The organism is Thioalkalivibrio sp. XN8 (assembly GCF_011058255.1).
Lineage (GTDB): Bacteria > Pseudomonadota > Gammaproteobacteria > Steroidobacterales > XN24 > XN24.
In genome coordinates this window covers 1-57,671 of sequence record NZ_JAALFH010000061.1, presented here as the reverse complement: position 1 = coordinate 57,671, position 57,671 = coordinate 1, and the positions used below count along the sequence as shown (strand labels likewise).

General features: G+C 63.1%; 51 protein-coding genes, 1 tRNA gene and 2 pseudogenes (1 of these 54 running past the window's edge). 31 read left to right on the top strand and 23 right to left on the bottom strand.

What is annotated here, in order from left to right:
- On the bottom strand, positions 1–669 hold the 5' portion of the coding sequence (locus tag G6N75_RS08775; RefSeq protein ID WP_165347975.1) for a LuxR C-terminal-related transcriptional regulator. The gene continues 402 nt to the left of window position 1, outside the view; only the first 669 of its 1,071 coding nucleotides appear in the window; it begins with the start codon at positions 667–669; its stop codon lies off the left edge, out of view.
- A 2,057-nt stretch (positions 670–2,726) separates the two neighbouring features.
- Between G6N75_RS08775 and G6N75_RS15470 the strand changes: the two are divergent.
- The 4 genes and pseudogenes from G6N75_RS15470 to G6N75_RS08765 all read left to right on the top strand — a co-directional run.
- Positions 2,727–2,855: pseudogene (locus tag G6N75_RS15470) on the top strand (thrombospondin type 3 repeat-containing protein); the annotation flags it as partial.
- A gap of 36 nt (positions 2,856–2,891) precedes the next feature.
- Positions 2,892–3,077: pseudogene (locus G6N75_RS15555) on the top strand (thrombospondin type 3 repeat-containing protein); the annotation flags it as partial.
- Positions 3,069–3,326 carry a dockerin type I domain-containing protein gene (locus G6N75_RS15465; protein ID WP_346765510.1) on the top strand — a complete coding sequence of 86 codons (258 nt, stop codon included), beginning with the start codon at positions 3,069–3,071 and terminating at the stop codon, positions 3,324–3,326. The pseudogene G6N75_RS15555 and the gene G6N75_RS15465, both read left to right, overlap by 9 nt.
- A gap of 19 nt (positions 3,327–3,345) precedes the next feature.
- Positions 3,346–3,906 carry a cohesin domain-containing protein gene (locus tag G6N75_RS08765; protein WP_165347974.1) on the top strand — a complete coding sequence of 187 codons (561 nt, stop codon included), beginning with the start codon at positions 3,346–3,348 and terminating at the stop codon, positions 3,904–3,906.
- 19 nt (positions 3,907–3,925) lie between these two features.
- On the opposite strand, the gene G6N75_RS08760 is transcribed toward G6N75_RS08765, so the two are convergent.
- Positions 3,926–5,116: a LuxR C-terminal-related transcriptional regulator gene (locus tag G6N75_RS08760; protein WP_165347973.1), complete on the bottom strand. Its 1,191-nt coding sequence runs from the start codon at positions 5,114–5,116 to the stop codon at positions 3,926–3,928.
- Positions 5,117–5,432: 316 nt separating this feature from the next.
- On the opposite strand from G6N75_RS08760, the gene G6N75_RS08755 reads away from it, so the two are divergent.
- Positions 5,433–6,038 (top strand): PEP-CTERM sorting domain-containing protein, encoded by a 606-nt coding sequence (locus G6N75_RS08755; protein ID WP_165347972.1) that lies wholly within the window; start codon positions 5,433–5,435, stop codon positions 6,036–6,038.
- 1,137 nt (positions 6,039–7,175) lie between these two features.
- Here G6N75_RS08755 and G6N75_RS08750 read toward each other — a convergent pair.
- Positions 7,176–7,790 (bottom strand): Yip1 family protein, encoded by a 615-nt coding sequence (locus G6N75_RS08750; RefSeq protein ID WP_165347971.1) that lies wholly within the window; start codon positions 7,788–7,790, stop codon positions 7,176–7,178.
- 379 nt (positions 7,791–8,169) lie between these two features.
- On the bottom strand, positions 8,170–8,772 hold the full coding sequence (locus tag G6N75_RS08745) for a hypothetical protein (protein WP_165347970.1): 603 nt from the start codon (positions 8,770–8,772) through the stop codon (positions 8,170–8,172).
- Positions 8,773–9,313: 541 nt separating this feature from the next.
- Between G6N75_RS08745 and G6N75_RS08740 the strand changes: the two genes are divergently transcribed.
- Positions 9,314–10,537: a trypsin-like peptidase domain-containing protein gene (locus tag G6N75_RS08740; RefSeq protein ID WP_165347969.1), complete on the top strand. Its 1,224-nt coding sequence runs from the start codon at positions 9,314–9,316 to the stop codon at positions 10,535–10,537.
- Between the two features lie 756 nt (positions 10,538–11,293).
- Here the strand turns inward: G6N75_RS08740 and G6N75_RS08735 are convergent.
- Complete coding sequence (locus tag G6N75_RS08735; RefSeq protein WP_165347968.1) at positions 11,294–11,608, bottom strand: hypothetical protein; 315 nt, start codon at positions 11,606–11,608, stop codon at positions 11,294–11,296.
- A gap of 464 nt (positions 11,609–12,072) precedes the next feature.
- Between G6N75_RS08735 and grpE the strand changes: the two genes are divergently transcribed.
- The 9 genes from grpE (at position 12,073) to G6N75_RS08690 (ending at position 20,985) form a co-directional block, all read left to right on the top strand.
- Positions 12,073–12,870 carry a nucleotide exchange factor GrpE gene (gene grpE, locus G6N75_RS08730; protein WP_165347967.1) on the top strand — a complete coding sequence of 266 codons (798 nt, stop codon included), beginning with the start codon at positions 12,073–12,075 and terminating at the stop codon, positions 12,868–12,870.
- Entirely contained in the window at positions 12,867–14,417 is a 1,551-nt protein-coding gene (locus G6N75_RS08725) for an Hsp70 family protein (protein ID WP_165347966.1), read from the top strand. Before grpE ends, G6N75_RS08725 begins: the two co-directional genes overlap by 4 nt.
- A 9-nt stretch (positions 14,418–14,426) precedes the next feature.
- Complete coding sequence (locus tag G6N75_RS08720) at positions 14,427–15,641, top strand: TerB family tellurite resistance protein (protein WP_165347965.1); 1,215 nt, start codon at positions 14,427–14,429, stop codon at positions 15,639–15,641.
- Between the two features lie 22 nt (positions 15,642–15,663).
- The gene (locus G6N75_RS08715) at positions 15,664–16,806 is read left to right on the top strand and encodes a M48 family metallopeptidase (RefSeq protein ID WP_165347964.1); all 1,143 of its coding nucleotides are present in this window, start codon (positions 15,664–15,666) and stop codon (positions 16,804–16,806) included.
- A 354-nt stretch (positions 16,807–17,160) separates the two neighbouring features.
- Complete coding sequence (locus tag G6N75_RS08710) at positions 17,161–18,231, top strand: peptidoglycan-binding domain-containing protein (protein ID WP_165347963.1); 1,071 nt, start codon at positions 17,161–17,163, stop codon at positions 18,229–18,231.
- A 14-nt stretch (positions 18,232–18,245) separates the two neighbouring features.
- On the top strand, positions 18,246–18,899 hold the full coding sequence (locus tag G6N75_RS08705; RefSeq protein ID WP_165347962.1) for a hypothetical protein: 654 nt from the start codon (positions 18,246–18,248) through the stop codon (positions 18,897–18,899).
- 17 nt (positions 18,900–18,916) lie between these two features.
- Complete coding sequence (locus tag G6N75_RS08700; RefSeq protein ID WP_165347961.1) at positions 18,917–19,180, top strand: hypothetical protein; 264 nt, start codon at positions 18,917–18,919, stop codon at positions 19,178–19,180.
- 516 nt (positions 19,181–19,696) lie between these two features.
- Entirely contained in the window at positions 19,697–20,068 is a 372-nt protein-coding gene (locus tag G6N75_RS08695) for a DUF6804 family protein (RefSeq protein WP_165347960.1), read from the top strand.
- A 14-nt stretch (positions 20,069–20,082) separates the two neighbouring features.
- Positions 20,083–20,985 (top strand): hypothetical protein, encoded by a 903-nt coding sequence (locus tag G6N75_RS08690; RefSeq protein WP_206203024.1) that lies wholly within the window; start codon positions 20,083–20,085, stop codon positions 20,983–20,985.
- A 14-nt stretch (positions 20,986–20,999) separates the two neighbouring features.
- Here G6N75_RS08690 and G6N75_RS08685 read toward each other — a convergent pair whose 3' ends face one another.
- Positions 21,000–21,698: a hypothetical protein gene (locus G6N75_RS08685; protein ID WP_165347958.1), complete on the bottom strand. Its 699-nt coding sequence runs from the start codon at positions 21,696–21,698 to the stop codon at positions 21,000–21,002.
- 18 nt (positions 21,699–21,716) lie between these two features.
- Complete coding sequence (locus G6N75_RS08680; RefSeq protein WP_165347957.1) at positions 21,717–22,607, bottom strand: hypothetical protein; 891 nt, start codon at positions 22,605–22,607, stop codon at positions 21,717–21,719.
- 336 nt (positions 22,608–22,943) lie between these two features.
- Here G6N75_RS08680 and G6N75_RS08675 point away from each other — a divergent pair, with 336 nt between their 5' ends.
- From G6N75_RS08675 to G6N75_RS08655, 5 genes are all read left to right on the top strand, one after another.
- Entirely contained in the window at positions 22,944–24,359 is a 1,416-nt protein-coding gene (locus G6N75_RS08675; protein WP_165347956.1) for a hypothetical protein, read from the top strand.
- Positions 24,360–24,361: 2 nt separating this feature from the next.
- Positions 24,362–25,651, top strand: a complete 1,290-nt coding sequence (locus tag G6N75_RS08670; protein ID WP_165347955.1) for a hypothetical protein — start codon at positions 24,362–24,364, stop codon at positions 25,649–25,651.
- Positions 25,652–25,974: 323 nt separating this feature from the next.
- Positions 25,975–26,340, top strand: coding sequence for a nucleotide pyrophosphohydrolase (locus G6N75_RS08665; RefSeq protein ID WP_206203023.1), 366 nt, complete (start codon positions 25,975–25,977; stop codon positions 26,338–26,340).
- Between the two features lie 3 nt (positions 26,341–26,343).
- Positions 26,344–28,278 (top strand): DUF2075 domain-containing protein, encoded by a 1,935-nt coding sequence (locus G6N75_RS08660; RefSeq protein WP_165347954.1) that lies wholly within the window; start codon positions 26,344–26,346, stop codon positions 28,276–28,278.
- A 2-nt stretch (positions 28,279–28,280) separates the two neighbouring features.
- Positions 28,281–29,216 (top strand): HNH endonuclease, encoded by a 936-nt coding sequence (locus tag G6N75_RS08655; protein ID WP_165347980.1) that lies wholly within the window; start codon positions 28,281–28,283, stop codon positions 29,214–29,216.
- A gap of 1,058 nt (positions 29,217–30,274) precedes the next feature.
- On the opposite strand, the gene G6N75_RS08650 is transcribed toward G6N75_RS08655, so the two are convergent.
- The 4 genes from G6N75_RS08650 to G6N75_RS08635 all read right to left on the bottom strand — a co-directional run bounded on the left by G6N75_RS08650 (position 30,275) and on the right by G6N75_RS08635 (position 33,661).
- Positions 30,275–31,003: a TIGR04255 family protein gene (locus tag G6N75_RS08650; protein ID WP_240901031.1), complete on the bottom strand. Its 729-nt coding sequence runs from the start codon at positions 31,001–31,003 to the stop codon at positions 30,275–30,277.
- Positions 31,004–31,277: 274 nt separating this feature from the next.
- Positions 31,278–31,353, bottom strand: a tRNA-Ile gene (locus G6N75_RS08645).
- A gap of 71 nt (positions 31,354–31,424) precedes the next feature.
- Positions 31,425–32,474 (bottom strand): DUF977 family protein, encoded by a 1,050-nt coding sequence (locus tag G6N75_RS08640; protein ID WP_165347952.1) that lies wholly within the window; start codon positions 32,472–32,474, stop codon positions 31,425–31,427.
- 53 nt (positions 32,475–32,527) lie between these two features.
- Positions 32,528–33,661 (bottom strand): ATP-binding protein, encoded by a 1,134-nt coding sequence (locus tag G6N75_RS08635; RefSeq protein WP_165347951.1) that lies wholly within the window; start codon positions 33,659–33,661, stop codon positions 32,528–32,530.
- A gap of 158 nt (positions 33,662–33,819) precedes the next feature.
- Between G6N75_RS08635 and G6N75_RS08630 the strand changes: the two genes are divergently transcribed.
- From G6N75_RS08630 to G6N75_RS08620, 3 genes are all read left to right on the top strand, one after another.
- Positions 33,820–34,818 (top strand): aldo/keto reductase, encoded by a 999-nt coding sequence (locus G6N75_RS08630; RefSeq protein ID WP_165347950.1) that lies wholly within the window; start codon positions 33,820–33,822, stop codon positions 34,816–34,818.
- A gap of 81 nt (positions 34,819–34,899) precedes the next feature.
- Complete coding sequence (locus G6N75_RS08625) at positions 34,900–35,166, top strand: type II toxin-antitoxin system Phd/YefM family antitoxin (RefSeq protein WP_165347949.1); 267 nt, start codon at positions 34,900–34,902, stop codon at positions 35,164–35,166.
- On the top strand, positions 35,154–35,573 hold the full coding sequence (locus G6N75_RS08620) for a type II toxin-antitoxin system VapC family toxin (protein ID WP_165347948.1): 420 nt from the start codon (positions 35,154–35,156) through the stop codon (positions 35,571–35,573). The genes G6N75_RS08625 and G6N75_RS08620 overlap by 13 nt, the downstream gene beginning before the upstream one ends.
- A 35-nt stretch (positions 35,574–35,608) precedes the next feature.
- Here G6N75_RS08620 and G6N75_RS08615 read toward each other — a convergent pair whose 3' ends face one another.
- The 6 genes from G6N75_RS08615 to G6N75_RS08590 all read right to left on the bottom strand — a co-directional run bounded on the left by G6N75_RS08615 (position 35,609) and on the right by G6N75_RS08590 (position 43,561).
- Positions 35,609–36,655 carry a hypothetical protein gene (locus G6N75_RS08615; protein ID WP_165347947.1) on the bottom strand — a complete coding sequence of 349 codons (1,047 nt, stop codon included), beginning with the start codon at positions 36,653–36,655 and terminating at the stop codon, positions 35,609–35,611.
- Positions 36,656–36,666: 11 nt separating this feature from the next.
- Positions 36,667–37,050 (bottom strand): hypothetical protein, encoded by a 384-nt coding sequence (locus G6N75_RS08610; protein WP_165347946.1) that lies wholly within the window; start codon positions 37,048–37,050, stop codon positions 36,667–36,669.
- Positions 37,047–39,182, bottom strand: a complete 2,136-nt coding sequence (locus tag G6N75_RS08605; RefSeq protein ID WP_165347945.1) for an aldehyde ferredoxin oxidoreductase N-terminal domain-containing protein — start codon at positions 39,180–39,182, stop codon at positions 37,047–37,049. The genes G6N75_RS08610 and G6N75_RS08605 overlap by 4 nt, the downstream gene beginning before the upstream one ends.
- A gap of 21 nt (positions 39,183–39,203) precedes the next feature.
- Complete coding sequence (locus G6N75_RS08600) at positions 39,204–39,905, bottom strand: 4Fe-4S dicluster domain-containing protein (protein WP_165347944.1); 702 nt, start codon at positions 39,903–39,905, stop codon at positions 39,204–39,206.
- A 129-nt stretch (positions 39,906–40,034) separates the two neighbouring features.
- Positions 40,035–41,807, bottom strand: a complete 1,773-nt coding sequence (locus G6N75_RS08595) for an alginate export family protein (protein ID WP_165347943.1) — start codon at positions 41,805–41,807, stop codon at positions 40,035–40,037.
- 53 nt (positions 41,808–41,860) lie between these two features.
- On the bottom strand, positions 41,861–43,561 hold the full coding sequence (locus G6N75_RS08590; protein ID WP_206203020.1) for a L,D-transpeptidase family protein: 1,701 nt from the start codon (positions 43,559–43,561) through the stop codon (positions 41,861–41,863).
- Between the two features lie 215 nt (positions 43,562–43,776).
- On the opposite strand from G6N75_RS08590, the gene G6N75_RS08585 reads away from it, so the two are divergent.
- On the top strand, positions 43,777–44,808 hold the full coding sequence (locus G6N75_RS08585; RefSeq protein ID WP_165347942.1) for a DUF2860 family protein: 1,032 nt from the start codon (positions 43,777–43,779) through the stop codon (positions 44,806–44,808).
- A gap of 47 nt (positions 44,809–44,855) precedes the next feature.
- On the opposite strand, the gene G6N75_RS08580 is transcribed toward G6N75_RS08585, so the two are convergent.
- Both G6N75_RS08580 and G6N75_RS08575 read right to left on the bottom strand, forming a co-directional pair.
- Positions 44,856–45,509 (bottom strand): DUF3313 family protein, encoded by a 654-nt coding sequence (locus G6N75_RS08580; protein ID WP_165347941.1) that lies wholly within the window; start codon positions 45,507–45,509, stop codon positions 44,856–44,858.
- A 28-nt stretch (positions 45,510–45,537) separates the two neighbouring features.
- Entirely contained in the window at positions 45,538–46,722 is a 1,185-nt protein-coding gene (locus tag G6N75_RS08575; protein ID WP_206203019.1) for a patatin-like phospholipase family protein, read from the bottom strand.
- A gap of 110 nt (positions 46,723–46,832) precedes the next feature.
- Between G6N75_RS08575 and G6N75_RS08570 the strand changes: the two genes are divergently transcribed.
- The 4 genes from G6N75_RS08570 to G6N75_RS08555 all read left to right on the top strand — a co-directional run bounded on the left by G6N75_RS08570 (position 46,833) and on the right by G6N75_RS08555 (position 50,186).
- Positions 46,833–47,300, top strand: coding sequence for a helix-turn-helix domain-containing protein (locus tag G6N75_RS08570; RefSeq protein ID WP_165347940.1), 468 nt, complete (start codon positions 46,833–46,835; stop codon positions 47,298–47,300).
- Positions 47,301–47,375: 75 nt separating this feature from the next.
- Positions 47,376–48,740: an NAD-dependent succinate-semialdehyde dehydrogenase gene (locus G6N75_RS08565; protein ID WP_165347939.1), complete on the top strand. Its 1,365-nt coding sequence runs from the start codon at positions 47,376–47,378 to the stop codon at positions 48,738–48,740.
- Positions 48,741–48,816: 76 nt separating this feature from the next.
- Positions 48,817–49,197 (top strand): PA2779 family protein, encoded by a 381-nt coding sequence (locus G6N75_RS08560; protein WP_165347938.1) that lies wholly within the window; start codon positions 48,817–48,819, stop codon positions 49,195–49,197.
- 17 nt (positions 49,198–49,214) lie between these two features.
- Complete coding sequence (locus G6N75_RS08555; protein WP_165347937.1) at positions 49,215–50,186, top strand: PA2778 family cysteine peptidase; 972 nt, start codon at positions 49,215–49,217, stop codon at positions 50,184–50,186.
- A gap of 3 nt (positions 50,187–50,189) precedes the next feature.
- Here G6N75_RS08555 and G6N75_RS08550 read toward each other — a convergent pair whose 3' ends face one another.
- On the bottom strand, positions 50,190–50,393 hold the full coding sequence (locus tag G6N75_RS08550) for a dodecin family protein (protein WP_165347936.1): 204 nt from the start codon (positions 50,391–50,393) through the stop codon (positions 50,190–50,192).
- 146 nt (positions 50,394–50,539) lie between these two features.
- Here G6N75_RS08550 and G6N75_RS08545 point away from each other — a divergent pair, with 146 nt between their 5' ends.
- From G6N75_RS08545 to G6N75_RS08535, 3 genes are read left to right on the top strand one after another with little or no spacing between them, the layout of a single operon-like run.
- Entirely contained in the window at positions 50,540–52,279 is a 1,740-nt protein-coding gene (locus G6N75_RS08545; RefSeq protein WP_165347935.1) for an NAD-dependent malic enzyme, read from the top strand.
- 36 nt (positions 52,280–52,315) lie between these two features.
- On the top strand, positions 52,316–52,609 hold the full coding sequence (locus G6N75_RS08540) for an AbrB/MazE/SpoVT family DNA-binding domain-containing protein (protein ID WP_165347934.1): 294 nt from the start codon (positions 52,316–52,318) through the stop codon (positions 52,607–52,609).
- Positions 52,593–53,069, top strand: coding sequence for a PIN domain-containing protein (locus G6N75_RS08535; protein ID WP_165347933.1), 477 nt, complete (start codon positions 52,593–52,595; stop codon positions 53,067–53,069). The genes G6N75_RS08540 and G6N75_RS08535 overlap by 17 nt, the downstream gene beginning before the upstream one ends.
- Here G6N75_RS08535 and G6N75_RS08530 read toward each other — a convergent pair.
- The 3 genes from G6N75_RS08530 to G6N75_RS08520 form a co-directional block, all read right to left on the bottom strand.
- A complete protein-coding gene (locus tag G6N75_RS08530; RefSeq protein WP_206203018.1) occupies positions 53,066–53,923 on the bottom strand; it encodes an EcsC family protein in 858 nt (285 codons plus the stop codon). The genes G6N75_RS08535 and G6N75_RS08530 overlap by 4 nt on opposite strands.
- The gene (gene metK / locus G6N75_RS08525) at positions 53,920–55,122 is read right to left on the bottom strand and encodes a methionine adenosyltransferase (RefSeq protein ID WP_165347932.1); all 1,203 of its coding nucleotides are present in this window, start codon (positions 55,120–55,122) and stop codon (positions 53,920–53,922) included. Before metK ends, G6N75_RS08530 begins: the two co-directional genes overlap by 4 nt.
- Positions 55,119–57,671 (bottom strand): cation-transporting P-type ATPase (locus G6N75_RS08520; RefSeq protein ID WP_165347931.1); only part of this gene is annotated, 2,553 nt, incomplete at its 5' end. The genes G6N75_RS08520 and metK, both read right to left, overlap by 4 nt.

The window sequence follows — 57,671 nt, the reverse complement described above, 5'->3', positions numbered from 1 at the left end:
GCTCGTGTCATCCGGAGCGAGATTCCCTGTCAGGCCAAGCTGCCGCAGCGCTGCGTTCAGCCGACCCGAGTCTCGCGCGCGCCGCAGGTTCAATGTCCCGCGGCGCTCGGCCATCACGCCGCCTGAATCCAGTAACTGGCGGGCCGCGGCATTGGCATGGTGCACGTACTGGGTATCGTCGATCAGGAGCACCGGCTGGGTCAGCGCATCGAGCAATTGCCTTGCGACGAGCGACTCGGCTTGGCCCCGTTGGCGGGTGCGGTAGACCTGGATCGCCTGGATGAGGTGAGTCCGGAAGCGCTCCAGCAGCGAGATTTCTGCCTCGGTCAGCGGTGGCCGGTCGCTGTGGGCGATCGCTGCGAGGATGATCACGATCTCGTCATCTTCCAGCAAGTTCGTTGCCGAGCAGTACCGACCGCCGTAGGGGACGAGAAAGTCCTTGAAGAACGGGTCTTCCTCGAGCACTGCCCGCGACAGGATCTCGTGGTCGTGTTGCCAGGTGCCGACTTTCAGCTCCAGACCGAACGGCAGCCGGGGATTCACCCGATGGTAGTGGGTGAAGTAATCGAGCCAGGCTTGCGGCGGCGCGACACCGCCATCCCAGGAAAAGCGGACCGCACCGGTGCGGCGATCGAGTCCCGTGATCTGCAGGCACCCGGCATCAAGCAACCCGGCCAGCGCTCTGCACGCGTCCGATCACGTGGCGCCGTCGATCGCGGCGGCATGGAACCGAGCCGCGCATTGGTCCAAATGTCGGTCCGGTTGCGCCTTCATCACTGATCGGCCGCAGCGAGCACCAGTTTTCGCTACTTCCCCCAACTGGGGGATGACCGTCTCGCACACGATCCTCTAGCGTCTCATTCTCCAGTCGCTCGCTGCTTTGTTCGGTCGAAATACAAGACCAACGACCTGGAAACCGCGAGCAGCACAGAAGCCAAGGCAATCGGTGATCGGGGGGAGAGTGGACCATGGTGGGGACAGCAGGAATTTCAAGACTTCGCGTCACGATGCTCGGACTGTTGGCGTTGGCGTTGATGTCGCCGGCTACGCCAGCGGGAGCGGTGAACGGGTACACCTACGAACCCATCTTCGTGGAGCAGTCCCCAAGCATCCTCGATGAACAGATCGTCGGGGCGGGGTCGGCCATCAACAACAACGGCGAGGTTGTCTTCGTCACCCGCCAGCGGATTGGCTCCACGTTCTCCGGGTACAACCTGTACCGCGTCTACTACAAGGCGCCGGGAGAAGCGGCGGAAGTCTTGTTCGAGACGACCGATCGCCTGGAGGAGATTGGCCCGCGATGGACTGGCAATTTCCACCTGTTGGGCATCAACGACAACGGGATCATCTCGGTCCCGCTGACGTGGCGCATCCGGGATGCTGCCGGGACCGTCATACGCGACGATATCGGCTACGGCTTGTTCGATCGTGACGGCAGCCTGATCCGGGAGATCCGTGACTTATTCCGCGCGCCATCGTCCGCCGGCAGCGTCAGCGCCCTCCTGCAGATGGCATCGACGGGCTTGAATTCCAGGGAGCTCGAACGGTCGGACGGCTTCACGAAAGAGCAGACGGGACAAAACCCCAACTTTTGGTACCAGAGCTTTGTCCAGATCAACGAGGCCGGTCAGGTGTTTGCGGTGGGACCCATTATTGATCCCAGCACTGTTGAGCGGGCAACCGCACTGTTCACTTGGCAACCGCCGGGTGGCGTACAGTCCGTGGCGCTTGGTGATTGGGTCGGTCTCGGTTACACGGATTTCCCTACTCCAGGTGTCAACGACAACGGATGGGCGAGCCTCTCTTTCAATTCAAACACCTCGATAACTAATCCGAACCCCCGCGTGGTGCTCATCAGTCCACAGGGTGATGTATTCCCCGTCGTGCAGGCCGGCCAGGACGAGTTCATCAATTTTTCCCAGGCAAGAGGCCAGACGTCCAAAGGCACGAGCCTGAACAATCTCAACCGGGTCATGTTCGTGGGCCAGAAGACGGACACCACGATCGGGTCTGGCGTGGGGCGGATCTACGTCGGCGATGCATCCGGCGATGGTCCGCTCCTGGCCGTGGACCTGGATGTTCCATTCGACGATGGACGATCGTTCAGGACAGGAAGCTACGCCAACGACGTGACCGACCTTGGTGTTAGTTCGTTTAACGATGCGGGCCAGATAGTTGCCAGTGCATCCGGGCAACTGCTCGATGCCGGAGGATCGCAAATACAGTCGAGCATTGATGCGCTCTTCATCGCGACCCCGCCGGTGGGAGCGGAGCCCGGCCGACCGGTGCTGCCTGCTCCCGAGAACGTTCTGCTTCCGGAAGAGGGTGGCGGTTGGCGCTTCCAGGGTCGGTGCTGGGTCACGGTGCTCGGTGGCGATTTCTGCCCGCCCCCGGACCGGCGCACCTTCTTCGATCCTCCGATTGCCGTGGGGTACGACTACGCGATCGACCTGGGTGTCCCCGGCGCCTTCACCTCAGCGCTGATTCCGGCAGCCTTGCCGGGCGGAGACGCCGAGTTCACCGTGGAGTTCAATGGTCTTTCCATACCGATGCAGGCGGGTCTGGCGGTGACTTTCGCAAACCATTCCGCCGCGCCGGTCCGTGAGTTTCGGATCGCCGGCATCGACCAGGGAGAGGCCCTGGATCCGGACGATGCCACCGCTTTCGTGACCGGGCTGACATTTTCCGGGGATACGCCGGAAGACGTTAGTTTCACGATGAAGCCGGTGGTGATCGATACCGACGACATAGACCAGGACGGCGTCGGTGACACCTTCGATAACTGCCCCGCCGTCCCTAATCCTGACCAGGCGGACCTCGATGGGGACCGCGTCGGCGATGCATGCGACAACTGTCCCGGTGCCGCCAATCCTGACCAGGCGGACGCCGATTCTGACGGGATTGGCGACGCTTGTGACAATTGCCCCGCCCGGCCCAATCCCGATCAGCTCGACAGTGACGGCGACGGCATAGGCGAGAGCTGCGACAACTGTCCAGCGACTCCGAACGCAGACCAGGCCGATGCCGACGCTGATGGGGTCGGGGACGCCTGCGACAACTGTGCCGCTGTGGCCAACCCGGACCAGGCGGATTCGGATGGAGACGGCACCGGTGATGCCTGCCAGGTCGTCGAGGTGCGGACCTGCGATGCGGACGGTGACGGCGATGTCGATCGACTCGACATCGGCTTGATATCTCGGGCGCGTGGTTCCGCGTCCAGCGGTCCGGACGATCCGCGCGATGCGAACGGTGACGGACAGATCTCGGCACTCGACGCGCGCCAGTGCGTGATCCAGTGTGACGCGCCGCGCTGCGCGATTCAGTGATTCAGGGGGGAGAGAGACAATGAAGATGCGAGCTTTGATTCTGGCATGGCTCCTGGCTGCTTCCGGCGGCGCCCAGGCGGCATTGATCACTGCGGAGCCGGATGCCACGGAGGGCTTCGTCGGCGACGAGTTCATCGTCGATGTGGTTATCGACCCAGTAGGCGAGCTGGTCGGTGTCTTCGATATCGACGTCCTCTTCGATCCCGGGATCCTCGCGTTCTCCGGAGTCGTGTTCGACATCTTCCTGGATGGACCCGGCGACTCGATCCAGGAGGTCGAACTGGGTTCGGGAGTTGTATCGGTCTTTGAGCTCTCGTGGTCCGGTCTGTTTAACCAGGACGGGGCGCCTTTCCGGCTGTTCTCGCTGGCCTTCACGGCGCTGGCGGCGGGCAGCGCCCAGGTGGGCCTCGACGTGATCGAGCTGGGTGACTTCTTCGGGGACCCGTTGATCGCCGAGACGGCGGGAACCCGGATCGATATCCGCCCCCGCGATCCAGCGGCGGTACCTGAACCGGGCGCGCTGGGGCTGCTGGCTGTTTCCTTGTTCCTTCTTTCAGTCTCGCGGAGGAGGCCGGCATAGCGGGCTGCGAGGCGAAGAGCTACCTCAGGAACGTCCGCGGACTGAGCTCCAGGTTCACCTGGGGCAGCTGGGTGAGCACGCGCGCCAGGTCGGCCTGCCGGGACACGCCGACCTTGGCGCAAATGCTGCGCACCTGCGAGCGCACGGTCTCCAGGCTGACGCATCGCGACTTGGCAACCTCGGCGATGGTCTGCCCGGCGACCAGGGTGGCGGCGACCTGCGCTTCGGCCGGAGTCAGGCCGAAGGCGTGGCCGATGATGAGCGGATCCAGGCGGACCTCGCCGTCGAGTCGGTGGAACAGGAGGATGGCTCGCGGAGCGCCGCCGAACATCGCCATCGTCTCCTCCGGGTGAACGCCGATTGCGATCACCAGGAGCTCGGCATGACCCGCCTGCTCGCCGAGACGAAAGACAACTTGATGCTGGCGTTCATCCAGGGCCACGGCGCCGGTCAGGCCCAGCTCCCGGATGGCCAGCACGGTGCGGTCCGAGTCCTGCCTTTCCTTGAAGCGCAGCATGCCGCCGCGTTCGAACACGGCGCCTGAGGCTCCCAGCATGTCCGCGGCCGCGCGGTTGAAATGATGCAGATACAAGGTTTCGTCGACCAGCATTACTGGTTGCGGCAGCGCGTCGAGCATGGTCCTGGCGATGAGCGAATCACTCAAGCCGCGTTGCAGCGAGCGATACGCCTCGATGGCCTGGACCAGGTGGCAGCGGACACGATCCAGCAAGCCGACCTGGGCTTCCGTGAGCGGCGGCCGGTCGCGCTTGAGATGCGCGGCGAGGATCACGACCATGTCGTCGTCGTCGATGAGCTTGGTGGCCGAGCAGTACTTGGCGCCGTAGGGAATCAGGAACTCCCGGAAGAACGGCGACTCCTCGTAGATCTCGGCCGGGAACAGCTCATGGTCATGCTGCCATCCCCCGACCTCGAGTCCCACGCTGGGCGGGATGCGGGGATTGATCGCGTGATAGCGGGTGAAGTAATCCAGCCAGACCTGGGCGGGAACGGATCCGCCGTCCCAGGAGAAGCGGGTGGCCATGGCGCGCTTGCCGATCCCGGTGATCTGGATGGTCCAGACGCCCACCAGGTCGGCCAGGTTCTGACAAGCGATGGACCAGCTGACCTTGCCGACTGATGCGCCATAGAACGCCTCGACGCAAGCGTCGTAACGTTGTTCGAACGAGTCGGGTGGACGGCTGCTCGACATCTACGGCCAATTCCGTATGGCTCCGGCCTCCCCAAAGGCCGGTTTTTTTTACTTCGATACACCCGAATGATCGATGCGTGCAATCCCCCGTTTGGGGGATAACACACGATAAGGCTCTGAACGAGGTATGGGTCGGCTTGATTGTCGGTAGAATTTACATGTTCTCCGTGCTGGGCTGCCCCACAAGTACCTAAACGATTGAAAGATAGAGAGTCGGATTGTCTGGCATAGATCTTGCTCGGTTCACTTTCAGAGTAAGAGTTTTTGCCCAGTTGGAGATGCCGTAGTGACACGATCCAAAAGAGCTTGTCTGGCCTTGATCGCCTTGGTGATTTCACCGATTGCAGCGAATGCTGGTGTGATTTCGGTTTTCGGTACAGGTCTCGATATCGACGGCAATCCGCTTGCCCCAGGTAGCGCAGATGCCAATTACACCGTTATCGAGAACGGAAATGCACCTGCTGTTGTCGTTACGAATCCCGCAGGGACGTATCTGCCAAACGATGCGAACTCGCAGTGGATTTGGCAGACCGGCGCAGGTACGCCAATCAACACCACTATCACTTTCCGCACGACTTTCGATCTCACCGGATTCGACCCGCTTACGGCCGTATTGAACGGAGCATGGGGGACGGACAATCAGGGGATCGACATCTTGATCAACGGTGTTAGCACCGGCATCGAGTTGCTTGGGGTTACCGTTAACAACTTCAATACGCTGCATGCCTGGCAGATCAGCACCGGATTCGTTGCTGGTATCAATACGCTGGACTTTGTCATCCGTGACGATGGAGTCATCGGGGCGTTTAGGACGGAGTTGAGCGGCTCGGCGGATAGAATCGCTGTGCCGGAGCCGGGCACGCTGGCTCTTCTGGGCCTGGGCCTGATCGGTATGGGCGCCGCCCGAAGGAAGAAAGCCTGAGTTTCGGATCAGCGCGTCAAAAGGCCCCGCCTAGTGCGGGGCTTTTTTTTTGGCTGGCCCTAGTCGGAAGCAGGCATCAATGGTGTCGCCAATATGGCGTCCCCACCGGCTGCGGTTACGAATCCGCACACCTATGCCGACCCCAAGGGACTCCAATCCCTTCGCGTCCCGGCATAGCTGCCCTAAGCCCTTGATTTTGATGGTGGGCCCGCCAGGACTCGAACCTGGAACCAAGGGATTATGAGCATCTGGAACTGTTTGTTTTTAAACGGAAAAGCTGAAGAAAGGTAAGGGGATTTTCGGTCCCTTCATTGACTCCCTGACTCGTCCGAACTGGCGTCCGAACCACCGCCCGAACCCCCCGCCAGAAACCAGGGGACCGGGAATCCCTTGGTAAATGCCGCTCAACGGCTTAGCGAATTCCCCCGGGCTGACCCGTCCGAACTTGGGCCAAGGTCGGTGCGAGAGGGCCCGAGCATCGTCCGAACTTGCCGAGAGTTCGCGACTCGCAAATGTCGGGAGCACTACGTTGCCGCGCCCGACTGGCGATCGCGCCGCCTGCGGCTCCTCCGGCGGCCCTGGGTGGCAACCTGAGGGCGTCCATGCCCCGCGGGCTTCGGGGCTACAATGAGAAGGTTCCACACAATTCCCTGAATGACTTCGCGCCCGCCTAATATCGGCAGATCCATCACCTCGAAGCCTCTATTTGTGAGCGGGCCTTATCAGGGGAATCCGACAATAGACGAGCTCTTGATCTTCGCGAAAGAATGTACCCAACCGAGCAAGCAGCAGCTTCCCTGAACGAGGAATTTGGGACCAAGCCAGGATTCGAGGCTTTCTGCAGCTCATCAGCTATCGGCATGAGGCTGCCGGGAAAGGAGCAAAAGCTCTATATCGTCCGCCTGATACGAATTGAGGGTAAGGGCGAGCTAGTGCTTGTCTCTTGCAGTAGCGCTAACGGATCGACAAAGCCGACGAAGTTCAAGAATCTGGACACGGCTGTGACCTTCCTGGTTAGTGAGGCTCGCGCGCACTTCAGTCATTCCGGTTAGTCGTCCGGCTTGTAGCAATCGTACACTTCGCAGATCAGGTTGCGCCTCCTTCGCCGAGTGCGATTCTGGGTGCTCTCGAGAACGCCTAACCAATCAATAGAATCGGCAGCGAAACGGCAGCAACAACAAGGACCATCGCCAATAGTATGCTGGTAACTGCTCGCCATATGGCGAAGCGGTTTGCTTCCGACAAGCCGATCACTGTCAGCACCAACACCCATATGGCCAACGCGATATCGATTAAGCCGAACTCCAAGAAAAGCATAGGATTCGCGTCGACCCTGGGGGTGTTGGTAGAGAAGAGATCTGAGCCGAAAACGGGTAGTGCTAGAACCCAGAGTACTAAGCTCGCAACTAAAGGAACTTGCGACCAGGCGACTGCAGTACGAACAGTTTCTGACGTAGCTGTGCCGCCCAGCCAGTTCCCGACAAGACGTAGCAGCCAGGAAACCAGGTAGAGGCCAATTACACCGCCGACTGGGCCGGCGAATAGGATAATCAACAAGATTTCGGGTAAGGGATAGGCGTCCCCGAGATTTTGAGCTGACGCTCTGTCGAGGCCATTAGAGATTCCGCCCAAGCCGGCCAGCAGAATTACCGATCTAGTTGGGCTCGTGTCGATCAGTCGTCTGAAAGTGGATCGCGGCGCGGTCCAAATCGTACGCCAAGGATTCGGGAATCGATCTTCTGCTTGAGACATCCATTTCTCTCCGTCAAAAATGTTTCAGTGATCGCCGCCTGATTAGGGCCGTACATCCTTAGGTCTTGTCTCTCCGGTACAGCACGCGCTGTTCATACGCAGTCCAGAGTTGCATTGGGAGCATTATGAGTCGGCCTAGAAGAGCAATGGGCCAGAACAAAACTATGATTAATGCCCCGAACAGGGTTAAGGGGATTTCGTCATAGAAACCCTGTACGGCGAGGATCAGCTTGTCTGAAAGCCAGATAAGGCCAAACGCAATTACTCCGAGCCCGAGATAGAGAACGGGGTATAGCAATAAGGGCGACTCCAAGATGTCCACGGATGATCTCGCTGCTTGTCCTGTTGAGGGCGAAAAGTCCTTGCCGGTATGAGGAGGCTATTCCTGCCTGTTATCGGCATTCGTCGCCAAGGCCTTAACTGCAGCCTGGGCCTCTGCCAATTCTGATGAAAACTCTTCCATCCCGTTGCCGTTAAGGATTGCTTGCTCTGCGGAATCCACGACAGGGGCATCGGGATCAGCCATGCAAAGAATCAAGTACTCAGCCCACCAGTTCCTTTCTCCCGTAGTGTCGATTTGACCGAGTATCATGTCTAGACAGACGGTTTCACCGAAGGCGACACAATAATTTGTGTTCGCTGCACTCAGTGCTTCTTCTGGAGACAATGCGTGATCGGGCCAATGCCGCGCAGCTAGCTCAATGCGTTCCCGCTCCGGGAGATACGGGAACCTCTTAGCCATGGCCATTCTCTTTGCGGCTTTTAATAGTTCCAGTCGAGCCGCGTAAGCTCTTGAGCTTTCTTCCTTCGATTCCAGAATAGTCGCCACTGAGGTGCCTACTCGGTCAGTGATCGTCTTAACAATCGCCTCCGATTTTCTCAACTCGGAGAACTGATCTTGAGCTAGCACCAAAGCGCATATTTGGCCCAAGCGCTCTTCCTCGGACGGCTCGCCGAAGAACTCTTTCAGTTTCTTGAACACTTTGATCCCTCCGTGGCCTACCGGGCGATTCCCCGGACACGCCTTTCGCTGACCTCAGCTGATTCTAGGCGACATGGCGAGTTCCTCGACATCCGGCATAATCCATATTAGGAACTGCGCTATAGGCTTCTCTGACGGGCGTCGAGTATCTTGATCTTTCGCGCCGGGAGCCGAGTTCTGTGCCGCCCACGCTATCGCGCAATCCTCGCGCCCAGTGTCGCCCCATCAAACCCTGCGGCCGGCTCCGGAAGCGTCCCGCCTGCGGCCCCTCAGGCGGCCGTGGGTGGCGACCTGCGGACGTCCCTGCCCCGCGGCTAGCCGCGCTTCGTGTTCAACGAGAGCCATGTTCTACCGCACGCAAGGATGCGCAGACAGCCAAACCCCGCTCCCACGCTTCTCGTGGTTAGTACGTAATTTGTGTCGGTTTGAGCGACCCGCAGTAGGAAATTCCGCCCATGTTGTGACGCATTTAACGCAACCCGGTTTCAGCCGGCGGCAGGATGGTCGACGTAGATAGGACGAACGCTAGTGAGGCAAGGATATGAGCCCAGCAATCAGGCCCTACGGCGCGGTTCTCTTCGCGTCTCTTATGATCGCGGTGGGCTGCACGACAACGAGACCACACGAGCGCCGCTCGGTCGAAGTCTCGCCTCCCCTGCACCTGGAACAGGGTGCTGCGGCACCGGCCCCAACTCGACTTACTCCCGCTGAACTGGCAGCCCGGGCCCGCGATGCCGTGGTTACGCTGAGCGCATATCGCGATGGCGAGATAATCCAGTCAGGCACTGGATTCTTCATCCAAAACGACGGCGTCCTGGTAACTAATTTCCACGTCGTTGCCGGTGCGGAGAGCCTTTCTGTGGAGCTCTCAGACGGTGAGGTTTTCGATGCCGTCTATGTGCTATCCAAGGATACCCGAAGAGACCTTATCCTCCTCCAGATCCCAGTGGCAGAGGTGACTGCACTCACCATTGCCGATGAAAGGGGTGTTCAAGTTGGCGACGCCGTCTACGCCATCGGGAATCCCTTGGGCCTGAGGGGCACGTTCAGCGATGGCCTGGTTAGCGCGAAGCGCGTCGAGGATGGTGTGACCTATCTTCAGATCACCGCCCCGATCTCCGAAGGCTCGTCGGGCGGGCCAGTCATGAACGAACGTGGCGAAGTGATCGGTGTCGCGACAGCGTTCTATGAGGATGGCCAGAACCTCAATATGGCAATACCAGCGAGACATGCGAGAGGTATGTTGCAGCTCGCGCCATCCCCGACTCCGTTTGAGACGGTGGCGAGCGAACTCAAGACGGACGAACAGAAATTGATTGAAAGCCGTGCAGACGAATCCAGAGAACTCATGGACGTTCTGCCGCGCGAGACGCTGGCAAGCCTCCAGGATCTTGACGAGTATGGTCAACAGGTGGCCGTAAGGGCTCTCGTGATCACCGCCGTTGCGGCAGACGAAGGGTGGACTTACTTGGATCAATTTGGGTCAGCGGGGGCGCTCGAGCCAGACGAGATGGAAGGCGGGTATGTATCCCTCGGGCCCGGACACTACATGGCTGTCGGTGTTTGTGATGATGACTGCATCGACTTGGACCTGATTGTCATGGACAGTGCGGAGGAGCTCGTTGGCGTTGATGCAGAAGTCAATCCAGAAGCCTTCGTGCAGTTCGATGTTGGCTATCGGCAACAGTACTGGGTGGGCGTGAACATGTATGAATGTGCTGCTCCGGACTGCCTGTATACCATTCTCATGTTCCGCAAGGACTGAGCCACTACTGGACCGGGCTAAGGAGTTAGTGTATGCGAGTTGTGCGAGATGAAGACGATCTAGACGCCTTGTCTACGCCGCGGCGATCTAGTTTATGGTGCGTGCTCCATTTATGGGGTGGCCTTTGTTTATACTCCGTCATCGTCGTAACAGGTTTGGCGAACGCCATTTTGGCTCCTCTCCGAGGGCCATCCCATGACGCGGCAACATCTGTTGCGTCACTGGGCGTATTGGTCCTGCTCGGTGTCGTATTGGCTGGATACAAGGCGTCCCAAGTCCTTGTTGGTCATATCGATGCCCGCCAATGGTCCAACCTTACGCGAAATCTACTGAAGTCCGTTCTGCCGTTTGCGTATTTCTGTGCAGCTGTTCTCCTGGCCATGACCATTGGCAACATGCTCAATTGATCCAGGACAGAGGGCTTCAAGCCATGGATGACGGTGAGGACGGGTTCTACACTGTTCCCAGCATGTAGACGACGTTTCCCTCCTGAGTCGGGCTCCGCCGGCATTCCCCTACGGCGTCCATGGAGCCGAGGGAAGAGCAGATTCTCATGGGGTTCTCCTTGTTGCCGGCAAATGAAAACCCGCCGAGGAGATAGCCCCTCGACGGGTTCAGGCCTGGTAGGCAACTGTCAGATAGGCGAGCGGTAGGCCAAGACCCCAAAATCCTGCATCGCAACAGTTCCTACTAAGCGGCTACGAGCGACCACAAAGCGAAGCCGAGGGGAACCCGAACATGCGCCCCAGATACCACTTAGTACGCAGCGACGGATTCTGTCGTGGCTGAGCCCTTGTTAACACGCGGATGATTCCAGCGCCTCTTCAGATACACGCCATTGATAAGCCACACGATGGGATTGAGCGTGAGCACCGTGGCGATCAAGAAAGCATACTTGTTGTATCGAAGAACCAGTACCATGAGAACCGTATTCAAGCCCACGAGAATCAAAGCCGCTTCCGGCAATTCAGCGAGCTGGGCAAAAGTGACAAGGTTGCCGAGAGTTAGACCGAGCCAAGCCCAGACTGACCACCAGGTGAACCCTTTATCATTCGGATTTTCGCGAGACATAAGCGTTACTCCTTCAACGTTGACCGTCGTTCAGAATCCGTCTGATCGATCCCAAACTCGAGATCGAATTTAAGTCAGACTCCAGTTCACGGGCCGCACGGCGTTCACAAATTCCAATCCCTTTTTCTAAGTACTTCCCACTGATTGCCTGCCCCTCGCCCGATTGATGGCGTCTGCAGAATGCGTCATACGGGGCCTTCCCTGAACGTAAGGGCCATGACGTCTTGCGCGTGACGCGGGTTCACCGTCCGGGCCTCCGGTTGGGCTTTGGCGGTTCAAGGTGCGAGGGACATAAGACCCTTTCGTGCCGCGTCCGTTGCCCCGCCTTCCGGCTACGTAAATCCCTTAATTGCCACATGTGGGATTTTTGAGCCATATCACAAAATTGGACAACCAAACGTGGTGTCCTCGTTGCACCGGCTAGGCATCTGCCGATAACGCTTCAAGGATCTTTGGAGGCAAGGATGAGCGAGGTCATTTCTACATATGCAATTCCCCTGCTGCTGCTCGGAACGATTGCTTACCTGCTCAAGGTCGTCGCAAAGGTTCACCGCAATGCAAAGGTGATTGATTCACCCGACTCGCTCAACCAGGAGCTGCAGAAACTAAGGGGTGAAGTAGAGAAGCTCCGGAAGACCTCCGAGGCTCGCCACCGGGAGGCGATCAATTCGTTGCTCAAGGTCAACCAGGAAGGTTTCGAGAAACTTCTCGACGACTCCCTGAAACGCTCTGAGACAACCGCGAGAGTCCAGGACAATCTGGTCCGCCTGTTAGGTGAGCAGGCCAGCCGCTTCGCCGAGATTGATGCGATCCTGGGGGCTCTCCGGGATCAAGCCTCCAATGCTGATCGCCAGCTGCGGCGGTTCCAGGACGGATACCACTGGACAATCAACAAGTCCCTGATCCTCGGAATCCTGAGGGCGTTGGATGAGATCCGAGAGCAAATGGAGCTTGCCGAAGCATCGGGTAACGACTCGAGTACCGAGGCGCTCGATCTCATCAAAGATCATCTGGAGATTCTTCTGAGCAATGAGGGGGTGGTTTCCTTCGAGCCGCCCCTGGGAGGCAAGTATTCCGAGTACCGAAAGACCGCTACAGCCATCCCGGTATCGACTCATGACCAAGAACAGAATGACCGAATCGCGAGCCTGATCCGACCGGGGTTCATCTGTGAAACGGGAGCTGAACCGCCGCCGCTCATCAGGCCGGCAGAGGTGGGGGTCTTCCAGTACCAGGCGCGACAGGATGAGGTGGTCCAGTGAAACCAATCGTTGGAATAGATCTTGGCACGACGTATTCGGCGATAGCCGCTCTCGATTCGTTAGGTAAAGCGAGCATTGTCCCAAATAGTGAAGGCGAGAGGCTTACTCCCTCGGTCATTGCGTTTGCAGAGAATGACCCGCCTGAACTCGTATTGGTCGGACGAGAAGCAAAACACCTCCGCGATCTCGAGCCTCAGAATGTTGTAACCGACGTCAAGCGAGACATGGGGGAAAGCAGTAAGCAGTGGCGATACCGGGGCAGAACCTATCGCCCGGAGGAATTGTCATCGCTGATCCTCCGCAAACTGAGCCTGGATGCTGAAAGCCAGTTGGGGAAGGTGCGGGATGCCGTGATCACTGTCCCAGCTTACTTCGCTGAATCCCACCGGCGCGCAACGATGGATGCCGGGGAACTGGCTGGTCTGAACGTGTCAGCAATTATCAACGAGCCTACGGCGGCAGCCCTCTTCTACGCCACCAACCATGAGGTCAACGGCAAGATTGTTGTCTTCGATCTGGGTGGCGGCACGTTCGACGTAACCGTGATGAGGGTAGCGGGACGAGACATCGACATCATCGCCTCTGAAGGCGACCGCCACCTCGGCGGCACGGATTTCGACCGGGTTCTTGCAGAAATAGTGAACAAGAAGGCTCGGCTCGAAACCGGCGCGCCTGCTTTCCCGAGTGATATCGAGCTGCAGAAGTTCCTGAACCAGGCAGAGGAGAGAAAGCGGGCCCTCACAACCCGGCCAAATCAGCGTGTCCTCATCCAGAACGATTCGGGACGGGCGCAAGTATCCGTGAGCAGAGAAGAGCTTGAGGAAGGGATATCGCCGCTCGTGGCGAAGGCTGAGATGCTTGTAGAAGCAGTCCTTGACGAAGCCAGGCTGGACCCGGGCGAGATTTCCAAAGTTCTCCTCGTTGGCGGAAGCTCCAGGATTCCGTTTGTTCAGAGACGGCTGGAGGCAATCTTCGGTTTCGCCCCAGTCACGGAGGTAAATCTCGACGAGGCGGTCGCATGCGGGGCTGCGCTCTACTCGGGCCTCAATGCGCTGAAAGAAAACGCAGCCCTCGTGCCGGCGGGTGTCCGAAGCGGGCTTAGCGACGTTCAGCTGGTCGAGGTTGCCAACCACAGCTACGGCACCATCACCGTATCTACCGATGAGGAGACCGGGCGCCGCATTCTTGCAAACGACATCCTGATTCCAAAGGGCTCATCACTCCCGTGCAGTGAGACCAAGACCTACTACACGATGGCAGATGGCCAGGATGTGATCGAAGTGCAGATCACCCAGGGAGAGTCAAAGGACCCTGATAACGTAAACATCATCTATCAGGAAAACATGCCGCTGCCGCCGAACAGGCCTGCCGGGCGCCCGATCCAGGTTACCTACTCGTACGACAAGAACCAGCGCATGGAATGCAGCTTCCGGGACGTCGAATCGGGCGACCTGATGGCAGTGGAGCTCTCTTCCCTCGAAGGCGCCCTGGAGGCTGAAACAAAAAGAAAAAGCCGCGCTGCACTCGAAGAATTCCAGATCGAGTGAGGGTTTGAAATGGAAGTCATTCTGACGTTAGCCGGCATATGGTTCGCCTTTTGGTTGCTAGGAGGGGCTCTGAGAGCGATTGGCGCGGCCGCGAAGTCGGCTGTTGCCACCGTTAAAGGAGAAGAACCACCGGCACGAAGATTCGAGGCCAGAGTCTCTCAGACCACCATAGAGCTCAAAGGCAACACGGCACCCATATTCGAGATCGAGGTAAGGGGCCCCATTACTGCCCCGTATGCTGGATTCGAGATTCAGTTTGTCGTCCACGCCATGGACATTACCGACGGAGAGGCGAAGCCCATCTTCTGTGCCCTCGACTGGATGCAGGAGGCGGATACTCCCCTTCTCGAGTATCGAACAGAAGCGGCCCCGCTACCGTACCAGCACGCGATCATCTCGGACTGGTCCAGGAGAGCGTTCGTCCCAATTGATATGGTTTCGCTGCCGAGATCCGGCACCCGGCGACTCGAGTTCCATGTCGACGTCGTTTCTGCGAACCCCGAAGCCAAGTACTTCTTCGGACAGAGAGTGAGCGGTGTGGTGCTCGCATCTGCAACCGTGCGGACTTCAGTGGAGTGGGCTGAGATCGGCTATGAAGAAATGCGAGAACGCCGCACTCGGATCGAGGAACTGACCCTCGATCTTGCCATGGCCGTGAGTGCGGCGGATGGAAGTATGGATCGCGCCGAGGGAGCCGTGATACGCGCCTGGTTAGGAAAGCGCGTCGAAGCGATCGAGGATGACGAGGAGAAGTCCAGGGAAAAGCGGCGGCTCAATGGTCTTGTAACGGCGGCATACCAGAAGGCGACGGCCGGCGAACTCGATATGCGTGCGATGTGCAGTGAGCTCACCGAGATATCAGATCCGGCAGGCCGCTACGATGCGTTGGAGCTGTGCTTGCATGTTGCAGCGGCGGATGGCCGAGCGGAAGAGGCTGAACTAAATACCATTCGCCAGCTTGGCGAGTGGATGCGGGTTAGCCTGGACAGGCTTCGCGGCATGGAGGAGAAGATACTCCCGGTGTCCATGCATGTCGGTGATGCCGATGATGACGGCCTGCTGGGAATCAGTGGCGCCATGTCACCGGAGGAGGTTCGCAAGCATCTGAATCGGGAGTATCGAAAGTGGAACTCCCTCGCCAGCCACTCGGATCCGAGCAAGCGGGAGCAGGCGCAGGAGATGCTGAGCCGGATTGCAGCGGCCCGCCGGAAGCACGTTGCATGAATAGGTCCGTTCAGGTTCGCACATGTTGATCGCCGATTTACTGGGATGCCGTTACGCCGGGGACGATCCAAAGACCTTCGGGATCGACCTGGACCGCGAGCACGCCAAAGACGCCCATGTAAGTGCCCGGTCTCGGCTGTTAGCCGATGCCATCAGTATAGGCCCGGAGCTTATGCCTGCCTTGCATGCCTCAATAGGGGCCGCGTCGAGCCGGCTTGGATTACAAAGCGCGATTCCTGGCTACGTTTACAGCGACCCCTCCCCGCAGGCTGCTTGCGTCCACATAGGGGGCGAAGACAAGTCCGCTCTGATGCTTTCCAGCGGGCTTATTCAACTCATGTCAGATGAAGAGCTCACATTCGTGATTGGCCACGAGATCGGCCATATGTTCTTCGAGCACAATTTGTATCCCAGGCCAACCGATGCAACAGGCGATGGTACGCGGCTCAATTGGTTGGCACTGCAAAGAGCTGGAGAAATAAGCGCGGACCGGATCGGACTACTCGCCTGTGGATCGATAGATGTCGCATATCGGACCATCTTGAAGACGGGTACCGGGCTGAGCGAAGAGTATTTGCGCTTCGACCTGGCGAGTTTCCTGGACCAGTTGAGGGGGCTGAAGAGTATCGGCGGGCATGCTTCGGGCATCGTTGCATCCCACCCGATACTGACGGTTCGCATGAAGGCGCTCTTGTGGTTCGAGATGTCGGAGGCGGCCCGGCGCCTCAATGGCACGGGGACTCACGGCCTTGCTTTAGAGAGAGTCGATAAGCGGGTGGAAAGCCTGCTGGAAGAAGCGACTGGTCAGATGCTCGCCCGGGTCCGGGCGGAAAGCTTTTCTCGAGCGGCTATGTGGGCAGTTCTGTTCGCCGCAGTCTCCGATGGCGTGTTCAGCAAGGAGGAGCAGGCCGGCATCGAACGTCTTTATGGGCGTCCGGCGGTACAAAGCGCATTGTCCTATGTGCGCGAGAACGGACCTGGCAAGGTCGGCATCCAGTTTGAGGATGCTATCCGCGAGGTCCGCTTCCACCCCGAGACCGGGCGACGGGAATTCTGGCAGCGTCTTCGCAATGACCTCTCTACTCTGGGCATCGAGGAGAGTCAGTTCGGCCGCGTGTTGACGATTGTCGAAGACCGCCTGGGTCTGGCCGCACAAAGACACTGAGCTATGTCAGACGAACGGGAAGCTGTAGATTTCGCTGGCTTTAAAGACGCCGGTGTTCCCACGCAGGAAGATCGGAGAAACACTGCATCCGAGACACGCCCTCGGAGCAGTTCATCTGAGAACACCTGGCGTAGTAGCCAACAAAGGAAAACCGGCGGGTCCAAAGCCTGGGTTTGGTACGCAATCGCCGCCGTCACAATAATTTGGATTCTGAGCGTCGTAGACGAGGCCTCTCGGAAACCGCCAACCTGGCAGCCACCTGCGTCGGCTCAGAATGCGCCAGAATCTGCGCCCGCGCAGCCAACCACTCCGAGTTTCACAAAGCCCCCGGCCGGTTCCAATCGCATTCTCTCGGTGGCCGAAATTCGTTGGTGCCTGCGCGAGGATATCCGGCTCGAGGCCATCAGGCCCGAGGTCAACTCTCTCGCGATCCAAACGAAGTTCAATTTATCCGTCGAGGACTACAACAGGCGTTGCGGGAGCTTCCAGTACCGGCGTGGTGCGTTGTCAGCCGCGAAAAGGGATGTAGAGCCCCTTCGTTCAGCGATTGTGGCCGAAGCTTTGCGGGAGCTCTCGCCGAGCCCTGGGTTGACCGCACAGCCCGCTGCCCAAAGATCGCAGCTCACACTCGCCATCCAGAATGCATTGTCCGAGCTTGGATACAACCCTGGTGTCGCAGATGGAATCTACGGCCAGCGGACCAGGTCAGCAATCGAAGCGTTTCAGCGCAGCTACGGCATCAGCGTTGACGGTCGAGAGACCCCGGACTTGTTGCGACAGCTGGAGCAAGCCATCAATCAGCGGGCAAGGTCTGGGGCTTCAAAGGAGACGATCCAGGCGCTTGGGCAACGCCTCGTGTTCTCCAATCCAAACGGCTATTGCACCCTTGGTGGGACTCCGCGTGAAGAGGAACTGCTAAGCCTGACCAAGCGGTCACTCGGTAAGGACGTTCGTCTGTTGCATGCCGCTGTGCAGTGTACCGAGCTCGATGAATACAAGAACGGCCGGAGAGACACATTGGATCACTGGCTTCAGATTCAACTCCTGGGGCCAGGCGGCGACTTTCAGCGGTTCGAGGTAGGCCGTGAAGCATTTCTTGCCGGTATCTCCTCGGCGAACCCGCGCATAAGCCCTCAGGAACTGAATAAAAGGCTCCAAGCCGCGTTTGACACGTATCGGGTCGAACTTTCCCAGCCAGAAGTCAACCCGATTGGTCGCGATGGAAACGCGTTCTACTTCTCAATGCGAATGAATATGTCTGTCGAAGACACAACCCGCACGATCACGGGCCTCAGTGGCATGACTCTGCTGAACTCCCTGCCCATCGCGATCAATGTCTACGAGGGTACCGGTTCGACGCGAAGCCGAGAGAACTTGCAGCCAGTGCTGCAAGAACTACTGACGAGCTTGCTCACCCAGAACTGATGTGGGGTCGTGAGATGAGTTTCAGGTATGGAGTGGCTTTTGGCGCAGCGCTGGTTTGTTCACTGGTGGCCTGGAATCAGGCCACGAACGCTCAACCGGCGGGCTACACCACGCTCAACGTGAAGAACCGGGTTCAGCTCGAAGTCCCTGGCACCTGGTCAATCAGTGACGCCGAGCAGCGCCTGCGAGTAAAGGAGCTCGCAGAGCAGCAAACGGGAATCGCGGCCACACATATGGCGGCGCTTTCTGTTCAGTCCTATCCGGCGCCCTCCAGGGTAATCGTTCGAGTTTCCATCACCCCGGTCGATCCGCCCGTGTCGCAGGCGGAGCTTCAGCGCGAGTTGGAGGCGGATCGACGCGGAGTTCTCAACGGTCTGGCGGAAGCCTGGCGGGAGATGGCGCCAACGATGTGGACCGGTATGGAGAAGCAAGGAATCTCGGAAGTGGGTCAATCAAGCGTTACCGCTGAGATGCTTGGAGGGCAACTCGCCCTGGTCATCCGATACGCGCGTACATCGACAGTCGATCCCTTGGAAGTAGTGCGGGTGAGTCAGTATCACGTTCTCTTGGGCTCGGAGAAGGCCCTGATTACGCTTTCGTATGTGGATGGCGACCAGGCAGCGAGGGATGCCCACGACCGGGTAAAAAAGAGTTTCATGATCAGATAGTTATCCTGGAGATAAACATGGCCTATCAGGACTCCAATGCGCCACCCGTGGAAGCGCAAACGCAGGCTCCAGGCGAAGAGAGCACTACCAGCTCTTGGGCCTGGATCTGGCCGACCCTATTGGTAGTAATCATCGTCAGGCTCTTCGGCGTTGTCGGTGGTCTGGTCGCGCTCGGCTGTTACTACGCGCTACAGCCCAAGTTGGGAACATTCGGCGCAGTAGTTATTTCGGGCGTCGCGGGTATGGGTGCGGCAATCGGTATCCTGGCGATGATTCGTTGAGGCATCGTCGCCCAGAATTACTGGAGGATTCGTCGGCGCGGTGAGGGCCCGTGCAAGCCACGCCTCGATGGGTCTGTTCGAGCCTATAGCCAGCCGTTTTGCTCAGGGGGAGATCCCAGTGCGCCAAATCGTCGCTGTCTTCTTGATTCTCTGGCTTATGCCCTCAGAGGCGTTCGAAAGTACTTTCTCGTGCCCGATTGGCAAGCGCGCGGCATGCCTCGATTACGGAGACAAGGTATGCAACTCGTTTGCAAAATGTGTGTCGGACGATGCCGTCTGCTTTGACGCCTATACGTGTGGCTTCGGGGGCTTTGTGTGTAAGTCGAAGCTCGACGACGTAGTGAGCGAGTATGACGACCTGGCACGGACGTGCAGATCAGTCGCATACGACCACGATGAGTTGGCTGCCAAGTACAACAACCTCCTGACCGAGCTTGAAGCCACCCGGAATCGCCTCGACTCTGTCCGGCGATGTATTGCCCGAGCCACATCCCTGGAGGCGGCGCGGATGTGCCGATGATGCAGATGCGTTCCAAGGCTACGGAATTCCCGACGGACCCCTTCTGGGTGGTTCTTGTGTTTTATGTCGTAGGGCTCGCTGACCTGCCGTACGGGTACTACACGATTACCCGGCTCGTGACATGTCTTGTCGCAATATGGCTGATCTGGAAGTTGCACTCTCAAGGGGCCGCAGGCGGGCCGCTCACTTGGCTGCTCGCAGGTATAGCCGTCCTGTATAACCCAATCTTCCCGATTTACCTGTATAGCAAGTTGCTGTGGGTGATCCTGAACGCCATAACGCTTGCCGTGTTCTGGTCGGCGATCAGATTCGGGCAGCAAGAGCACTCGGAGGGAACCAGGGGAGATGGGGAAGTTAGAGGCAACTGAATTCCATTGAAGCATTGTCCGCGGCTCGCGGAGCGTACGGCTCTTGCTACAGCTCGTCGGGCGAAGTTCCCTCAAGGGCGGGCGTCAGCGGGGTTACCCGGGGTTCATCCAGGGAGGCGAGGGAAGAGAAGATTTTCACGGGGTTCTCCTTGTTGTGGGCAAAAGAAGACCCGCGCGGGGGCGGTTTGATTAGAATGCATTCGCCGAACAAGCGGTCGGTACAGTCCGCGTCGGGCTTAGACCTCTACCATGGTACGTCTAGCCTGTTTCTGAGAAGCATCCAGGAGTTCGGCCTGGGGGCAAAGAACCCTGTTGACGCTTGGCGGATCCTGGAATTCGGCCGATATGTCTTGCCTTTGGCAGAGGCATATCTCGAGGCGAGAAGCGAGTATCTAGTCCAAGTCGATGCGTTCAGGACGATGCTCAGTCAGTCGAGGGCGGGCATGAATTTCCAGCACGGCAATACATACGCATCCCCGTCAAAGTTCACTGCCGTCAGGTACGCGTTAAGCAATCGACATGGATCGGAGATCCTGTCCTATGCGCTTTCGTTGTTTGAAGCGATGTTGATCAAATCGGTCCCTGGTCTTCCGGGCCCCGTACCAGAGCAGTACCCCAAGATATGGCAAGCCCTCAATGCGAGGTCAGCCCCTATCCTGATCAGGGTCAAGTCCGCGCCCATAAGCGCGTTGAGAAGCGAATTTGATGAACCGCCGGAAGAGCAGGTGGAGTGGCTTGAGTCCTTGCGGACCTCGGATTCCGAGGTCTTTCCTGTATTGGCACAACAATGCAATTTCAGGATTATTCAGCCAACTGATCCGTCCATGCTTGAGATCTCCTTGATCGTGGCTAGCGGTCACGATCCCACAGGCCCCGAGTATCGACTGTATCCACTCTCCCTAGAAGATGCGTCGTAGCGGGTTCTATGGGTCTATGGGCCTGAGGCCTGCTGCATCCTGTCCTTGGCACGCCCCAGCCCACGTGATATCGACCAAGGCAGAGGATATTCCGACTCAAACTCGATTCCCTCGACGTCACGGAGTATTCCCTCTATACCGACCGTCGTAATTAGCTGGGCAATCAAGTCCAGATCGTTCGGCTGGCCTTGTGCTTCTAGCCGGAACTGCATGGCGGCGACGGTATCCAGGTAGCCTTGAACATAGACTGACCTATCTGCCTGCGACCAGCTCTTCCACTCCTTATGCGATCGCACCTGCAGCACCCTCGGCTGAGTCCCAGCCTTTTCGAAGTAGTCACTGCAAACAGTGGGCGTGACTTCGTTGTAAAGAAGCCATGCTCCCGCCTTTTCGCCATGCTTCCCTACGAACCAGCTGAAGTAGTTGGTCCAGGAATTTTTCTGACGTGTTTGCTCAGTGCAGTCGATAAGGCCATTCAGCGCGCGTGCTGCTTCCGGGTTTCTCGGGTCAACGTAACCATAAAGTAGAAAGCCCATGGTCTCGAGATACGAGTCTCGATAGATGGCTTCTTGCTCTTCTGAGAGATCCGCATAGTGGTAGGCGGTCATGAGCCAGGGAAACTCGTCGGCTTGGACGGCGGGAATCGAAGCACACGATCCAATCAGGACGATCACATATGGAAGTTTCTTTGAGCCTTTTACGAGTTGATTCATATCCTTCCTATTGGATTCTCAGTCTGGTGCGTGGGGCTCGGCAAAATCAACTTGCTCCAGGCGTCGGCCAAGTCGATTCCAATTGGCTTCGAGCCAGTCCGAAAATTCACTTAGAAGTTCATCCCCCTCGGCGAGAGCCTGCCGGTCCACCTCGGATGAGATTCCACGGAGCAAATGTTCCACACCGGGCTGGAACTTCTCTTCGGTGATATCACCCCATCCGGCGTATACGTCGTTTAGTAACTGTGGATCACATTGCTCGAGATAGGCGCGCGCTTGTTTGAGCGGGGCTTTGACGCTCTCAACGTACTGCTGGAAATCGGTAACTGCGCGAACCAGCTTCGCTGCTTCGGGACCGACGCTCTGAGTAAGCTGATATGCGAAGAAGAAAGACTGGACAGCCTCAGTATGTGCCGGCCCGAAGACCACCTGTGCCTGATTCTTGGATGCCTCAGGGGCGGTATCCGCACCCGAGGCGTAATCACTTAGCGGCACCCAGTGATAGAGAGGTTGCAAGGACACAGGCGATAGAAGAGCCGTGAAGAAAATTCCGAGTGTTATCAGCTGTAGAAGTCCAGAGGGGGGAGTATCCGGACGCTCGGATCGGGGGTAATCGGCGCCGGCGATGAAAGCGGCGGGGGCCAAGGCATGGAACCAGACTCCAATCCATAGGGGCCAGGTTGGCATGGATGGGTTGTCCTGCGCGATATGTCGGAGAACGCCTATGACAAAGACTATGTATGCTCCGGCTACAAACGCAGCGGCAAAGCTATACACGAGTAGACCCGCCCCACCCAGAACGGGTGATTCACCGGACCGCCTGCCAGCATGCCAGATGAGCGTCCCAGGTAAGCTGATCAGCCTCATTGAAAACATGACCAGGGCAATCGAAACGGTCCCTATCGTCATGGCGGCCACCAAGAGACCGATGGCGTGGAGCAACTCCATAGGCCATGGGTAACAAAGTGTGCGACGTGTCGTCAACGGTGCGATTTACAAACTGCGAATTACGTCAATTCCATGAAGCCAGGCTCACCCCACGAGCCCAATCTCGGGTTATATTTCGGCGGGTTAGCCCGAAATGGGCCCCAAGGCGACGGAAATGGACAAACGTAGCCTCAGCGAACGGGACATCCCTGCCAAGTTCATCACGCCGGCGCTCCGCCTGGGCCTGGCTGAGTCACTACCGAACATCGGATCGTCCGCTTCGGTCAGGGTGATCAGAAGACTATGGGTGCTCCACCCATGATGGCAGAGAGCAAGTCGGACGGCCGCGATCTATGGCGTTCCATGCTTGCACTCTCGCCGACCGAACTTGCAGGCTGCCTTGCGCTGTTGAATGAAACCAAGCTTTGGCCGCTCGTGACGTCCCGACTAAGGGGAGCAGCCGGAGCCAGGCAATTAGACCGTTCTCTCCAGGCTGCCATCGCGCAACTGGAAACCAAACCTCGACCTGATCTGATCCTTAGCCTCTTGGGGCGAATGGCTCAGGTCTGTGATATCAGCGGGAAAGACTACCAGGCCGAGCGCGATTTCGAGGGCCATGCCGCAGATATCGTCGGTCGAGCAATCGAGATCCATAGAAAGCAGTACAAGACTTTCGCTGGTTCAACGCTTGGGGAACTGACGCGCGACCAACTGCACCGCATTTTCGGCGGATTAGATAGCGACCCGGAATCGCTAACTGACTCCGAACAGGAAGCTCTTCTGGACAAGGTCCAGAGCTTCATCGATGCCCTTCCATTGGACCAACAGCAGGCACTCAAAGAGGCGATGGGTGCGGACCGCATTACCAGGTCTGTGCTCAGAAAGGCTTTGGTGACGGGCTCGCTCAGCGCCGCGCTGGTGGCTGCAGTCCAGGTTGGCGGGTTCGCTTTCTACACGGCTGCGGTATCGATGCTGGCAGGGGCTGCAGGAATACTTGGCATCACCCTTCCGTTCGCCGCGTACACGGGCTTGAGCTCAACTATAGCCGTCCTGGTAAACCCCGTGTTTCTACTGATCCTTGGTGGTGGATTCGTCTTCTACTTAACCGGATCTGGTACACGCAAGCTGCAACAGAAGCTAATCCCTTTGGTTGTCACACAGATCGCAATCTGTGCCCAGAAAGACACGCCGCAAGCAACAGGCGAATCTGGCGAAACCTGCCTGAATGTATGGAAGAACGCCATTCGGACTGTGCGTGATTGTCAGGAGAAGGTTGACCGGGCAGAGGCTGAGCGAAAGGTGCTAAGACAGCGCCGGGACAAATTATCGCAGGAGGTTCGAACCCAATCCCGAACCGCCAGTAGGGTCAGCCAAGACATCCAGCTCAAGAATACCGCCCTAAAAATTCTATTGGCCCAACGCGACCAAACTGATAGCCAGACTGAAAACAGGGCGGTCGGATCGCAACCGCGGAGTAAATACTCGGGGGTAGAGTCTCCACGAGGGGGATCCACTCCAAATAGGGTTACCGACGCAGACCTTTCGGCTATGAGGAAGGAGATTCATATGCTCACGGCCGAAAGCAATGATCTCAAGCTCAAGCTATCAAGGTCGCGGAGCCAGTTGAGGTTACTCGACACCCAGTTAAAAAACGCAGTCGCCAGCTTAAGGGAAAAGAAGTCGCGTCTGGATGTTGCTCGGAACCGGTATCCCGGGTTGGCGGACATCACCTGAACATGACGAACGGTGAACTGCTAACGCGAGTCCAGGCACTTCTTGCAGCAGGTGATGCGAGAGAGGCGCTCTCAATCCCTATTCAGTCGGCAAATCGACGCGATCGTCTCCGGGCGTTGATAGCTAGTAGCGATTTTACTTTTACCACGCTAACTGTGGGCGACCTAATCTACGATGCCGCCCGCATAGATCCGATGGTCCTTGAAGCCATCGACTTTGCGAGGGCGCAGGATCTATCCGGCGTATTCAGTTTCGCAGCCTTTGCTGATGCCCAGGCCGAACTTAGCGGGGAAGCGTTTCAAGGCTCCCTCAGCCAGATGCATGGATATGTTGCAGAGCGAATAGCAGCTCAGCATCTCATGGACGCTGGGCATGACGTCACCTTCCCAACCTCCCCGAGCCAACAGGGATGGGACTTGTTGGTGGATGGAAGCCCTTTTCAGGTCAAGTGCGTTTCGAGCCCCCAGGCGATCCACGAACACCTTTCGATCAATCCCCATATTCCTACCATCGTAAACTCAGAACGCGCCGCCGATGTCGAGGGGATGGAAGGTGTTTATGTTGATCCATTGCTTTCACTGGAGGAAGTTCGGGGTCTGACCGAATCTACGCTGCAGCAAGGGGTGGAGGTTGGCGATTTCGAGCTTCCATGGATTGCTCTCGTCGCTGCATCGGCTGCAGAGCTTCGTCGCTTTGCCGACGGGTCCGGCAATCTTGAACAATTGATAACCAACATCTCCGGTGATGTGTCGGGACGGATTGCTGGCGGGGCCACTGGTCAATGGACGGGCGCGCTATTGGGCAGCTATCTGTTCGGCCCTGCCGGCGTCATCGTGATCGGTGCGCTGGGAGTAGTAGCAGGTGGAATTGGGGGTTCAAGGATCTCGCGAGGTGCATTACGCGCTATTGGTACCCGAGAGGCGCGTGAAGCCGCGGCAGCCGCGAGGGAAGTGGGCATAGCTGCGCTTGAGGCTTATCAGGTCAAACGGGAAGCATGGACGGATAAGAAGGAACAGGTGGAATCCGCCCGAACCCCAGAGAACGGATCAACTGACGTTGTCCGGTATGTCAGCCAGCGCCTCGATGATGAGATTCGCTACTTTGACGCACGTGCCGGGGACCTGGCTCGTCTGACGGCATCGCCCGCGAAATTCAACCCGGCCGAATATTGCAGACAAGTGTTGCTGCTCTTGCGACGCTTGGCGATTCATCCAAGCCAACTTGGCGAGAGCCTGGTGAAGCTCGCTAACGCGACGGATGCTTGGGCTAATCCGGGGGGACAAAGGGTTTAAGCTCGCGCCCCATCGATGCCATCTCGGAATTCAATCAGCCGATCCTTGGCAGCCGGTAACGGCCATGAAATGTACTCAATCCGCCTTGTTCAGACGAATCGTTCGCTGTGATTGACTCCAGCTGGGCTCACCCCACGAGCCCAATCTCAGGTTATATTTCAGACCGTTAGCCCGAAATGGGCCCCAAGGCGAAGGAAGTGGACAAACGTAGCCTCAGCGAACGGGGCATCTGCACGAGGTTATTGCCCCGTGCCCCGCTCACGTCTGAGATCAGAACTTGCCGTTCAGCAACCAGCTCAAGACTTTAAGCAGGAGCCAGAACGTTGAAATCAGGCAACTCGCCCACGCAACTTGATGCCTTTGCAGCTGAACTGGAGAAGTTTGCCGAGGAGCGTGACTGGCAGCAGTTCCACACGCCAAAGAACCTCGCAATGGCACTGACGGCCGAAGCCGGGGAGTTGCTTGAGATCTTTCAGTGGCTGACGCCTGAGCAGAGCCAGTCGCTAGACCAAAGGAAGCGAGACGAGCTAGCCGATGAACTCGGCGATATCCTGATCTATCTGGTTCGACTGGCCGGCGTTACTGGTGTCGACTTGCTTGATGCGGCCAGAGCGAAGCTCGAGAAAAACAAGCAGAAGTATCCCGCGCCCAAGGTCAAGGGAGACCCGAGGAAGTACACGGAGTACTGATCGATGCTCGTCTACGCTGAGACTCGAGAGCAGTTCACCAGGGACGTCCTCAGCAACCGGATCGAGAACGTTATTCTGGAAGCGTTCAGATTTCGTTTGGGAATCTCGACATCCGAAAGCGAGATCAATTCATGGCGTAATTCAATGCAGTACGTGAACAACGTGCTGATGAGCGCCGATATCGCCGCAGACGCCGGGGTCGCGGTTGAGTTCAAGATACCCCTGACTTCTCGTCGCATCGATTTCATCTTAACCGGCGCTGACGAGGCGGGTCGGGACTCGGCGATCATAGTTGAGTTGAAACAGTGGAGCGATGCGAAGGCAACCGAGAAAGACGGAATCATTGAAGCCGTGGTCGGCCGAGGTTGGCACGAGCTTACCCATCCGTCTTACCAGGCCTGGACCTACGCCGCGCTGATCCGTGACTACAACGAAGCTGTTCAGGCTGACGATATCCAGTTGGTGCCATGCGCGTATCTTCACAACTGTGCCGACGGCACCGCCCTGAAGTCGGAGTTCTATGCCGAACATACCGACCAGGCGCCGGTTTTCATTCGTCAGGATGTCGAGCGGCTAGCAGAGTTCATAAAGACTCACGTTCGAACTGGTGATCGCAACAAAGTTCTCTATCGGATCGCCAATGGGCGGTTGAAACCGTCCAAGAACCTAGCCGACCATCTCGCTTCCCTATTGCGGGGCAACCGGGAATTCACACTGATCGATGACCAGAAGCTCGTCTACGAGCATGCGCTGTCGCTTTGGCAAAGAGCAGCCAACGGACGCAAGCAGGTATTCATCGTCGAAGGCGGCCCAGGCACAGGGAAATCGGTTGTTGCGATCAATCTCCTTGTAGAACTGACTCAACGTGAGAAGGTTGTTCACTACGTGACCCGCAACGCTGCGCCTCGGGCCGTATATGAAAGCAAGCTGGCCGGCACCCTGAAGAAGACCCGAATCACCAATCTATTCAAGGGCTCCGGGTCTTACACCGACTGCAGGCCCAACATGATCGATTTTCTCGTCGTCGATGAGGCGCATCGATTGAATGAGAAATCCGGCATGTACAAGAATCTCGGTGAGAACCAGGTCAAGGAGTTGATACAGTCAGCCAAGGTCTGCGTCTTCTTCGTTGATGAGGACCAGCGCGTCACGACCGATGACATTGGTACCATCGACGAGATTTCGCGTTGGGCCGAGACGCTCAGGGCCGACGTCCACACGGGCAACCTTACTTCCCAATTCCGCTGTAACGGCTCCGATGGCTATCTCGCCTGGGTGGATCACGCCCTGCAGATTCGTCCGACCGCCAACGAGACGCTCGAAGGCATCGATTTTGATTTCCAGGTTTGCGATTCGCCCAACAAACTCCAGGATCTCATCAAGGAGAAGAACCGCGTGGCCAACAAGGCACGCATGGTGGCGGGGTATTGTTGGGACTGGAAGGGCAAGAAGGACCCGACGATCAGGGATGTCGCGATACCCGAGCATGGGTTCGCCATGCGTTGGAACCTCGACAAGGATGGCGGACTCTGGATTCTCCAGCCCGATTCAATCAATGAGATCGGATGTATCCATACGTGCCAAGGGCTGGAGCTGGACTATGTTGGTGTCATCATCGGCCCGGACCTGGTGGTCAGAGATGGTCACGTTGTTACCGATTTCACTAAGCGGTCGTCACAGGACAGGTCGATTCGGGGCCTCAAAAAAATGGCTAAGGACGAGCCTGAGCGAGCGAACGAGATCGCGGACAGGATCATCAAGAACACCTACAGGACCCTCATGACCCGTGGTCAAAAGGGCTGCTACCTGTTCTGCACGGACCCCGAGACAAGTGAGTATTTCAGGCAGAGAGCAACTCGCATGCCGGAGGGCGAGGCCCATGCGGAGCGGTACCTCAAGGTAGCCGAGCCGCCGGGCGGGGAGCCTGGGTGGCAGTGAACATGCCGAAGGGATACATAGGCCTTACAGACCCGGACTGGTACGAGTTTCTCGCCGGCAAGCCGAAGGTCGATGAGGTCAATTTCTGGCAGCCCCATGGAAACCGTGCGTTCCGAGCTCTTACCCCAGGCGATCCGTTCTTCTTCAAGCTTCGTGCCCCGCTCAAGGCGATAGCGGGGTTTGGGTTCTTTCAGCGGTTCGAAGCCCTGCCGGCCTGGCTGGCATGGGAGTCATTCGGCGAAATGAACGGAGCCGCAAGCTTTGCCGAGATGATCGACCGGATCTCCCGTCTAAGGGGAGATAACGGCTCTCCGGACGGGCGCTTCAAGATCGGCTGCATTATGATTGCGGCGCCCGTGTTCTTCTCCCAGGACCAATGGATTAGTCCCCCGGCCGACTGGGCCAAAACGGGCATTCAGCAGGGCAAGACCTATCGTCTCGATGAAGGCGAGGGGGAGCGTGTGTTCCGTGAATGCCTAAGCGCCGCGGAGGCGGGAGCAAGATACTGGAACGTCGAGCGAGTAGGAGACGTTGGACCCCGATATGGGACACCGACCATGGTTCGCCCACGGCTTGGCCAGGGGTTGTTCAGTCTCGCCGTTCGAGAGGCATACGAAGGAGCATGCGCCGTCACGGGCGAACACTCGGTGCCGGTTCTCGAGGCAGCCCACATCGTGCCTTACGGGCGGGGCGGGGAACACAGGGTGGATAATGGCCTGCTGTTACGCAGTGACCTCCACCGGCTTTTCGATCGCGGATACGTCACCGTGTCCCCTGACTACAAGTTCGTCGTCGGAGATAGGTTGCGAGCCGAATTCAACAACGGTCGTAGCTACTATTCGCTGAATGGTTCGGGTATTCGGCGTCCTGACAGGCCCGAATGGATTCCAAATCGAGACTATCTTGATTGGCATCGGGAACAGGTCTTCCAAGGATAGTTGCTCGCCCAATCCGTCAAAGCCCGGGCACTTCAATGTCGCGGCCTCCCGACCCAATCGACCTCGCGATAAAACTGAGTGGAGAGAATTAGCGAGCAGTCAGTCTGATCAATAATGTCATCCCACACATGTTCACGTTAGGCGTGGGAGAATGGCTGCTGCGCCAACATATCAACGATGTAATTCAGCGATCAGTTGCCCGTTGTACAACCACAAAATTTGGAGCAGCTCGCTAAAGCGAGAGCGGCTTCGTCCTGCTTCTCCCTCGCATCAGGCCAGCCTTCGATGACTCTGTGACGCGGTGGTGGCTCATCAATGCGCCAGACGAGGGCTGCCTTCAAAACATCTGCCGGACAAAATTCGGCGTAGCCGAGCACAGGTCTGCCGAGGCTCGGCTCAACATGCTCCTTTGCCAGATCGCATGCCTGATGCTGAACTAGGTCGCCTACAGCGAATACCGAAGTGTTATTGCCGTGTTTCCTTGCTGGAAGGAAAGCCCGATGCTTGACGCTATTGTCGCTACGTAGTTTGTTACGTTCAGAAATGTAACGAGCGAATCGGTTGTCGGGATTTGCTGCCACTCAATTCGTATTCAGGTCTGAGACTGCCGCAGAATAAGACGGAGACAATCCTCTGGGAGATCCCCTGTGAAGAATGCTGATCCGGAAGTACGGGCGACTGCGCTTCCCCGAAGTGCGGCCCATCGGATTATCGGGCCTTCGGCAGTTACGACAATGACGTCAGTAGGATCTCGGTACCATTCGAAAGTAATGCCCCCCCGACCGTCAATGTCAATTTCTGGCTCATCGGCCCACCTTGGCAGCGAATCGATGATTTGATTTGCCGCCCAGACTGCTGCGGGGGTTGGTGGTTCTTCTCCATCCGCATCGATTGCGCGACTTACCGATACGAGTTGAGTAATCAATCGGGTATCGCGGTCGCTCTCAAACAACGGGGGTGACCTGTCGAGGCCCCCAAATGAATGAAGTGGGTCGTCAGGCGCCGTGACGGCGTCTCTAGATGGCGGCATCCGCGAGAACCTTAAGTTGAGTGCAGCTTCAGCCATTTAGTTGTTCCCTGGTGCAATCAGTTATTGAGTTAAAAAAGGCCGCGTTCTTCAGACTCCTGAGTTCGCCAAGAGACTCAAATGCACTAGCCAAGTCGCGAAAGACAGCATTTCTTACGGCGTCGATATCTAATACAACTGATATACCAGAGCCCACTTCGGGCCCGGGGAATCTAGTGCTTATTACTAGCAACGTCTTGCCGTCCGGCTGAGGCGAAACGATGCGATTCTGGAATTCCGATACGGTCTGAGGCAGGCCCTTCGGTAGCTGGGGCCCAAACACGAGGTATTCGTCAAAGTCGATTGGGCCCTCGGGTAGGCTGATAACATTGATGAACCTCGTCGATATTCTCGCGACCTGCCTGGGAGAGAATATCTCCCAATAAACCTCCGCCACCTCGCGCGCAGACCTAACTAACGTGTCCCACGTGTCGTACGGAGCCAGTTTGCTATATATGATCCCTTCAGGCTTTGCTTGGACTACCTCTGCAGTTTCAGGGTTGTCCAGCCGCATTCCGAGTTCGATATGCTTTTGACTAGATTCTCGACTGTCTAAGTTGTAGCTGAGCTGCACATGCTGTAGGGGAGCCGCCTTGGGAAATTGCCCGGAAAGGGCTTCCTGAAATTTCTTATAAGATGCGCTTGGCGGGGGCTTCTCAAATGAGGCCCGAACGTCGATGACCGCCTCGCGCACCGGCGCCCTAGTAAGTCTCGGATACATATCGTAATTAGATCATAGGTCGGTTGTTGTGTAACCTCTGACCCAGTCCGCCCTTCCGGCCCCCTACTTGCATTTCCAGCCAGTTGAGTTTTTGGATTCTTGCGCTACGTGAACACGAGTGCTGCAGGGCATACGAGGCATTGGCATAACGCCGAGCTAAGCATGGAATTGCAGCGCTCGCCTGCCTCAGGCCCGAATCCCCACCTATGGCCCACACCAAGGGATTCCAATCCCTTCGCCTCCCGGCATAACCCCCCTAAGCCCATGATTTCATTGGTGGGCCCGCCAGGACTCGAACCTGGAACCAAGGGATTATGAGTCCCCTGCTCTAACCATTGAGCTACGGGCCCGCGAGAGGTAGCGGAAGTATACCCTTGGGAATCGCCATGATGATTGACGGCTGGTAACGAGCCAGCCGGCCTCAGCGCAGGTCGTACCAGACCCCTCGGCCGCGGCCGTGCTGGTTGAGGGTGCCGCGTCGGACCAGTGCCCGGAAGTGCTGCTTCAGCGTGTTGCGGCTGGCCCCGGTCAGTTTGATGGCCTCGCCAATGGTGACGCGGCCGTGCTCGCGAGCGAACTCCACGATCTGGAGCTGGAGTTCCGGCAGGGCCGCCAGCACGATCCTCTCGCGCTCGACCTTCTTCTCCAGGCGTCGCACCTGCTCGGCCAGGGCGCGCAGGAAGAACATCAGCCACGGCTGCCAGTTCGGCGACTCCGTGCGGATTGTGGCCTGGGTCTGCCGCAGCGCCAAGTAATAGGTCTCCTTGTCCTGTTCGATCACGCTCTCAAGCGAGCTGTACGGCACATAGGCGTACCCGGCCTGCAGCAGCAGGAGCGTGGTCAGCACCCGGGAGAGCCGTCCGTTGCCATCCTGGAAAGGGTGGATCTCCAGGAACACGACTACGCACAGAGCGATGATCAGCAGCGGGTGCAGCCGGGCGGTCTCGCGCTCATTGTTCAGCCATGCCACCAGTTGGGTCATCAGGCGGGGCGTGTCGAAGGGCGACGCCGTCTGGAACACGATGCCGATCTGCGCGCCGGCCTCGTCGAATGCGGCGACGCTGTTCGAGTGGGTCTTGTAGTGGCCGCGATGCCGGGTATCTTTCTCGCTGTATCGCAGCAGGACCTGGTGCAACTGCTTGATGTGGTTTTCAGCGAACGGGATGTCCTGCCAGGAGGAGAACACCAGGTCCATCAGTTCGGCGTAGCCGGCCACTTCCTGCTCGTCGCGGGTGGCAAAAGACTTGATCTCGAGATTCGACAGCAGTTGCTCCACATCCCGGTCGGACAGCTTGCTGCCCTCGATGCGAGTGGACGAGCCGATGCTCTCGATGGTGGCCACGTGGCGCAGGGCCGACAGGCGATCGGGCGCGAGCGTGCCCAGGGCGCGCCAGGCGCCCTTGAACTCGTCGACCCTGGCGATGAGGCTGAGGATCTCCGGGGTGATCTGGATGGTGTCGGTTCGCAGCACGAACCAATAGTACGCCCATTTACACCCATTTTCGAGGCGTTCAGGACATTTTTTCAAACCGGCAAGTGGCGGGTGTCGATCGCCTTGATGATCAGCTCGCCGCGGCGCAGCAGGGTCGGTGTCTTTACTGTCGGGCTGACCACGTAGTTGTCGCCGGCGGGATACAGGGCGCGGAAGGCTTCGATCGGCCTGGGGTCGATGCGATCCGGGTTGATCTTGCATTCCACGACATCAACGCGGTTGCGCCCGCGCCGGATGACGAAGTCGATTTCCCGGTGCGACTTGTCCTGCCAGTAGTAGATGTGGTCATCCGCATAGTGAAAACGCAGGCTGTCTAGCACCAGGTGTTCCCATAACAGCCCCCGGTCCTCGGCGCGGATCTCATCCCACCCTTTTTCAAAGGTGACGAATCCCGTGTCGAAGCCGTAGCATTTAGGTCGACTGACAATTTCACGCTTGCCGCCCCCATGGAAAGGCCGCAGCAGGTGCACCACGTGGGCAATTTGCATGGCCTCGAGGTGCGACTTGACCGTGACCCGGCTCATTTCGCTCAGGTTCGCCAGCTGGGTGTAGTCGAGCTGGCCGCCACTCTGGCGCAGCAGCAGGCGAAAGAGCGCCAGGAAACCCTGGCGATTGCGAATGCCGAAGAGTTCCAGTATGTCCCGCGCGTAGAAACTGTCGATCCACTCGTTAAGGAACTCGGGGTTCTTCCGCCCCGCCAGCAGGAGCTCGGGCAGGCCGCCATGCAGGAGGCGGCGATCGAGATCCGGCACCTGGAAAGGTTCCGCACACTCCTCCCAGAGCACGGGGCACAGATGGATCGACCGCTTCCGCCCGGCCAGCGAATCGCTGAACTTGCGCGTCGCCGCCAGCGTGGACGAGCCAGTCGCGAGGATTTTCAGTTGCGGGTATTCGTCGGCAGCAATCTTCAGCAGGCGGCTTGGATCATCGAGACGATGCACCTCGTCGAACACCAGCACCGCGTCCGCGGCCTGCGTCCCGAGGAACAACTCCGGATCTTCCAGCGCGCGCACGGACGAGGGAAGATCGCAGTTCATGTACACCGCGTCGGGCAGCATCCGCGTAATCGTCGTCTTGCCGACGCGGCGGACGCCGGACAGCCAGACAACAGGCCGCTGTGTCCAGCCGCGCTGCACACGTTCCAGCCAGAGGGGACGTTCAATCATGCTGCTATGCTATACATTTAGTCGTCTATTTGTAAAGTACGATTTCACTGTAGAGCCGATATGATTAACCGCAGGCACAAGCAGCCGGCGAATCCTTCCCATCCGGGTGAGATTCTCCTGGAGGAGTTCCTCGGGCCCGCAATGCAGGAGCTAGCACCATGTCCGTAACCCACAAGCGTCTCGGCAATCACGGCGTGCGCGTCAGCAACCTCTGCCTCGGCACCATGAACTTCGGCTGGCACACGTCCGAGAAGGACGCCTTCCGCATCATGGACCGGGCGCTGGAGCTCGGCATCAACTTCTTCGATACCGCTGACGTCTATGGCTGGGGCGGCGAGCCCGGGTCGACGGAGGAGATCATCGGGCGCTGGCTGGCCCAGGGCGGCGGGCGCCGCGAAGCGATCGTGCTGGCGACCAAGGTCTACGGGACGATGAAGCGCCAGGACGCCCGGCCGGAACCGAACAGCCACGCCGGCGGCCTCAGCGCCTACAAGATCCGCAAGCACCTCGACGCCAGTCTTGCCCGGCTGCAGGCCGACCACGTCGATCTCTACCAGATGCACCACATCGACCGTGACTGCCCCTGGGATGAGACCTGGCAGGCCTTCGACGTTGCGACGCAGCAGGGGAAGATCACCTACGTCGGCTCGAGCAACTTCGCCGGCTGGGACATCGCGACGGCCTGCCAGGAAGCGGCGCGCCGCGGCCGCATGGGGCTGGTGAGCGAGCAGAGCATCTACAACCTCGAGAACCGCATGGTCGAGCTCGAAGTCATCCCGGCCTGCCGCCATTACGGCATGGGGCTGCTGCCCTGGAGCCCGCTGGCCGGCGGCTTCCTCGGCGGCGCGCTGGAGAAGCACGACGGCGGCCGGCGCAAGGGGGACGAGTTCGCCGACCGCGTCCAGAGCAAGCGCGACCAGCTCAAGCGCTGGGAGGACCTGTGCCGCCGCCTCGGCCACCCGCCTGGCGAAGTCGCGCTCGCCTGGCTGCTGCACAACCCCGTCGTCACCGCGCCCATCGTCGGCCCGCGCACCGTCGCGCAATTGGAAAGCGCCGCGCGTGCGGCGGCGATCGAGCTCGACCGCGAGACGCTGGCGGAGTTGGACGTGATCTTTCCCGGTCCCGGCGGCGAGGCGCCCGGCGCTTACGCCTGGTAGCTGGCCGACGGTCGTCGCCCCGGTTGCAGTCGCCATGCCGAATACATAAAATATGATTCCATCTGATTATCGGGATCAGTCATGCGCAAGATAACGGCAACCGAACTGGCGCGCAATCTCCGCGCGGTGCTCGACCGGGTACGCGAGTCGGGCGAATCCTATGTGGTGGAGCGGGGCGGCCAGCCTGTGGTCCAGGTCTCGCCGACGCCCGGTCGCCAGGACGCCCAGCAGGCGCTCGCCGATCTTTACCGCACGCTGTCGCCCGAGGCGGCGGAAGGCTGGTTGGAGGACGCCCGCCGCGGAAATGAAACGCTGGACGATGAGCTGCGCGACCCGTGGGCTTCCTGATCGACACCTGCATCTGGATCGATGTGGAGCAGGGCCGGCTCGGACCCGCCGACGTCGCGGCCTTCACTGGCGACGCGCCGGTCTACCTGTCCCCCGTCACGCTCGCCGAGCTGCGCCTCGGCATCGAGATGGCGAAGGATGCGGGCATCCGCCAGAAGCGCCTCGCGACGTACCGCCGGATGAAACGCAAGCCACTGCTGCCGATCGATGCTGACACGGCGGAGGTGTTCGGGGAAATCGCCGGCCTGCTTGCGCGCAACAAGCGCCGCTCGCATCGAACCCGGGTGCAGGATCTGTGGCTGGCCAGCCAGGCCATCCAGCACGGCGTCGGGCTGGTAACTCGCAACGCCGGCGACTTCGATGGAATTCCCGGGCTCGAGTTGGTGGTCGTCGGCTCATCCCGCTGACTTCCACCCGGCGACCCGGTCCGGAAGGTCCGGACTCAGCGCCTGACCTTAGTCTCGTGGGCGCCTACGTGGCAGCGTAAGCAGCGCTCGGGCCGGGCCATCATGTTCTCCGGGTGCGGCGCCCCGTGGCAATCCACGCAGGTCGGGATCGCGCCGTGCTCGGCCTGGTGGCAGATGACGCAGTCCAGCCCCATGTGCCGCGTGCCGCTCGCCTGCAGGCTCGCGGCGGCTTCCTGGTGGCACGCAGTGCAGTGCTCGTCCGGGACAGTGATCGCATACTGCACCAAGTCCACGTTGTGGCTCGAATGGCAGCTCACGCAGGATGCAGCGACCATCGAGTCGTCGTGCGGGTAATGGCACTCGAGGCACTGCGGGAACGTCCCCGGCGCTTTCGGCGGATGCTCGACGTGGCAGGCGGCGCACTCGAGCTCGGCGTGCGGGCCACCCTCGGCGGCCATGCTGATGGCGGCCTCTTCATGGCACCGGTTGCAGCGGCGGTTCTCGGTGATGTCCACGGGCTTCCAGATCGTCTGGGGGTCGGGCGTCACGGTGATGTCGCCGCCGTAGAACTTGCCTTCCTTCTTGCGGCCGCCGGTCTCGATCTCGATGGTGTCCTTCTCCCAGCTGTCGCCGCCGTCCGTGATGGTCCATTTCGCACCCTGCAATTCGAAGGTGGCGGTGCGGCCATCGATACGGATGTTGGTGATGGGATAGGGCTGGCCGGCCACTGGGAAGCCGCCACCGCCGCCGGCCATGTTGAAGCCGAGCAGCCAGTCGTCAATGCGTTCCTGGCGCTCCAGGTCCAGCACGAAATAGCTTACCGAGCCGCTTTCTTCTTCCGCCCCAAACTTGCCGGGCTCCCCGGTCGCCGGCTTGCCTTCCAGCTCGATCCAGAACTGGACGCGGTCTTGCGTGCCGTCGCGGTCGTAGTCGAACACAATCGTCTCGGAGAAGGCCAGCGTGCCCTTGATCGACGCCGGCGGCGGGGGCCAGGCCTGGCCCGAGGCGACGCCCGCGGCGGCGACCAGCAGCGACCCGAGGGCCAGGGAAGCAAGGCGGGATGACTTTGGCTTGTCTCGCATCACTATGCCCCTCAGCGCGCGTCGGGCCCGGACGCTGCCGCGGCCGGCATCGAACCGAGCACCTCCTGTGCCAGGGCGACCCGGTCGTGGACCAGCTGGTAGATCGCCTGGCAGGCCTCGACGTAGCTCGGCGCGGCCGCCGTGGTCGTGCGGACCTCGGCCGCGGCGACCGGGTCGCCGACCTCCTGCTCGATCCAGTCGGCGAGACGCTCCAGGTTCAGGCCGGCCAGCGAACGCGGCTCGGGTCGCAGGGCCAGCTCGAGCTCGCCGAGGCTGCGGACGGAACTCTGCAGCAGGCCGACGGGCGGCACGAGGCGGCCGACCGGGAAGCGGCTGGCATGCGGCAGGCGCGCCACGACGCGCTCGGCCGTCGCGCGGTCCATCTGGGCGATCATGATGCACGCTCCTGGCCGAGGCGGCCGGCAACTTCGAGGGTGTCGGCGACTTTGGCCAGGTCGAGGCTCTCCAGGAGCGCGCGGGTCGGCCAGCCGGACGCGGTGTCCCAGCCCTCGAGCAGGTAGAACGTCGTCTTGAACTGCTCGAACTTGTCCTTGTCCAGCGAGCGTCCCATCAGGTCGCCGTAGGACCACTCACCCTGCTCGTTGCGGACGGGCCACATGTAGAAGGGGAACAGCTCGCCTTTCTCGAAGCGCGTCTCGTAGACATAGGGCGAGAAGTGGACCATGTCGCGGTGGCGGCCCTGCAGCGTCCAGATGGCGTTGTCGAGGTTCCAGATGCGCCGCCCGCGCTCGATGCCGTCCTCGAAGCTGAGCGCTTCCCCGGTCACGGCGTTCCAGAAGACATGCTCGCCGGCATCATCCGAGGCGGTCGCGCCGCGCTGGTCCGGCGTGTTGGTGTTGTAGAAGTCGGGCCAGCGGAGGTCGCAGAACAGGGCCGACTGCTTGTAGAAGCGCGTGTAATGGCGATGCCAGCGGACGAGCTGCGCGACCGCCTCCGAGTACATGTTGGCGTCGCCGAAATCCAGCACCTCGGGCCGGTTCTTCGCATAGGGCGACAGCTTCTCCGCGATGATCCCCACCAGCTCGTCGGCCTGCAGCCGCATCGGCTTGGCGAAGGCGAAGGCGGCGGTGATGTTGGTGAAGATGATGTTGAAGCAGTGCTCATTGCAGTCCCGGTCGCCGAGAATGCTGCCGTAGCCCCATTCGAGCTCGGCGCGCGGGTCGTAGCCGTGCTCAGGCATGCCCCAGTACGAGAACTGCAGGTGCCCGGTGCGCAGGTCATCCTGGCGGCCCCACTTGTAGGCGGCCTGGACCCACCCGTCGGCCAGGTCGGCACCGATGTCTTCCCGGTGCGAGAGCGCATGGATCAGCTTCTCGGCGAATTCCAGCGTGCCGTACTCCTCCCACGGCAGGTTCGAGTTGATCGCCTTGCCGGGCCCGAGGAGGCCCTCCTCGTGCAGGTGCTCGAGCCAGTGCAGGCCGGTCTGGAACAGGAAGGAGTTGTAGCCGTACTTCTGCACCAGGTCGGCGGCCTTGAGGTTGATCTCCACCAGTTCGTCGAGGGACTTCGCCACGCGCCGCACCGCCGGCAGGTACCAGTTGGTTTCCTGGCAGGTGGACTCGTTGCCGTAGCCGATGGCGAAGCGGGAGCGGCAGCCGGCGATACAGCCTTGGCAAGCCTGGGGCCGGCGCTGGTCGGTGGGCGGCGGGTTCATGAACAGCGGCCGCGGCAGGACGCCGATCTTGCTCCAGGCGGCGAAGTCGGGCTGGCTGATGGGGGTAACGTATTTCTTCTGGGTTACGTTGCGGGCGTGCAGCAGGGCGGCGGCGTCGGCGACGGCGACCGCGCCCGTGCCGACGACGCTGATCGCCTTCAGGTTCTTCGAGCCCCACACGGCGCCGAAGCCGCCCTGGCCGGCGCCGTTGCCGGCGTCGTGCAGCAGGCAACCTGCAGCCGTCTGGTTCTCGCCGGCGGGACCGATCGAGAGGATCGCGGGCTTCTGGGTGGTGCGGCCCTGGTCGCGTGCGGGGTCCAGCGCTTCCGCGGCCGACTCGTTCAGGTCCCACCAGCCGCTCTCGAGGTCGGCGGGCGCGCCGACGAGGTCGCGGATCGCCAGCTGCGTCGCCCAGGTGTCCTGGCCCCAGAGTTCACCGGCATCGCGGATCTGGATCTTGCGGTTGCGAATGTCGATCCACACCGGGGTCGAGGCGCGGCCCTCGATGACGATAGCGTCGTAGCCGGCCTGCTTCAGCATGGTCGAGAAGCGGCCGCCGAAGCCCGATCGGGTGAACCAGGACACCGGGTGCATGCCGACGCCCACGCCCAGCACTTCGCAGCGGCCGCCGCCCGAGGGCACGGGCGTGCCGTTCAGCGGCGAGGTCGCGATGATGCAGACGTTGGCCGGATTACGGCCGTCGGTGATGGTCTTGTCCTGGCAGAAGTCCCAGAACAACGCGGCACCGAGGCCGTGGCCGCCGCCCCAGGAACGGTACGGCTCGGTGTCGATCTCGATAGCCCGACGCTCCGTCAGGTCGAGGCGGAGAATCTTCCCTACATAGCCCGTCATGGCGCACGCCCTCCGGCGGTGTCAGTCGGTCGTCATGCCCAGCTGTTTCCAGACCGCGTCGCGCAGGTTCACGTCGTAGGAATCCTTGCGGGACTGGTCGGGCATGGTCCGGGTGAAAGCGATAGCGCCCACGGGGCAGGCGCGGACGCAGGCCTGCACGCCGCCGGGCCCGCCCTTCTCGTCGAGGTAGGGCGTGTCGACGCACAGGTCGCACTTCTGCGACTTGCGGTGTTCCTTGTCCCACTGCAGCCGGACCGGCGTGTAGGGGCAGCTCGTGATGCACAGCTTGCAGCCGATGCACAGCTCCGGGTCGATCCGCCGCACGAAGCCGTTCTCGCGGTCGGGGCTGTTCGCGCCCGTGGGGCAGACCTGGACGCAGGGCGCGTCCTGGCACTGGCGGCAGGTGGCGATCAGCACGTCGTCCGGCCAGTCGGTAAAGGAATCCTGCAGCACCTGGATGCGTGACAGGCTGTAGGAAGACACGCCCGCATGGGCCAGAGAGCAGGCCATCATGCAGGTGCCGCAGCCCTGGCACTTCTTGCGATCCACGACCAGGAACCCTTCCGAGTTCGGGATCACCAGGCGGTCGTCGGCCAGCAGGATCGGCGCGCCGAAGGCCGCCGCCATCCCGAGCACGCCGAGCCCTGAGAGGACCTCCCGGCGCGAGTACAGGGGCGAGCTACATTCCGGCGAGGATGATTCGCATTTTCGATCACAGGCCATGGGCGTCTCCTTCGGCCCCCGTGCACGGTTGAAGCTACGCCCGTGCTGCGGCGGGCAACGTCAGTAGTGCCCGCAAAATGACCGGGTGACTGCCCGAAATGGGCGCGGCAGACGCGAGGCCCCGCGCGCTCAGAAGAACATGTAGAGCGCGAGCTGCAGCGTGTACCAGTTCTCTGTGTTGCCGCCCAGGGCCTGGTCGATGGCAGCGCCGGGCATGCCGACGGAGGCGATCCCCTGCAGGAACAGATGCCGGCCGATGTAGTGGTAGGCGGAGAAGGTGAGTTCCTGGCCGATGTCCCGCGAGGCCAGGGTCTGCAGCGGGCCGATGCCGCCGAGGTTGTTCAGGTCGTCGGCCCGGTGATGGAAGTAGTCGAGGATCAGCTCGAGGTCGGGCCTCGGCTTCACGCTCAGCGTCGCGCGGTTGGTGGTCAGGTTGGCGTTCTTGTAGACCTTGCTGAAGACGATGCCAGGCAGGAAGTTGCCCAGCCCGCCGGAGAACAGCGGGTCGAAGCGTTCGAAGCTCTGCGTGTCGGGATCGTCGCCGGAGAACGTGGACCAGCGGTAGCTGACCGCCGGCTGCCAGCGCGTCTCGGACATCCGGTAGCCGAGCCACACGTAGGCGGCATCGGCCGACATGTCGAAGTCCTCGTGGTCCTGCCAGGCGTACTCGGTCTTGAACCAGGCGCCCTCGACGCCGAAGAGCTTCTTCAGCGACAGGCTCGGGTTGTAGGTGCGCAGCCCTTCCCGCGGCAAGCGACTCCCGTCCGGTGCCCGGAATGAGGACTTCGATTCCGGAACGTAGAAATAGGTGAAGGCCGCCTCGGCATCCGCGAACTGGTATTGCAGGTTGAGGCCAGCCAGCCGCGTATCCGAGGCGATCTCGTCGATTTCGCTGGGTTCGATCAGGAAGGCGTCGGCGCTGAAGCCGGCAATGCGCGCCTGGAGCAGCGCGGTGCGGTCCGAGGTCAGGCGCGGGCCGAGGTACAGCGCGGCGCGCTCGCCGATCGAAGTGGAGACCGGGATCTTCGACAACAGGAAGCCGTCGCGCAGCTGGTAGACCTGCCGGCCAAAGGTGAAGTCCACCACGTTGCCATCGCCGGGCAGGTTCCATAGCAGGCCCGCATACAGCTTCTCGAAATCGCCGTAGCCCCGGGAGCCCGAGTTGTAGATGTCCTGGCCGGCCGAGCCGGACACCAGGTACGACAGCTCGCCGTAGGCGTACAGCGGGTAGTCGCCCAACTGGGAGATGCCCGCGAGCCCGGGCTCAAGGTAGGCCTCCGCCCAGGTCGTGGTGCCGGCGCCCGCCGGGTCTTCGGCGGTGGGGTTGCCGGCGTTGAACGCATCACCGTAGCCGCCGAACCAGGGCTCGCCGTCGCTGAAGGCGCCGACGCCGCCGTTGAGGATGAAGACCAACTTGGAGCGGTCGTCTTCGTAGAGGGTCGGGAAGTCGGCCAGCCGGCGGGTCTCGAGCATGCCTTTCGCTCGCCCGGGCGCTGGCGCCGCGACCGTGGCTGGCTTGACGAGCAGGGCCAGCGCCACCTGGCCGCCGGAGACCATCCGGTAGAGCCGGAGCTCGGCCGCGTTCACCGTGGCAAGCTGGCGTACCTGGTTCAGCCCGACCTCGGCGGGCAGCATCCGGAACGTGCCGCCCGGCCGCACGCCGAAGGCATTCGCGATCTCATTCTTCAGTGCATCGTCGTTATCAGGAGCCTCGGTCGATTCCAGCAGGTGGACGTAGACGAGCCCGATCGGCAGGCCTTCAGCGATGTCGGCCTGGATCTCGACGCCGCGCCCCGGTTCGCCGCCGTCGGCCGCGGCCGCCGCGGCCGGGCATCCAGCGATTGCCAGTGCGAGAAGCAATGGCAGCAGCCTGGTACGGCGGTCTGTGACGAGCTGGGCCACGGGGATCCTCTCATGCAGCAGACGACTCTTGATTGTCGACGCCGCGTCGCTCGTCAACAACAGGTTGTCCGCCCAGAATGGGTCGGGGACGCAGCCACCGGCTGCGGACGAAATTCCCTGTGCAGTGCCTCGAGCAGCCTGGCGTCGCGCCCGTACAGGTCTTTCCGGAAGTGGACTTCGCCATCGGGCTCAACCCAGGCCGTGCCGTAGGTAATCAGCACGGGTATCGGCCTGGCCAGGTTCACCACCGTGGTCTCGCCCTGCTGCAGGACGCGATCGATGCCTGCCCGGTTCCAGCCCGGCTGGTCGACCAGCAGCAACTCGGCCAGCTCGAAGGGGTGCTCCACGCGGATGCAGCCAGAGCTGAAGCTGCGCTCCGAGCGGTCGAAGAGTTCCCGGGCAGGAGTGTCGTGCAGGTATACGGCGTGGCTGTTCGGGAACATGAATTTCACCCGCCCGAGAGAATTGCGGGGTCCCGGCGCCTGCACCAGGGTGTAGGGAAAGCGTCCTGCCGCGGCTGCCACCCAGTCCACGGTGGCCGGATTCACCTGGCGCCGGTCGCGACCGTAGATGACGAAATCGTTCCGCGCGAGGTACCCGGGATCCTGGCGCACCTTGGGCACGATGTCGTTGACCAGGATGGTGGTCGGCACGGTCCAGGTCGGGTTGAACTCCAGGTACCGGATGGCATCCCGAAAAACCGGCGTCTGGCGATAGTCCCGCCCGACGATGGCACGGGTCCGCCAGGCCGTCTGGCCGTCGCGCACGAGCCGGGCGTCGAACCCGGCGATATTGACCACGACGAAATCGCGCGGCAGGTCTCTCAGCACCCAGCGACCGCGCTCCAGGTTGACGCGCAGCTGGTCGATCCGGTCGGCGACAGGGGCGTTCATTGCAGCGAGGGTGGCCGGGCCGATCACGCCGTCATCATCAAGGCCGTGCCGGCGCTGGAAGCGCCGGACCGCTGCGGCCAGCCCGTCGTCGTAACGCGACGACCTGCCAGATGGGTCTCCCAAGTCACCGGTTGCGGCCAGCCGCCGGCGTAGCGTGGGGACGCGTGGATCCAGGGCGCCCGGCTTGAGGAGCGGGCCCGACGGCACCTGCGGCCAGCCTCCCTGGCGCACGATCTCCCGGTAGCGCGCCAGCGCGGCGACCAGGCGGTCCTGGGTGGGAAAGTCCAGGGTCACTTCATCGAGCAAAGCCTCGAGGCGTTCCTGCTCGAGGACCGCGCCGAGCGCTGCCGCGGGGTCGCTCCCGACCAGGGGGCGCTCGAAGTTCCAGGCGCTGTCGAGGCTGCCGGGATCGACTTTACCGAAGTAGTGCTGGTAGGCGAGGCGCGCCAGGGCCCGGGTCAGCAACAGGTCGAGCTCCGCGTGCAGGCCGCTGTTGCCGCGCTCGCGATCCAGTTGCTCGAGGAGGGACCGGATCGCAGTGAGATGGAAATCCTCGGGGTCGAAGCCGTGTGCCTCACTTTGCTCGATGGCCTGCAGCAGGGCCTGGCGGTTCGCGGAGGACGACCACGCGGGCCGGAATTCGCGCTGCGCGTAGATGTCGGCGACCAGTCGCGAGGCGTCCTGTCCCGACGCAGCGAGCGCTTGCAACCGCAGGCGAATGTCCTGCTGCACCATGCCGGCCGGCGGGCCGGGTTCCGTCGCCGGTTGGAGCAGGGCGAAGGATGCCGGCACCGCCACCACTGCCAGCACCGGCAGCAGCCACAATCGCCATCGCCCGGGCATGATCGGCTTGTGGGACACGGAGGCGCTCCAGTTGACCGTGGCAACAGCCTATTTTCCATCGCCCGGACCGTTTGGCGGCAACATGGCGACCCAATCTGGGCGCCCCGACGACTCCCATGCTGTCGGGCTGCGTGAGTGCAGCAAACGCCGTTGCCTATTTTGGGCAGTTACCTGATTGCCGGACCGCGCAGCCTTAGCTGAACATGCGCCGGCAATTTACCGGGAGCGGTGCTATGAGAACTTTGGCTGTTGCAGGGATCTTCACGATTGTCACCTTCGGCTTGGCCGCGGCGCCGGTGCACGCGGCTGACGACCGGGTGCCGCAGGAGCCGGGCTTTCACGGCAACGTGCTGCTGGGTGCCGGGTACTTCGAGCTCGAGAGCAACCTGGTGGCGGGGAACGACCTGATCGACGCCAGCACCAGCACCATTGGGTCGGTCACGCAGCCGGCGCCCTCGAATGACACGACCTACGCCATCGTCAGCGGCGAGCTGTCCTATGTCTTCGGCAACCGGTGGGAGGCGTTCTTTGGCGTCAATATCGAGGACTATGTGACGCTGGACTTCGCCACGCGCCTCGGCCTGCGCAAGCAGTGGGACGGGGTCGGCGTCCTGGGCGCGAGCCTGGTGACCACGGCTGCGCTGCCCACCGAGGTCTGGGAGGATCCCTACCTGGTCGGGACGCCCCGCCTCGCGACGGAGCTGGACTCCAGCGGGCTGCGTCTCGACTGGTGGCGCATCTTCGGCACCGGCTTCTTTGCCCAGCTCCAGAGCCGGGACATCGAGGTCGAGTCAGAGGCCAGCGGCACCGATCCGGCCCTGGGACTGGGCGCTGACGAGATCCTGCTGCTGAGGCGCGACGGCACGGACAGCCGCGCGACCCTTGGCTACCGCTGGGAGAACGGGCGCCACACCTGGCAGCCGCAGCTGACCTTTGCCAGCGCAGACCGGGACGGCGATGCCGTGGCGGGCGAGGCGACGACTCTGCAACTGTCGTATGGCTACCGCGGAGACCTGTGGACCTTCGTGGCCGCAGCGTCGGTCGCGCAGCGGGAATACGACGCAGCCAACCCGGTGTATGGCGTGAAGACCGATGCGGACGGGTACGCCGTCTCGCTCTCCGCGTTCCGCAAGCTGGACCTCGGCACGGGCGACTGGCGGGCCTTCGCCAGCATCATTCAAGCGGAGAACGATTCCGACGTCGATTTCCACGATTCCTCCGCCTTCGCTGCCAGCGTAGGCGTGGCCTACTTCTTCGGGCGCTAGGGCAACGCCTCCTGGCTCTGTGCCCGCGAGGGGTGCCGCGGCAGCTCTCAGCGACGGTCCTGCAACTGCCGCCGTTCTTGGTCGAGGTCCTGCGCCAGCCGCGCGGCGGCCCGGTCCAGCACCTGTTCGGCCACGGCCCAGCGGCCGAAGGCCGCCGTGGCGTCGACACCGGCGCGGCCGCGCGTGGCGAGGAAGGCCACGCTGGGTTGCTCCGCGAGGCCCTCGTAGATCTCCCCGCTGATGGTGATCGAGCCGAGGGACGGACCCTTCGGACTGAGCACGTTCACCTGCGCAAACGGCGGTAGCATCATGGCCGCCTGCGCGGCGCCGGTCGGTTCCAGCTCGGTGATCCGGAAGTACACGCCCAGCGCGTCGGCCGCCGGCCGGTCCACCAGCTCGAAGTACTGCCCGAGCTGTTCCTTCAGCGCGGTCTCCGCGTGCATGCCGATGCGGCGGGCCTCGTCGGTGGCGACCTCGGTTTGCTGCTGGTCGCCGCGGATCGCGACGATGACCGGGGCGACGTGGATCTTGTCGAAGCCGCCGAGCTGCATGTCTGGGCGGGTGAACAGCAGGGTATTCGGCTCGTCCGCGCTGACGGTGAGCACGGGATAGTCGGGAGTACCCTGCTGCGGGGCAGTGACGGCGCAGCCGGACAGGGTGAGCGCGAGCACGGACAGCACCGGCCAAGGATGCGTTCTCATCGTTGTGTCCTCAAAGTCGCAGAAGGGGTCAATCGCCGGTTGGCACCAGCGTCCACTGCCGGTCGCTGCGGGCGAGCTCGTAGCCGAACTCGAACAGCCGGGTCATGTACTCGCGATCGAAGGTCTCGGCCGGCTTGCCCTCGAAACTGTCCGGGATCCACGCTACGCGGTAGTTGAAACCGTATTCGGTCGAAGTGCCGTAGAGCTTCGCGAGGTCGCCGATGCCCTGGGCGTTGATCAGGGTCGCGACCGTGCGGGTCAGCACGGGCACCAGTCGCCGTGGCACGGCCTCCGAGTCGCGTTGGATCCGGGCGTTGCGGATGACATACAGGTCCGGTGCCCCCTGCACGTCCAGTTGTGCGGTGACCCGCTCCCAGTCGATGCCGAAGGAGGCCAGGAACAGCTGCGACGTCACGCCGCCGTCCACGTGCATCTCCTCGTAGCGCCGGCCGTCGGCCTCGACCTCGATCATCACCGGCGGAAAGGCGCCTGGAATGGCGGTGGAGGCGAGGATGACGTCGTAGATGAGTTCCCGCGCCGCGGGCGTGCCGAGCGCCGCGATCCGGGTAATGTCCCACACCACGGGGCGCCCGACGTCGAGGTTGGTGGTGCCGACGAACAGCGAGCGACCCCGCGCGCCCTCGGCGGCAATGGCGGCGATCACCTCTTCGTCGAGGTAGTGGGCGATCAGCGCCCGGAGGCGGGCCGTGCTCAGCGCTGCGTCGCCGCGCAGCAATTCGAACAGGCCGCGCGGCTCGACCAGGTCCGCGGTCGAGTAACGCGTGTAAATCTCGCGCAGCACCGGGTCGTAAGCCGGGCCGAGGAAGGCGAAGGGCGCGATCAGCGCGCCGGTGCTGGTGCCGGAGACGATCTGGAACTCGGGGCGGGTGCCGTGCGCGGTCCAGCCCGACAGCAGCCCCGCGCCGAAGGCCCCGTTGCCGCCGCCGCCGGAGAGCACGAGGTAGTCGTGCTCGCGGCCCATCACGCCGCTGTGGGTCTGCTGCAGCGTTTCGCCCGGGAGGGTGAGCCAAGCCTGGAGCTCGCGCGGCGCTTCATCGCCCCACTGGCGCGCGGCCGGGATGCCGGCCACCTGGGAGATGAGCGTCGCCTTCGGTGGCGGCTCGAGTCGCTCCGGGGGCGCGGCGCAGCCGGCCAGCGCCGCCAACAGGATCGACGCCGTGGCGGCCTTGTTGCGGGTGGGGCTTTGGCGCACTTCCTGGCCCTCGCGTCGTAGCCGGTAATTTTTGGCAGCCGGCAGGGTTGAAGGCAATATCTTACCCGCCCAGAATGGGGCAAGTACTTATCTCGTTGCAGGTATCAACCATGCGTTTCGGTCAGGATGAGCTCGCGGCGAACTTCGGCCACATTTGGCCTGTGCACGTCGAACACTTCGCCGAGCTGTTGATCGCCCTGCGGCGGGAGTTCGGCGGCGACCTCGACCGCATGCTGGTGCTGGCTGTGATCGGCCTGCGGACCCTGCCGCCACGGCGCGTCGAGGGGCGGTCCTATACCGAGTTCCAGGCCGGGCAACTGGCCGAGCAGGGACGGCCGATCAATGTCCAGTCGATTGCCGATTCCACCGGCATCCCGCGCGAGACCGTGCGGCGCAAGGTGGCCGAACTGGAGTCCGCCGGCTGGATCAAGCGGCATGAAGGTGGCCGGCTGGAAGTCGCGCCGCGCGCCCGCGAGGACCTGGCTCCGGCAACCCAGGCAAGCATGCGTTACCTAGTTGCGATCGGCGCGGCCTGCGTCGAGGCCGCAGCGGCGTCGACCTCCCGCGAGGGGAGCTAGTGCGTTTCGTCAGTGCGGGCGGCAGCGCACCGACTACACTGGGGCGGCATACCCCTGAATAAAGGAGGCGCAGCCGTGCCCTTCGTCTCAATCAATCCCGCCACCGGCGAAGAGTTCTTCCGCGCCGAGGGCCATGCGCCGGTCCAGGTCGACGACATCCTGGATGCGGCGGCGATTGCCGCGCCTGCCTGGCAGGCGCAGCCGCTGGCCGAGCGGCTCGAGCTGCTGCGCCGCGTGGCCCGGGTGCTGCGGCAGCAGCGCGACGAGCTGGCGCGCCTGATCACCATGGAGATGGGCAAGCTCAAGGCCGAGGCGCAGGCCGAGATCGAGAAGTGCGCCCTGGCCTGCGACTACTACGTCGAGCAGGCCGAGGGTTTCCTCGCCGACGAGCGCATCGATACCGACGCCAGCGACAGCCGGGTCGTCTACCAGCCGCTCGGGACGGTGCTGGCCATCATGCCCTGGAACTTCCCGTTCTGGCAGGCCCTGCGCTGTGCCGTGCCGGCGCTGGCGGCCGGCAACACGGTGCTGTTGAAGCACGCCTCGAGCGTGCCGCAGTGCGCGCTGGCCATCGAGCGGGTGTTCGCCGACGCCGGCTGCCGGGATGGCGTGTTCCGCAGCCTGCTGATCGGCAGCGACGCCGTGGACCGCGTGATCGCCGACCCGCGTGTGCAGGGCGTTTCGCTCACCGGCAGCGGCACCGCCGGCGCGGCCGTCGCGGCGCTGGCCGGCGAGCACCTGAAGAAGTGCGTGCTCGAGCTGGGCGGCTCGGACGCCTTCATCGTGCTGGCGGACGCGGACCTCGACGCCGCGGTGGAGCAGGGCCTGAAGTCACGCTTCCAGAACGCGGGCCAGAGCTGCATCGCGGCCAAGCGCTTCCTGCTGCACGCCGATATCGCCGACGCGTTCCTCGAGCGCTTCGTGGCCGGCGCCGAGGCGCTGGTGCCCGGCGATCCGGCGGACGAAGGCACCACGCTCGGGCCGATGGCGCGCCACGGCCTGCGCGACGAGCTGCACCAGCAGGTCCAGGACGCCGTCGAGCGCGGCGCCAGGGTGCTGACCGGGGGCGGGCCGCTCGAGGGCCCGGGCGCCTTCTACGCGCCCACGGTGCTGGACGGCATCACGCCCGACATGCGGGCCTGGAACGAGGAACTGTTCGGCCCGGTCGCCACGGTGGTGCGCGTCGAGGATGCCGAGCACGCGGTGGCGGTGGCCAACGCCAGCCCGCTCGGGCTCGGCGGCTCGGTCTGGACGCAGGATATCGAGCGCGGCGCGGCCCTGGCGGCGCGGCTGGAATGCGGCGCGGCCTTCGTCAACGGCATGGTGAAGAGCGATCCCCGCCTGCCCTTCGGCGGGGTGAAGGATTCGGGCTACGGCCGCGAGCTGTCGCGCCACGGGCTGCTTGAATTCGTCAACGCCAAGACGCTGTGGGTCGCTTGAGCCGGCGTCGCGGGTGGACGCCTGCGCCGGCGATGCAGTAATTTCGGCGCAAGAACAACCCTTGGAGAACGACAGCATGAAGCAGAGTTTCGTCAAAGCCGTGGCCATCCTCGCCGTGACCGCCTTCAGCGCTGCCGGGCTGGTGGCGCCGGCCCACGGCGCCATCGTCGGCACCCAGGCCGTGATGCTGGCGGCCGAGCGCGCCGAGACCGTGGAGCGGGTGCATGCCGCGCTGGATCGCGAAGCCGTGCAGGCGCAGCTGGTGGCCCTCGGGGTCGATCCGGCGGACGCCAAGGCCCGCATCGCGGCGCTCTCCGACGCCGAACTGCAGCGGCTCGACGGGCGCCTGGCCGAGCTGCCGGCGGGCGCCGGCGTGCTCGAAGTGGTGGGCATCGTGTTCGTGGTGCTCCTGATTCTCGAGATCGTGGGCGTCATCGACGTCTTCAGCGGCATCTGAGCAACGCGGCCGGGCCGGTGACCCGGTGGTCGCGCGCGCTCGCACTCCTGCTGTCGCTCGTGCTGGGAGGGTGCGCCTCCCAGCGCGAACTCGTCTCCGGGGCGCCGTCGATGCAGGGCCGGACGACCCCGGTGGAGCTGGCGGCCACGCCCTTCTTCCCTGACGACACCATGCATTGCGGGCCGGCGGCGCTGGCCACGGTGCTCGGCGCCGCAGGGGTGCCGGCGCAGCCGGAGCAGCTTGCCACCGAGGTCTATACCCCGGGGCTGGGCGGCAGCCTGCAGCTGGAGCTGGTAGCGGCGGCGCGCGGGCGCGGGCTGGTGCCCTACGAGCTGCCGCCCGAGGCCGACGCGCTGTTCGCCGAGCTGGTGGCCGGGCGCCCGGTGCTGGTGCTGCAGAACCTGCGCCTGCGCACGCTGCCGGCCTGGCACTACGCGGTGGTGGTCGGCGCCGATCCGGCGACCGAAACCGTGATCCTGCGCTCGGGCACGGAGGAACGCCTCATGACACCCGCCGGCGAGTTCATGCGCAGCTGGGCACTGGCGGAGCGCTGGGGGCTGGTGCTGCTGCCGCCGGGCGAGCTGCCGGCCGCCCTGGACCGGAAGCGGTACTTCGAGGCGGCGGCGGGCCTGGAAGCCACGGGACGCCATGCCGAGGCCGCGCTGGCCTGGGCCGCGGCGCTCGCGCCCTGGCCCGATGACACGGTGGCGCTGTTCGGTCGCGCCACGGCCAGCCACCTGGCCGGGGACTACGCCACCGCCTACGATGGCTACCTCGCGCTGCTCGTGCTCGAACCCGCCCACGCCGCCGGCCTCAACAACCTGGCCGACCTGCTCGCCGGCCACGGCTGCCCGGTCGCGGCGCGCGTGCTCGCGCAACGGGCGCTCACGGCCGCCGCGCCCGGCGGCGCGATCGCGGCCGCGGCCGAAGACACGCTGGCGGGGTTGTCCGCCGGAACGGCGGAGGGCGCTGCCTGCCGGCTGCCCTGAGGCTCAGTCCTCGAGCACGAAGGTGACTTTCATGAAGACGCGGAATTCTTTCACCGCGCCGTCCTCCACCACGACTTCCTGTTCCTTGATCCACGCGCTCTTGACGTTCTTCAGGGTCTTGCTGGCGCGGTCGAGCCCTTTCCGGATGGCGTCCTCGAAGCTTTTTGGCGAGGCGGCGCCGATTTCGGTGACTTTCACGACTGACATGGGTTGATCTCCCGGAGCGGCCGCCGTGGCCTGGCCCCTGTTGCGAATGTAGGAAAAGTATAGGCGGCGCGTCCCGGTTTTTCCTGAGGCGACCGGGCCCGGGCAGGCCCTATAATCCGGAGCCCCGGGCGGCGCAGGCGCAAGCCATGACCAAGCTCAACTGGATTTCTTCCGGCGACCTGCCGCTGCAGGCGCCGCGGGCCGACGTGCCGCTGCAGGTCAAGGCGCGCGGCGCCGAGCTCTATCGCGACCCGCTCCTGAACAAGGGCTCGGGCTTCAGCCCGCAGGAGCGGGTGCTGCTCGGCCTCGATGGCCTGCTGCCCAGCCGGGTCAACACCATGGCGCAGCAGGCGCGCCGGGTGCACATGACCCTCGACCGGCTGCGCGATCCCTTCGACAAGTACCTCGAGCTGTCGGCCCTGCAGGACCGCAACGAGCAGCTGTTTTATCGCGTGCTGTGCGACCAGCTGAAGCAGCTCATGCCGGTGATCTACACGCCGACCGTCGGCAAGGCCACGCGCGAGTTCAGCCACGTCTTCCGGCGCGCCCGCGGCGTCTGGATCACGCCCGATCATCGCGGCCGCGTGGCCGAGGTGCTGCGCAACGCGACCCAGGGGCGGCCGGTGAAGCTCATCGTCGCCACCGACAACGAGTCGATCCTCGGCATCGGCGACCAGGGCGCCGGCGGCATGGCCATCGCCATCGGCAAGCTGGCGCTGTATTGCGCCGCCGCCGCCATCCATCCCGTCTACACGCTCCCCGTCAGCCTGGACGTCGGCACCGACAGCGCCTCGCTGCTGGAGGACGAGATCTACCTCGGCTGGCCGGCCCGCCGGCTGCGCGGCGACGCCTACGACGCGCTCGTGGAGGAGTTCGTCGAGGCGGTGTGCGAGGTCTTTCCCGGCGCTTTGCTGCAGTGGGAGGACTTCCGCAAGGACAACGCCTCGCGGCTGCTGGACCGGTACCGCGACCGGCTGCCCTCGTTCAACGACGACATCCAGGGCACCGGCGCAGTGTGCCTCGCCGGCGTGCTCACCGGCCTGATGGGCGGCGGCGAGGACGTGGCCGCGCAGCGGGCGGTGGTGCTCGGCGCGGGCGCCGCGGGCCTCGGCATCACCCGCCAGCTGGCCGGCGCGATCCGCGCCGCCGGCGGGGACGAGTACCCGGTGGCCGTGCTCGACAGCCGCGGCCTGCTGGTCGGCGACACCTTCCGCGACGAGTACAAGGTCGAGCTGGCCTGGCCGGCCGAGGTGGCGGCCGCGCGCGGCTTCGGCGAGCAGTCGGGCGCGTCGCTCCTGGAGGTGGTGGAGAAGTTCAAGCCGTCGATCCTGGTGGGCGTGGCCGGCCAGCCCGGCGCCTTCACCGAGCCGGTGGTGCGGGCGATGGCGCAGAACGCCGCGCGGCCGATCATCATGCCGCTCTCCAATCCGACCGATTACGCCGAGGCCCGCCCGGAAGAAGTGCTGCGCTGGACCGACGGCCGGGCGCTGGTCGCCACCGGCAGCCCGTTCGCGGACGTGGTGCTGGACGGGCGCCGGCACGCCATCGGCCAGGGCAACAACGTGTTCATCTTCCCCGGCCTCGGGCTGGGCGCGCTGCTGAGCGAGGCGCGGGCCGTCTCCGAAGGCATGATCGCCGCTGCGGCCCGGACGCTGGCCGAGGTGGTGCGCCAGGAGTCGCTGGGCGAGAGCCGGCTGTATCCCCGCATCGCCAGGCTGCGCGACACCACCCGCCAGGTCGCCGCCGCGGTGATGCGCGCCGCGGTGGAGGAGGGACTGTCCCGGGGACAGTCCCCGGGACAGTCCCCACTGGATGAGGCCGCCATCCAGGCCCGGCTCGACGCCGCCCGCTGGGAGCCGGAGTACCCGCCCTACGAAGCCGGATGAATTGACAAGGAAAGCGTCCTTGCTAAAGTAAGGCGTATGTCCAAGGTCACCTCGAAGCTCCAGGTCACCATCCCGAAGCGCATCGCCGAGCAGTTCTCCATCAAGCCCGGCGACGAGATCGATTTCGTTGCCACGGCGGAGGGGCTGCGGGTCGTCACGGCCAGCCGCCCGAATGCAGCGACGCTAGGTGTGGCCGAGCGCCTGCGCCTGTTCGACGAGGCTAACGAGCGCCAGCGGCAACGGCAGGCGCGCATGAACCTTCCTGCCAATCCGCCGGCCGACCGCGGCTGGACCCGCGCAGAGCTCTATACCCGTGGCAAGCCTGGTTGACACCAACGTCCTGGTTTACCGGGTGGACCCGCGAGACGCGCTGAAGCAACAGGTCGCGATCGACGTGCTGCGTGACGGACTCCGCGCGGACCGGTTGTTCGTTGCGCACCAGTCCGTCCTCGAGTTCGTCGCTGCCGTGACGCGTCCCCAGGCGGGTCTCAACGGCGCCCCCTTGCTCGAGCGAAGCGATGCGCTGCTCGAGGCAGAGGCACTACTGGCCGAGTTTCCCGTCCTGTACCCAAACGTGGAGATGCTGCGGACAGCTATTCGCGGCGCAGCGACGTACGGGCTGCAGTGGTTCGACGCGCACCTGTGGGCCTGCGCCGAGGTGAACGGCCTGGCCGAAATTATCTCGGAGGACTTCCAGCACGGTCGCCACTACGGCAGCGTCCGCGCCGTGAATCCCTTCCTGGTCGCCAGCGGCCGGGTCTCCGAACTGCCGGCGATGTACGCCACCTAGGCGCTCGCCTGCACCGCCGCCCGGCGGGCCTCCCGCTCCCGGAAGTCCTCCAGCCGCAGCTTCTCGTAGGCGCGGCGCACCTGCGGCTGGCCGTAGGCCCGCTCCAGCCGCCGCACCGTGAAGTGGCCGCGGGCCATGTCCTGGAAATGGTCCATGAACACGGCATTGGCGATGGCCCCGGTAGCGGCGCCGAACACCGGCACCAGCTGGAAGGCGAGCTTGTCGCCGATGGCCACGCCGAACCGCGCGGCGATCCCGCGCACCATCGCCACCACGGCCGGCAGCGACGGCTCCACCAGCCCGCGCTGCACCAGCCGCGCGCTGACGGTCGAGAAGTGCAGGGCCAGGGCGAGGCGCAGGCCGTAATAGCCGGTCTCCGCGGCGTCGTCGTCCCGCGGGCGGCCGCCGTAGGCGAACACTTCCACGCAGGCCAGCCGCGCCAAGGGGTCGGTGAAGTCCTCGCCCTCCGCCCGCGCGATGTCCGCGATCGAGCGCAGCATCAGGGTGGTGGTGAACGGCAGCTCCACGAGCGTGCCCGGCAGGCCGAAGAAGCCGCCCACCGCGCCGGTGCCCATGCCGAGGTAACGATGCAGCCCGTCGCGGGACGGGCCCGGACGGGCGCGGCCGGGCATGGAGGCCACGGCGACGTTGAGCGCCTGCTTCACCACCGCCACGGCCGTGTCGTGCACCCGCTCGTACATCGGCGCCGGCAGGAGCCGGAAGCCTTCCTCGATCGGGGCGCCGATGAAGCTGGTCAGGCGGGCCGCGAGGCTCGGGTGCTCCAGGTAGCGCACGGCCAACCGGAGGCTGTCCACGTCGGCGGCCTGCATCTTGCGCACGGGTTGAGTGTTCATGTGAGCGTCTCCGCCAGGTCCTCCAGTTCAACCGCCCGCGTGGTGTCCTCCCACGGCGCGCCCAGGTCGGCCCGGCCCATGTGGCCGTAGACGGCGAGCTGTTGCAGCAACTCGCCGCGCTGCGTCGCGGGCAGGCGCAGGGTCCGCAGCAGGGCGCCGGGGCGCAGGTCGAGGAACTCGCGCCCGGCCGCCGCGATGGCCTGGTCGTCGAGCCGGCCGGTGCCGAAGGTCTGGACGAACAGGCTCAGCGGCGCGGCCTCGCCGATGCCGTAGCTGACCTGCACCTCGCATTCCTCCGCCAGGCCCGCCGCGACGATGTTCGCCGCGAGGTAGCGCGCCGCGTAGGCGCCGAGCCGGTCGATGCGGAAGGGGTCCTTGCCCGACAGCGCCGCCCCGCCATGGTGGCCGTACTCGCCGTAGCTGTCCACGGCCGTCTTGCGCCCGGTCAGGCCGGCGTGCAGCGCGGGCCCGCCGGGCGACAGCCCGGTGAGCGGCTGGACCAGCAGCCGGGTCTTGCCGTCCGAGAGCCCCGGCCTCGCTGCCAGCACCGGCTCGACGACGGTTTCCAGCACCAGCGCCCGGGCGGCTGCCGGCGGCGGTGCTGTCTCCTGGTCGCCGGTCAGCGTGAGGGCGACCGCCACCACGCGCCGCGGCGCGCGGCCCTCGAACTCGACCGCCACCTGGGTCTTGCAGTCCGGCGACAGCCACGGCAGCAACCCGGCCGCGCGCGCCTCGTCCAGGCCCCGCGCCAGCTCGTGCGCCAGCACGATCGGCAGCGGCATCAGCGTCTCCGTCTGGCGGCAGGCGAAGCCGGCGGCGGTGACCTGCTCGCGCGCGACCATGCGCTCGGCCAGGTCCTCCGGCGCCGTGCCGTCGGCCCCGACCGGAATGCGTTCGTCCGCCGCCCCGACCACGGTGGTCATCAGCGTGCACTGCCGCCCGTCGAATTCGCCGGGGCGGTAACCGACCGCGTCGATGGTCTCGCGCGCGACCGCCGACAGGTCGACCGTCGCCTCGCTGCGGGTGCGCGCGGCGAGGAACACGATGCCGCTGGCCACGGCGCACTCGGCGGTGACGCGCGCCGCCGGGTCGCGCGCCAGGTAGCGGTCGACGATGGCGTCGCTGACCTGGTCGCACAGCTTGTCGGGATGGCCGCGAGTGACCGAGTCGGAGACGAAGACGTGGCGGTTGGTTTTCATGGGGACACCTCCGCGGGCGGAGCCGCCGGCATTTTCAGGCGGTCGTTGACGAGCAGGGGCAGCAGGCTGCCGGCCGCGATGAGCGCGAGATCCACCGGCAGCGGCAGCACGGTGCCGAGCAGCCGGCGGGCGGGCGGAAGCAGCAGCGCGGCCGCCTGCAGGCCGAGCGCGCCGCCGACCGACAGCGCCAGGAGCCGGTTCGGCTGCAGCCGGTGCAGGCCGCTGCAGCCGAAGTGCTCCGAGCGGCAGTTCAGCGCGTGCAGCAGCTGGGCGCTGGTCAGGGTGGTGAAGGCCACGCTGCCGGCGCGCGCGCCCGGCCCGTGGACCAGCCGCGCCGCCAGGTAGGCGGCCAGCGCCCCGGCCGTGATCACGACGCCCTCGCGCGTAATCCGCCACAGGTCGGCCCGCCCGATCATCGGCGCCGCCGGGTCGCGGGGCGGCTGCGCCATCACGTCCGGCTCCGGCGGGTCGAGGCCCAGGGCGATGGCCGGGGCGACGTCGGTGGCGAGATTGATCCACAGCAGCTGCAGCGGGGACAGCGGCGACGGCAGCCCGAGCGCCAGCGCGCCGAGCATCAGCCCGATCTCGCTCAGGTTGGTGGACAGCAGGTAGTGGATCGACTTGCGGATGTTGCCGTAGGTGGTGCGGCCCTGTGCCACCGCGTCGATCAGCGTCTCCAGCCGGTTGTCCTCGACCACCACGTCGGCCACGCGCCGGGCCACGTCCTGGCCCGCCTCGCCCATGGCGATGCCGACGTCCGAGGCCTTCAGGGCGGGACCGTCGTTGAGGCCGTCGCCGGTCATGGCCACCACCCGGCCGTCGCGCTGCAGGGCGGTGACGATGCGCAGCTTGTCCGCCGGCGTGACCCGCGCGAACACGTCGGTGTTGTGCGCCAGGCCCGCCAGCACGCCGGGCTCCATGTCGCCGATGCGCGCCGCTTCCAGCACGCGCAGCGGCCGGCCGCGCGCCAGCCCGAGGCGCCGGGCCACGGCCTCGGCCGTGGCGGCCTGGTCGCCGGTGATCATGACCGGGCGGATCCCGGCGTCCTGCAGCTCGCGCACCAGGCGCGCGCTGCCCGGGCGCAGCGGGTCCTCGAGCCCGACCAGCCCCAGCCAGGTGAGCCCCTGCAGCGCCTGGCCGTTGGCAGGCGCCGGGCCGTCGGCCACGCCCAGCACCCGCAGCGCCAGCCCGGCCCATGCATCGTTCGCCGCCAGCAGCCGGGCGCGGCGGGCGGCGTCCAGCTTCATGCGCCGGCCGCCCCGCAACTCGTGCGAGCACAGCGCGAGCACTTCCGCCGGACTGCCCTTGACGTACGCGACCGGCCGGCCGCGGCTGCGGCCGTGGACCGACACCATGAAGCGCTGCGCGTCGGACCGGTGGTTCAGGGCGCGGCGCGGCCGGGCCGCGCGCAGCCGGCGGGCGTCCACGCCTTCCGCCTCGGCGAGCTGCACCATCGCGACCTCCGTCGGCGAGCCGGTCCAGCCCGAGCCGTCGGCGGACTCCGCCTCGCTGCACAGCACGATGGCCTCCAGCAGGCGCTTGAACGCCCCCGCGGGCAACTCGGCGAGCGGGCGCTCGAGCGCGGGCCCGGCCGCGGCGCCGCTGGTGGCCACGGCCGCCATCCGCATCCGGTTCTGGGTCAGCGTCCCGGTCTTGTCCAGGCACAGCACCTGGATGGCGCCCAGGGTCTCGACCGCGTTCATCTGGCGGATGCTGGTGTGCTGGCGGCCCATGCGCCGGATGCCCATGGCGAGCGTCGAGGTGGCCACTGCCGGCAAGCCCTCGGGCACGGCCGCTACGCCCAGCGAAATGGTCGAGCGCAGCAGTTCCAGCGCGGGCAGGCGGCGCAGCGCGCCCACCCCGAACACCCCGGCGCAGGCCGCGCCGCTCAGCAGGGTCAGCTGGTAGGAAAGGTGCTCGAGCTGGCGTTCCAGCGGCGTGGTCGGGGCGCTGGCCTGCTCAGTGGCGGACTGGATGCGGCCGAGCTCGGTGGCCAGGCCGGTCTCGCACACGACGGCCAGGCCCGAACCGCCGGTCACCACCGTGCCCCGGTAGACGCGGTTGCGCCGCGCGGCCAGCGGCGTGTCGGCCGCCAGCGTGACTGCGGCGTCCTTGAGGCAGGGCAGGCTTTCGCCGGTCAGCGCTGCCTCGTCCAGGTAGAGCCGGTCGGACTCGAGCAGCCGCGCGTCGGCTGGCACGTAGTCGCCCGGAGCCAGCAGCAGCAGGTCGCCGGGGACGATCTCCACCAGCGGGATCTCGACCGTCCGGCCGCCCCGGCGCACGCGCGCCGCCAGCGGGGCGCCGAGCGCCAGCGAGCGGATGGTGCGTTCGCTGGCCTGCTCGGTCAGAAACCCGGTGAGCGTGTTGGCGGCCACCACCACGGCGATGGCAAGCGCGTCGACCAGGCCGCCGGTCGCCACCGAGATGGCGGCAGCCCCGCCCAGCAGGTAGACCGGCGGCGTGTTGACCTGCCGCGCCAGCATGGCCAGCGACGAGGCCTCGGCCGGCTCGGGCAGCGAGTTGTCGCCCTCGGCCAGCCGCCGCCGGGC

Coding starts and splice junctions, on each gene's coding strand:
- G6N75_RS08715 (WP_165347964.1), top strand. CDS start 15,664: ATGTTGATCGCCGATTTACTGGGATGCCGTTACGCCGGGGACGATCCA.
- G6N75_RS08680 (WP_165347957.1), bottom strand. CDS start 22,607: ATGACGATAGGGACCGTTTCGATTGCCCTGGTCATGTTTTCAATGAGG.
- G6N75_RS08700 (WP_165347961.1), top strand. CDS start 18,917: ATGGCCTATCAGGACTCCAATGCGCCACCCGTGGAAGCGCAAACGCAG.
- G6N75_RS08550 (WP_165347936.1), bottom strand. CDS start 50,393: ATGTCAGTCGTGAAAGTCACCGAAATCGGCGCCGCCTCGCCAAAAAGC.
- G6N75_RS08695 (WP_165347960.1), top strand. CDS start 19,697: ATGATGCAGATGCGTTCCAAGGCTACGGAATTCCCGACGGACCCCTTC.
- G6N75_RS08660 (WP_165347954.1), top strand. CDS start 26,344: ATGCTCGTCTACGCTGAGACTCGAGAGCAGTTCACCAGGGACGTCCTC.
- G6N75_RS08630 (WP_165347950.1), top strand. CDS start 33,820: ATGTCCGTAACCCACAAGCGTCTCGGCAATCACGGCGTGCGCGTCAGC.
- G6N75_RS08585 (WP_165347942.1), top strand. CDS start 43,777: ATGAGAACTTTGGCTGTTGCAGGGATCTTCACGATTGTCACCTTCGGC.
- G6N75_RS08675 (WP_165347956.1), top strand. CDS start 22,944: ATGATGGCAGAGAGCAAGTCGGACGGCCGCGATCTATGGCGTTCCATG.
- grpE (WP_165347967.1), top strand. CDS start 12,073: ATGAGCGAGGTCATTTCTACATATGCAATTCCCCTGCTGCTGCTCGGA.
- G6N75_RS08600 (WP_165347944.1), bottom strand. CDS start 39,905: ATGGCCTGTGATCGAAAATGCGAATCATCCTCGCCGGAATGTAGCTCG.
- G6N75_RS08605 (WP_165347945.1), bottom strand. CDS start 39,182: ATGACGGGCTATGTAGGGAAGATTCTCCGCCTCGACCTGACGGAGCGT.
- G6N75_RS08685 (WP_165347958.1), bottom strand. CDS start 21,698: ATGAATCAACTCGTAAAAGGCTCAAAGAAACTTCCATATGTGATCGTC.
- G6N75_RS08540 (WP_165347934.1), top strand. CDS start 52,316: ATGTCCAAGGTCACCTCGAAGCTCCAGGTCACCATCCCGAAGCGCATC.
- G6N75_RS08610 (WP_165347946.1), bottom strand. CDS start 37,050: ATGATCGCCCAGATGGACCGCGCGACGGCCGAGCGCGTCGTGGCGCGC.
- G6N75_RS08760 (WP_165347973.1), bottom strand. CDS start 5,116: ATGTCGAGCAGCCGTCCACCCGACTCGTTCGAACAACGTTACGACGCT.
- G6N75_RS08545 (WP_165347935.1), top strand. CDS start 50,540: ATGACCAAGCTCAACTGGATTTCTTCCGGCGACCTGCCGCTGCAGGCG.
- G6N75_RS08750 (WP_165347971.1), bottom strand. CDS start 7,790: ATGTCTCAAGCAGAAGATCGATTCCCGAATCCTTGGCGTACGATTTGG.
- G6N75_RS08655 (WP_165347980.1), top strand. CDS start 28,281: ATGCCGAAGGGATACATAGGCCTTACAGACCCGGACTGGTACGAGTTT.
- G6N75_RS08705 (WP_165347962.1), top strand. CDS start 18,246: ATGAGTTTCAGGTATGGAGTGGCTTTTGGCGCAGCGCTGGTTTGTTCA.
- G6N75_RS08670 (WP_165347955.1), top strand. CDS start 24,362: ATGACGAACGGTGAACTGCTAACGCGAGTCCAGGCACTTCTTGCAGCA.
- G6N75_RS08615 (WP_165347947.1), bottom strand. CDS start 36,655: ATGCGAGACAAGCCAAAGTCATCCCGCCTTGCTTCCCTGGCCCTCGGG.
- G6N75_RS08530 (WP_206203018.1), bottom strand. CDS start 53,923: ATGAACACTCAACCCGTGCGCAAGATGCAGGCCGCCGACGTGGACAGC.
- metK (WP_165347932.1), bottom strand. CDS start 55,122: ATGAAAACCAACCGCCACGTCTTCGTCTCCGACTCGGTCACTCGCGGC.
- G6N75_RS08560 (WP_165347938.1), top strand. CDS start 48,817: ATGAAGCAGAGTTTCGTCAAAGCCGTGGCCATCCTCGCCGTGACCGCC.
- G6N75_RS08650 (WP_240901031.1), bottom strand. CDS start 31,003: ATGTATCCGAGACTTACTAGGGCGCCGGTGCGCGAGGCGGTCATCGAC.
- G6N75_RS08735 (WP_165347968.1), bottom strand. CDS start 11,608: ATGTCTCGCGAAAATCCGAATGATAAAGGGTTCACCTGGTGGTCAGTC.
- G6N75_RS08625 (WP_165347949.1), top strand. CDS start 34,900: ATGCGCAAGATAACGGCAACCGAACTGGCGCGCAATCTCCGCGCGGTG.
- G6N75_RS08580 (WP_165347941.1), bottom strand. CDS start 45,509: ATGAGAACGCATCCTTGGCCGGTGCTGTCCGTGCTCGCGCTCACCCTG.
- G6N75_RS08570 (WP_165347940.1), top strand. CDS start 46,833: ATGCGTTTCGGTCAGGATGAGCTCGCGGCGAACTTCGGCCACATTTGG.
- G6N75_RS08635 (WP_165347951.1), bottom strand. CDS start 33,661: ATGATTGAACGTCCCCTCTGGCTGGAACGTGTGCAGCGCGGCTGGACA.
- G6N75_RS08765 (WP_165347974.1), top strand. CDS start 3,346: ATGAAGATGCGAGCTTTGATTCTGGCATGGCTCCTGGCTGCTTCCGGC.
- G6N75_RS08740 (WP_165347969.1), top strand. CDS start 9,314: ATGAGCCCAGCAATCAGGCCCTACGGCGCGGTTCTCTTCGCGTCTCTT.
- G6N75_RS08720 (WP_165347965.1), top strand. CDS start 14,427: ATGGAAGTCATTCTGACGTTAGCCGGCATATGGTTCGCCTTTTGGTTG.